The organism is Piscinibacter sp. PDB5-1, assembly GCF_056676035.1.
Genome location: NZ_JBWVZL010000006.1, coordinates 1 through 56,464, shown reverse-complemented (window position 1 = coordinate 56,464; position 56,464 = coordinate 1). Strand labels below are relative to the sequence as shown.

The 56,464-nt window shown below is 67.1% G+C and carries 51 protein-coding genes, 1 tRNA gene and 1 pseudogene (1 of these 53 cut by a window edge); 6 read left to right on the top strand and 47 right to left on the bottom strand.

The features are described 5' to 3' along the window. From AC1KAT_RS21640 to rpsB, 16 genes are all read right to left on the bottom strand, one after another. Nucleotides 1-400: the 5' portion of a TrmH family RNA methyltransferase gene (locus AC1KAT_RS21640; protein ID WP_480329323.1), read on the bottom strand. Its footprint begins 398 nt before the window's first position; only the first 400 of its 798 coding nucleotides appear in the window; it begins with the start codon at nt 398-400; its stop codon lies beyond the left edge, outside the window. A 4-nt stretch (nt 401-404) separates the two neighbouring features. Next, the gene (gene rnhB / locus AC1KAT_RS21635; protein ID WP_480329321.1) at nt 405-1,028 is read right to left on the bottom strand and encodes a ribonuclease HII; all 624 of its coding nucleotides are present in this window, start codon (nt 1,026-1,028) and stop codon (nt 405-407) included. Continuing rightward, complete coding sequence (gene lpxB / locus AC1KAT_RS21630) at nt 1,000-2,145, bottom strand: lipid-A-disaccharide synthase (protein WP_480329319.1); 1,146 nt, start codon at nt 2,143-2,145, stop codon at nt 1,000-1,002. The genes rnhB and lpxB overlap by 29 nt, the downstream gene beginning before the upstream one ends. A gap of 21 nt (nt 2,146-2,166) precedes the next feature. Further along, nucleotides 2,167-2,955, bottom strand: coding sequence for an acyl-ACP--UDP-N-acetylglucosamine O-acyltransferase (gene lpxA, locus AC1KAT_RS21625; protein WP_480329317.1), 789 nt, complete (start codon nt 2,953-2,955; stop codon nt 2,167-2,169). A gap of 20 nt (nt 2,956-2,975) precedes the next feature. Beyond that, nucleotides 2,976-3,413 carry a 3-hydroxyacyl-ACP dehydratase FabZ gene (fabZ, locus tag AC1KAT_RS21620; RefSeq protein ID WP_480329368.1) on the bottom strand — a complete coding sequence of 146 codons (438 nt, stop codon included), beginning with the start codon at nt 3,411-3,413 and terminating at the stop codon, nt 2,976-2,978. A gap of 2 nt (nt 3,414-3,415) precedes the next feature. Beyond that, nucleotides 3,416-4,501 carry a UDP-3-O-(3-hydroxymyristoyl)glucosamine N-acyltransferase gene (gene lpxD / locus AC1KAT_RS21615; protein WP_480329366.1) on the bottom strand — a complete coding sequence of 362 codons (1,086 nt, stop codon included), beginning with the start codon at nt 4,499-4,501 and terminating at the stop codon, nt 3,416-3,418. A 17-nt stretch (nt 4,502-4,518) separates the two neighbouring features. Beyond that, a complete protein-coding gene (locus AC1KAT_RS21610) occupies nt 4,519-5,043 on the bottom strand; it encodes an OmpH/Skp family outer membrane protein (RefSeq protein WP_480329315.1) in 525 nt (174 codons plus the stop codon). Then, complete coding sequence (bamA, locus tag AC1KAT_RS21605) at nt 5,043-7,301, bottom strand: outer membrane protein assembly factor BamA (protein WP_480329313.1); 2,259 nt, start codon at nt 7,299-7,301, stop codon at nt 5,043-5,045. Before bamA ends, AC1KAT_RS21610 begins: the two co-directional genes overlap by 1 nt. 83 nt (nt 7,302-7,384) lie before the next feature. Beyond that, nucleotides 7,385-8,761 (bottom strand): RIP metalloprotease RseP, encoded by a 1,377-nt coding sequence (gene rseP / locus AC1KAT_RS21600; RefSeq protein WP_480329311.1) that lies wholly within the window; start codon nt 8,759-8,761, stop codon nt 7,385-7,387. Then, entirely contained in the window at nt 8,758-9,957 is a 1,200-nt protein-coding gene (ispC, locus tag AC1KAT_RS21595) for a 1-deoxy-D-xylulose-5-phosphate reductoisomerase (protein ID WP_480329309.1), read from the bottom strand. The genes rseP and ispC overlap by 4 nt, the downstream gene beginning before the upstream one ends. A 33-nt stretch (nt 9,958-9,990) precedes the next feature. Beyond that, a complete protein-coding gene (locus AC1KAT_RS21590; protein ID WP_480329307.1) occupies nt 9,991-10,827 on the bottom strand; it encodes a phosphatidate cytidylyltransferase in 837 nt (278 codons plus the stop codon). 2 nt (nt 10,828-10,829) lie between these two features. Then, entirely contained in the window at nt 10,830-11,570 is a 741-nt protein-coding gene (uppS, locus tag AC1KAT_RS21585; RefSeq protein WP_480329306.1) for a polyprenyl diphosphate synthase, read from the bottom strand. Nucleotides 11,571-11,622: 52 nt separating this feature from the next. Then, on the bottom strand, nt 11,623-12,183 hold the full coding sequence (frr, locus tag AC1KAT_RS21580; protein ID WP_480329304.1) for a ribosome recycling factor: 561 nt from the start codon (nt 12,181-12,183) through the stop codon (nt 11,623-11,625). 10 nt (nt 12,184-12,193) lie between these two features. After that, complete coding sequence (gene pyrH, locus AC1KAT_RS21575; RefSeq protein ID WP_480329302.1) at nt 12,194-12,904, bottom strand: UMP kinase; 711 nt, start codon at nt 12,902-12,904, stop codon at nt 12,194-12,196. Nucleotides 12,905-12,996: 92 nt separating this feature from the next. After that, nucleotides 12,997-13,893, bottom strand: coding sequence for a translation elongation factor Ts (tsf, locus tag AC1KAT_RS21570; RefSeq protein WP_480329300.1), 897 nt, complete (start codon nt 13,891-13,893; stop codon nt 12,997-12,999). A gap of 122 nt (nt 13,894-14,015) precedes the next feature. After that, the gene (gene rpsB, locus AC1KAT_RS21565; RefSeq protein ID WP_480329298.1) at nt 14,016-14,762 is read right to left on the bottom strand and encodes a 30S ribosomal protein S2; all 747 of its coding nucleotides are present in this window, start codon (nt 14,760-14,762) and stop codon (nt 14,016-14,018) included. Between the two features lie 309 nt (nt 14,763-15,071). On the opposite strand from rpsB, the gene AC1KAT_RS21560 reads away from it, so the two are divergent. Both AC1KAT_RS21560 and AC1KAT_RS21555 read left to right on the top strand, forming a co-directional pair. Beyond that, a complete protein-coding gene (locus tag AC1KAT_RS21560) occupies nt 15,072-16,388 on the top strand; it encodes an FAD-dependent oxidoreductase (protein ID WP_480329296.1) in 1,317 nt (438 codons plus the stop codon). Nucleotides 16,389-16,428: 40 nt separating this feature from the next. Then, complete coding sequence (locus AC1KAT_RS21555) at nt 16,429-17,943, top strand: NAD(P)H-hydrate dehydratase (RefSeq protein ID WP_480329294.1); 1,515 nt, start codon at nt 16,429-16,431, stop codon at nt 17,941-17,943. A 42-nt stretch (nt 17,944-17,985) separates the two neighbouring features. Here the strand turns inward: AC1KAT_RS21555 and rnr are convergent, their stop codons facing one another. Beyond that, entirely contained in the window at nt 17,986-20,202 is a 2,217-nt protein-coding gene (rnr, locus tag AC1KAT_RS21550) for a ribonuclease R (protein ID WP_480329292.1), read from the bottom strand. A 73-nt stretch (nt 20,203-20,275) separates the two neighbouring features. On the opposite strand from rnr, the gene AC1KAT_RS21545 reads away from it, so the two are divergent. Beyond that, nucleotides 20,276-20,360, top strand: a tRNA-Leu gene (locus AC1KAT_RS21545). A 172-nt stretch (nt 20,361-20,532) separates the two neighbouring features. Here AC1KAT_RS21545 and AC1KAT_RS21540 read toward each other — a convergent pair. The 20 genes from AC1KAT_RS21540 to AC1KAT_RS21445 form a co-directional block, all read right to left on the bottom strand. Next, nucleotides 20,533-21,054 carry a phosphoribosyltransferase gene (locus AC1KAT_RS21540; protein ID WP_480329290.1) on the bottom strand — a complete coding sequence of 174 codons (522 nt, stop codon included), beginning with the start codon at nt 21,052-21,054 and terminating at the stop codon, nt 20,533-20,535. A gap of 23 nt (nt 21,055-21,077) precedes the next feature. Beyond that, nucleotides 21,078-22,409, bottom strand: coding sequence for an adenylosuccinate synthase (locus AC1KAT_RS21535; RefSeq protein ID WP_480329288.1), 1,332 nt, complete (start codon nt 22,407-22,409; stop codon nt 21,078-21,080). 48 nt (nt 22,410-22,457) lie between these two features. Then, nucleotides 22,458-23,621, bottom strand: coding sequence for an ATP phosphoribosyltransferase regulatory subunit (locus tag AC1KAT_RS21530; RefSeq protein ID WP_480329286.1), 1,164 nt, complete (start codon nt 23,619-23,621; stop codon nt 22,458-22,460). An 82-nt stretch (nt 23,622-23,703) separates the two neighbouring features. Continuing rightward, on the bottom strand, nt 23,704-23,892 hold the full coding sequence (locus AC1KAT_RS21525) for a DUF2065 domain-containing protein (protein WP_480329284.1): 189 nt from the start codon (nt 23,890-23,892) through the stop codon (nt 23,704-23,706). Between the two features lie 9 nt (nt 23,893-23,901). Further along, nucleotides 23,902-24,783, bottom strand: a complete 882-nt coding sequence (gene hflC, locus AC1KAT_RS21520; protein ID WP_480329282.1) for a protease modulator HflC — start codon at nt 24,781-24,783, stop codon at nt 23,902-23,904. Nucleotides 24,784-24,809: 26 nt separating this feature from the next. Then, complete coding sequence (hflK, locus tag AC1KAT_RS21515) at nt 24,810-25,991, bottom strand: FtsH protease activity modulator HflK (RefSeq protein ID WP_480329364.1); 1,182 nt, start codon at nt 25,989-25,991, stop codon at nt 24,810-24,812. A 145-nt stretch (nt 25,992-26,136) separates the two neighbouring features. Continuing rightward, nucleotides 26,137-27,396 carry a GTPase HflX gene (gene hflX, locus AC1KAT_RS21510; protein WP_480329280.1) on the bottom strand — a complete coding sequence of 420 codons (1,260 nt, stop codon included), beginning with the start codon at nt 27,394-27,396 and terminating at the stop codon, nt 26,137-26,139. Between the two features lie 31 nt (nt 27,397-27,427). Further along, nucleotides 27,428-27,673: an RNA chaperone Hfq gene (hfq, locus tag AC1KAT_RS21505; RefSeq protein ID WP_480329278.1), complete on the bottom strand. Its 246-nt coding sequence runs from the start codon at nt 27,671-27,673 to the stop codon at nt 27,428-27,430. 83 nt (nt 27,674-27,756) lie between these two features. Beyond that, on the bottom strand, nt 27,757-29,094 hold the full coding sequence (der, locus tag AC1KAT_RS21500; RefSeq protein ID WP_480329276.1) for a ribosome biogenesis GTPase Der: 1,338 nt from the start codon (nt 29,092-29,094) through the stop codon (nt 27,757-27,759). A gap of 26 nt (nt 29,095-29,120) precedes the next feature. Then, entirely contained in the window at nt 29,121-30,263 is a 1,143-nt protein-coding gene (bamB, locus tag AC1KAT_RS21495) for an outer membrane protein assembly factor BamB (protein WP_480329274.1), read from the bottom strand. Then, nucleotides 30,260-30,949 (bottom strand): YfgM family protein, encoded by a 690-nt coding sequence (locus AC1KAT_RS21490; RefSeq protein WP_480329272.1) that lies wholly within the window; start codon nt 30,947-30,949, stop codon nt 30,260-30,262. Before AC1KAT_RS21490 ends, bamB begins: the two co-directional genes overlap by 4 nt. 27 nt (nt 30,950-30,976) lie before the next feature. Then, nucleotides 30,977-32,269: a histidine--tRNA ligase gene (hisS, locus tag AC1KAT_RS21485; RefSeq protein ID WP_480329270.1), complete on the bottom strand. Its 1,293-nt coding sequence runs from the start codon at nt 32,267-32,269 to the stop codon at nt 30,977-30,979. 96 nt (nt 32,270-32,365) lie between these two features. After that, nucleotides 32,366-33,667, bottom strand: coding sequence for a flavodoxin-dependent (E)-4-hydroxy-3-methylbut-2-enyl-diphosphate synthase (gene ispG / locus AC1KAT_RS21480; RefSeq protein ID WP_480329268.1), 1,302 nt, complete (start codon nt 33,665-33,667; stop codon nt 32,366-32,368). 33 nt (nt 33,668-33,700) lie between these two features. Continuing rightward, complete coding sequence (locus AC1KAT_RS21475) at nt 33,701-34,624, bottom strand: helix-turn-helix domain-containing protein (protein WP_480329266.1); 924 nt, start codon at nt 34,622-34,624, stop codon at nt 33,701-33,703. Beyond that, nucleotides 34,617-35,441, bottom strand: a complete 825-nt coding sequence (pilW, locus tag AC1KAT_RS21470; RefSeq protein WP_480329264.1) for a type IV pilus biogenesis/stability protein PilW — start codon at nt 35,439-35,441, stop codon at nt 34,617-34,619. Before pilW ends, AC1KAT_RS21475 begins: the two co-directional genes overlap by 8 nt. Next, nucleotides 35,438-36,598 carry a dual-specificity RNA methyltransferase RlmN gene (rlmN, locus tag AC1KAT_RS21465; protein WP_480329262.1) on the bottom strand — a complete coding sequence of 387 codons (1,161 nt, stop codon included), beginning with the start codon at nt 36,596-36,598 and terminating at the stop codon, nt 35,438-35,440. The genes pilW and rlmN overlap by 4 nt, the downstream gene beginning before the upstream one ends. Nucleotides 36,599-36,778: 180 nt before the next feature. Continuing rightward, nucleotides 36,779-37,204 carry a nucleoside-diphosphate kinase gene (gene ndk, locus AC1KAT_RS21460; RefSeq protein ID WP_480329260.1) on the bottom strand — a complete coding sequence of 142 codons (426 nt, stop codon included), beginning with the start codon at nt 37,202-37,204 and terminating at the stop codon, nt 36,779-36,781. Nucleotides 37,205-37,298: 94 nt separating this feature from the next. Then, the gene (locus tag AC1KAT_RS21455; protein WP_480329258.1) at nt 37,299-39,368 is read right to left on the bottom strand and encodes a pseudouridine synthase; all 2,070 of its coding nucleotides are present in this window, start codon (nt 39,366-39,368) and stop codon (nt 37,299-37,301) included. After that, a complete protein-coding gene (gene scpB / locus AC1KAT_RS21450; protein WP_480329256.1) occupies nt 39,365-40,159 on the bottom strand; it encodes an SMC-Scp complex subunit ScpB in 795 nt (264 codons plus the stop codon). Before scpB ends, AC1KAT_RS21455 begins: the two co-directional genes overlap by 4 nt. A 292-nt stretch (nt 40,160-40,451) precedes the next feature. Continuing rightward, complete coding sequence (locus AC1KAT_RS21445; protein WP_480329254.1) at nt 40,452-41,453, bottom strand: RluA family pseudouridine synthase; 1,002 nt, start codon at nt 41,451-41,453, stop codon at nt 40,452-40,454. A 74-nt stretch (nt 41,454-41,527) separates the two neighbouring features. On the opposite strand from AC1KAT_RS21445, the gene AC1KAT_RS21440 reads away from it, so the two are divergent. Further along, nucleotides 41,528-42,313 carry an outer membrane protein assembly factor BamD gene (locus AC1KAT_RS21440; protein WP_480329252.1) on the top strand — a complete coding sequence of 262 codons (786 nt, stop codon included), beginning with the start codon at nt 41,528-41,530 and terminating at the stop codon, nt 42,311-42,313. A 28-nt stretch (nt 42,314-42,341) separates the two neighbouring features. Here the strand turns inward: AC1KAT_RS21440 and yoaA are convergent, their stop codons facing one another. Next, the gene (yoaA, locus tag AC1KAT_RS21435; RefSeq protein WP_480329250.1) at nt 42,342-44,318 is read right to left on the bottom strand and encodes a DNA repair helicase YoaA; all 1,977 of its coding nucleotides are present in this window, start codon (nt 44,316-44,318) and stop codon (nt 42,342-42,344) included. A 19-nt stretch (nt 44,319-44,337) separates the two neighbouring features. Then, nucleotides 44,338-44,541: a YdcH family protein gene (locus AC1KAT_RS21430; RefSeq protein WP_480329248.1), complete on the bottom strand. Its 204-nt coding sequence runs from the start codon at nt 44,539-44,541 to the stop codon at nt 44,338-44,340. 62 nt (nt 44,542-44,603) lie between these two features. On the opposite strand from AC1KAT_RS21430, the gene AC1KAT_RS21425 reads away from it, so the two are divergent. Beyond that, nucleotides 44,604-45,368: a PP2C family protein-serine/threonine phosphatase gene (locus tag AC1KAT_RS21425; RefSeq protein WP_480329246.1), complete on the top strand. Its 765-nt coding sequence runs from the start codon at nt 44,604-44,606 to the stop codon at nt 45,366-45,368. 11 nt (nt 45,369-45,379) lie between these two features. Here AC1KAT_RS21425 and AC1KAT_RS21420 read toward each other — a convergent pair whose 3' ends face one another. The 5 genes from AC1KAT_RS21420 to AC1KAT_RS21400 form a co-directional block, all read right to left on the bottom strand. Beyond that, the gene (locus tag AC1KAT_RS21420) at nt 45,380-45,967 is read right to left on the bottom strand and encodes a hypothetical protein (RefSeq protein ID WP_480329244.1); all 588 of its coding nucleotides are present in this window, start codon (nt 45,965-45,967) and stop codon (nt 45,380-45,382) included. Continuing rightward, the gene (zapE, locus tag AC1KAT_RS21415; RefSeq protein ID WP_480329242.1) at nt 45,964-47,073 is read right to left on the bottom strand and encodes a cell division protein ZapE; all 1,110 of its coding nucleotides are present in this window, start codon (nt 47,071-47,073) and stop codon (nt 45,964-45,966) included. The genes AC1KAT_RS21420 and zapE overlap by 4 nt, the downstream gene beginning before the upstream one ends. 13 nt (nt 47,074-47,086) lie before the next feature. Then, complete coding sequence (gene lpdA, locus AC1KAT_RS21410) at nt 47,087-48,517, bottom strand: dihydrolipoyl dehydrogenase (protein WP_480329240.1); 1,431 nt, start codon at nt 48,515-48,517, stop codon at nt 47,087-47,089. Nucleotides 48,518-48,602: 85 nt separating this feature from the next. Beyond that, nucleotides 48,603-49,886, bottom strand: a complete 1,284-nt coding sequence (gene odhB, locus AC1KAT_RS21405) for a 2-oxoglutarate dehydrogenase complex dihydrolipoyllysine-residue succinyltransferase (RefSeq protein ID WP_480329238.1) — start codon at nt 49,884-49,886, stop codon at nt 48,603-48,605. 92 nt (nt 49,887-49,978) lie between these two features. Then, complete coding sequence (locus tag AC1KAT_RS21400) at nt 49,979-52,837, bottom strand: 2-oxoglutarate dehydrogenase E1 component (RefSeq protein ID WP_480329362.1); 2,859 nt, start codon at nt 52,835-52,837, stop codon at nt 49,979-49,981. A gap of 220 nt (nt 52,838-53,057) precedes the next feature. Between AC1KAT_RS21400 and AC1KAT_RS21395 the strand changes: the two genes are divergently transcribed. Further along, nucleotides 53,058-53,438 (top strand): hypothetical protein, encoded by a 381-nt coding sequence (locus AC1KAT_RS21395; protein ID WP_480329236.1) that lies wholly within the window; start codon nt 53,058-53,060, stop codon nt 53,436-53,438. Between the two features lie 28 nt (nt 53,439-53,466). Here AC1KAT_RS21395 and AC1KAT_RS21390 read toward each other — a convergent pair whose 3' ends face one another. The 3 genes and pseudogenes from AC1KAT_RS21390 to AC1KAT_RS21380 all read right to left on the bottom strand — a co-directional run. Continuing rightward, nucleotides 53,467-54,417, bottom strand: a complete 951-nt coding sequence (locus tag AC1KAT_RS21390; protein ID WP_480329234.1) for an NAD(P)H-dependent flavin oxidoreductase — start codon at nt 54,415-54,417, stop codon at nt 53,467-53,469. An 84-nt stretch (nt 54,418-54,501) separates the two neighbouring features. Then, entirely contained in the window at nt 54,502-56,295 is a 1,794-nt protein-coding gene (locus AC1KAT_RS21385; protein ID WP_480329232.1) for an acyl-CoA dehydrogenase, read from the bottom strand. Between the two features lie 30 nt (nt 56,296-56,325). Continuing rightward, nucleotides 56,326-56,464: pseudogene (locus AC1KAT_RS21380) on the bottom strand (electron transfer flavoprotein subunit alpha/FixB family protein); the annotation flags it as partial.

Sequence of the window (56,464 nt, the reverse complement as noted above, 5' to 3'; positions counted from 1 at the left end):
CCGCGCCGACGTTGCCAGCGTCTTGCAGCCGGTCGAGCACGACGGTCGGGGCGTGGGGTTCGATGACCTGCGCCCCGGCCCACGGAATCACATACCCCAGAGGCGCAGGCGACTCCAGCGTGCTCAGGCCCGCCATCAAGGCCGCCGGCACGATGGCGGTCGCAGCCGCGGCGCTCGCCAGCCGGCGCAAGGCCGGGTCGCCCCAGGCTTCTTCGGTTATTACGGCCTGCACCGCCATGCCGCCGCGCTGCACGAAGGCCGAGCACAGATGGTCGCCTTCGATCCACACCTCGCCGAGCTTGCGGTAGCCGCCGCCGTCCTGCGCGAGCTTGCGCAGCTTCACCAGCAGCGGGTTGTCGCGCGAGGTGATGGCCTTGACGTTCGGCGCCGCGCTGGTCATGGCGTCACTCGGTGGCGAACAGCTCGCGCACCGGCGCGAACGAGCGCCGGTGGTGCGAGCAGGCGCCGTGTGCCTTCAGCGCCGCCAAGTGCTCGGGCGTCGGGTAACCCTTGTGCCCGTCGAAGCCGTATTGCGGGTGCATCTCGTGCAGCGTCAGGCACAGCCGGTCGCGGTGCACCTTGGCGAGAATGGACGCCGCCGAGATCGCCTTGACCTTGGCATCGCCTTTCACGATGGCCTCGCAGGGCACGCGCAGCACCGGCACGCGGTTGCCATCGACCAGCACCTTGGCAGGCTTGAGCCGCAGGCCCTCGACGGCGCGGCGCATCGCCAGCATGGTGGCGTGCAGAATGTTCAGCGAGTCGATCTCTTCGACGGTGGCCTCGGCAATCGAACAGCACAGCGCCTTCTCGCGGATCTCGTCGTAGAGCCGGTCTCGCACGCGGGCTGTGAGCTGCTTCGAGTCGTTGAGCCCTTTGATGCGCTTGGCGTCGTCGAGGATCACCGCCGCCGCGACCACCGGCCCGGCCAGCGGGCCACGGCCGGCCTCGTCCACGCCGGCCACGAGGCCCAGCACGTCGAAGTTGAGGCCGAGTTGCTCAGGCGGCGAGGACTTTTTCGATCGCATCGGTGGCAGCCTGTGCGGTGTTGCGGCGCAGGTCGTGGTGCAGTTGGGTGAAGCGTGCGACGAGGGCCTCGCCTCGGGCGGGTTGGTCGAGCCAGGCGAAGGCCGCCTCGGCCAGCTTTTGCGGCGTGGCCTCGTCTTGCAGCAGCTCGGGCACGGCAAAGTCGTTGAGCAGGATGTTCGGCAGCCCGACCCAGGGCTGGTACTTCATGCGCTTCATCATCTGCCAGCTGATCCAGTTCATCGCGTAGGTGATGACCATGGGTCGCTTGAAGAGCGCGGCTTCGAGCGTGGCGGTGCCGCTGGCGATCAAGGTCACGTCGCAGGCGGCCAGCGCCTCGTGCGAGCGCCCGTTGAGCAAGTCAATGCGCACGCCCGAGGCGTACTTCGCGTGCATCGGCTCGACCAGCGACTGCAGGCCCGGCACCACCGGCAGTACGAAGCGCAGCTCGGGCCGCTGGCGGTGGATCAGCGCGGCGGCCTGCAAGAGGCGCGGCGCGACGTATTCGATCTCGCTGCGGCGACTGCCGGGCAGCAGCGCCACCACGGTGTCGGCCTCGCCCAGGCCCAGCGCCTGGCGGCTCGCCGCTCGCGGCACGTCGAGCGGAATGGCATCGGCCAGCGGGTGCCCAACGTAGCTCGCCGGGATGCCGTGCTTCGCATAGATCGCCGGCTCGAACGGGAAGATGCACAGCACGTGGTCCACCGAACGCTGGATCTTCTGGATGCGCTCGCCCCGCCAGGCCCAGATCGACGGGCTCACGAAGTGGATCGACTTCACGCCCTGCGCCTTGAGCTGCGCTTCGAGGTCGAGGTTGAAGTCGGGCGCATCGACGCCGATGAAGGCGTCGGGCTTGTCGGCCAGTAGGCGTTCGGCGAGCTGGCGGCGGATGCCGACGATCTCGCGGTAGTGCCGCAGCACCTCGACATAACCGCGCACCGCCAGCTTCTCGTGCGGCCACCAGGCGTCGAAGCCCAGCGCGGCCATCTTCGGGCCGCCAATCCCGGCAGCCCGCAGGTCGGGCCAGCGCGCCTTCAGCCCTTGGAGCAGCAGGCTCGCGAGCAAGTCGCCCGACGTTTCGCCGGCGACCATCGCCAGACGCAGAGAACTTGCCGGCATGACAGGGTCAGCGAACGCGGGTCAACGGACGATGCCGCGCGACGCGGTGGCGAGAAAGCCGGTCATCAGCGCGACGTCGTCGCTGGCCTCGGGCAGCTCGGTCGCCAGCGCCTCGATGGCGCTGCGCGCCTCTTCGAGCGCGAGGCCCTGGCGGTAGAGCAGCTTGTGCATCTGCTTGACCGCCTTGATGCGCTCGGCGCTGAAGCCGCGGCGCTTGAGGCCTTCGATGTTGAAGCTGCGCGCCTCGGCCGGGTTGCCCGAGATCATCGAGAACGGCGGCACGTCTTGCAGCAGCGTCGTGCCCATGCCGGTCATCGCATGCGCGCCGATCTTCACGAACTGGTGCACCTGCGTGTAGCCGCCGAGAATGACCCAGTCGCCCACATGCACGTGGCCGGCGATCTGCGCGTTGTTGGCGAAGATGGTCTTGTTGCCCACCTTGCAGTCGTGCGCGAGGTGGGTGTAGGCCATCATCCAGTTGTCGTCACCGAGCTGCGTGATGCCGTCGTCCTGCACCGTGCCGGTGTTGAAGGTCGTGAACTCGCGGATGGTGTTGCGGTCGCCGATGCGCAACTCGGTCGGCTCGCCGGCGTACTTCTTGTCTTGCGGGGCAGCGCCCAGCGAGGCGAACTGGAAGATGCGGTTGTCGCGGCCGATGGTCGTGTGGCCCTCGATCACGCAGTGCGGGCCAACCGTCGTGCCTTCGTCGATGCGCACATGCGGCCCGATGACCGTGAACGCACCGATGCTGACCGACTGGCCCAGCTGCGCGCCCGGGTCAACGATTGCCGAGGGGTGGATGTTCGCCATCGTGGGGCCTCCGTGCGCGCTCAGGCGATGCGACGCATCGTGCACATCAGCTCGGCTTCGACGGCGAGCTCTTCGCCCACCAGCGCCTTGGCCGTGAACTTGAACATGCCCGACTTCATGCGGTCGAGCGTCACGTCAAGCGTGAGCTGGTCGCCTGGCTCGACCGGGCGCTTGAAGCGCGCGCCGTCGATGCCGGCGAAGTAGTAGACGGTCTTGTCGTCGGGCGTCACGCCCAGCGTGTCGAAGGCCAGCAGCGCGGCGGCCTGCGCCAGCGCTTCGAGCATCAGCACGCCCGGCATCACCGGGCGGTGCGGAAAGTGCCCGGTGAAGAACGGCTCGTTGACGCTGACGTTCTTGATCGCCTGGATGCGCTTGCCCGTCTCAAGCGCCAGCACGCGATCGACCAGCAGGATCGGGTAGCGGTGCGGCAGCTTCTTGAGGATCTCGTAGATGTCCATCTTCATCGTTGTTCTGGTGTCGGGGGTGTCTCGGAAGACGCGGGCGCAGGGGACGACAGGCCTTGTTCGACCGTCTTCTCGACGGCTCGAAGCCGTTCTCTGAGGGTGTGCAGTTGCCGCAGCGTGGCGGCGTTCTTTTCCCAGGCGGCATTGTCGTCGATGGGAAACACGCCGCTGTATTGGCCCGGCTTGTTGATCGAGCGCATCACCACGCTCGCGGCCGACACGTGCACGCCGTCGGCCAGCTTCAGGTGACCCAGCACGATGGCGCCGCCGCCGACCGTGCAGCCTTTGCCAATGGTGGCGCTGCCGGCCACGCCGGCGCAGCCTGCCATCGCGCTGTGCGCGCCGACCTGCACGTTGTGGCCGATTTGGATGAGGTTGTCGAGCTTCACGCCGTCTTCGATGACGGTGTCGTCGAGCGCGCCACGGTCGATGCAGGTGTTGGCGCCGATCTCGACGTCGTTGCCGATGCGCACGGCGCCGAGTTGCGCGATCTTTTCCCAGCGGCCTTGCGTGGGCGCGAAGCCAAAGCCGTCGGCGCCGATCACCACGCCGCTGTGCACGATGCAGCGTTCGCCGATGCGGCAGTCTTCACCGAGCGTGACGCGCGGGGCGAGGCGGCTGTCGCGGCCGACGAAGGCCCCGGCGCCAATGACGCACAGCGCGCCGATCGAGGCGCCCTCTTCGACCGAGGCGCCGGCTTCGATCACGGCGCCCGGCCCAACGTGTGCCGTCGCGGCCACCTGTGCGTCGGGCGCGACCACCGCCGAAGCATGCACGCCGGCCGCCACCGGCCGCGCGCGCTTGGCGGCCCACCACCGGCTCAGGCGCGCATAGGCGAGGTAAGGGTCGGGCGTGACGAGTGCGGCCCCGCGTGCCACAGCCGCCTCGCGCATCGCGGGCGCGACGATCACGCAGCCGGCGTTCGATGCGGCCAGTTGCGGCTGGTAGCGGGGGTTGGACAGAAACGAGATCGTGTCGGCCGCAGCCCCTTCGAGCGGGCCGATGCGCGAGACCACGACCTGCGCATCACCGATCAGTTCGCCACCCAGGTGGGCCGCGATCTCACCGAGCGTGGCCTGCACGTGCGTGGGCCCAGGGCTCACTTGCCGGCCTGGGCGTTCAGGGCCTTGATGACCTTCTCGGTGATGTCCACGCGCGGGCCGGCGTAGAAGGCCTCTTGCAGGATCAGGTCGTACTTCTCGACCTCCTGGATCTGCTTGATCACCTTGCCGGTGCGTTCGAACACCGAGGCCAGTTCTTCGTTGCGGCGCTGGTTGAGGTCTTCTTGGTATTCGCGGCGTTTGCGCTGCACTTCGCGCTCTTGCTCGACCAACTCGCGCTGGCGGCGTTGGCGTTCCGCCTCGGTCATGGTCGGCTGGTCTTTGTCGAAGCGGTCGGCGGCGGCCTTCAGCCGCTCGCCCATCTCTTGCAATTCTTTGTCGCGGCGCACGAACTCGGCGCGCAACTTGGCGTCGGCGGCCTTGGCCGGCAAGGCCTCGCGCAGCACGCGGTCGTTGTTGACGAAGCCGATCTTGAGGTCCTGCGCGGCGGCGTTCGTCCACCAGGCCATGCCCACGAGGCAGGCCGCCACGGCAGCCAGGGACTTGGTGCGAAAGCTTTTCATCAGAACGCGGTCCCAATCTGAAATTGCAGGCGCTGGATTCTATCGTTCGACTCGTAGCGGATCGGGGCCCCGTAGCTCAGCTTGAGCGGGCCGATCGGCGACACCCAGCTCAGCCCCAGGCCGGCCGAGGCGCGCAGCCCTTCGGCATCGACCTTGTCTTCGGCGCCCCAGACACCGCCCACGTCCACGTAGCCGAACCAGCGCAATGTGCGGTCGTTGCCCGCACCCGGAATGGGCAGGTACAGCTCGCTGTTGAGGTTGACCCGCCGGTTGCCGCCGATGTACGCCCCGGTCTGGTCCACGGGCCCCAGCGAGCCCTGGTCGAATGCACGCACCGTGCCCAGGCCGCCGCCGTAGAAGTTCTTGAAGATGGGATACGGCTTGCCGCCCAGCCCCTTGCCGATGCCCATTTCGGCGTTGACGGCAAAGGTGTAGCGCTTGCTCAGCGGCCAGTACTGCTGGTACTGCAGGTTGGTGCGCAGGTAGCGCGCGTCGCCGGCGACGCTCCAGTCGAAGTTGATGCGCTGGTAGCGGCCCTCGTTGGGCACGAGGACGCTGTCGCGCTGGTCGCGCGCCCAGCCGATGGTCAAGGGCACCGCGGTCGTCTTGCGCGACTGGAAGTCCTTGATGTACGTGAGGTAGCTTTGCGGCATCGCGTTGTCGCCGCGGATCTCGGTCTGCTCGGCGCCGATGCCGAAGAACACGGTGTCGTACTCGGTGAACGGCACCCCGAAGCGCACCGAAGCACCCGGCGTGATGAGCTTGTAGTCCTCACCCTGGCTGTTGATCGGTTGTTGGGTGCGGTAGTAGACGTCGAACGCGCGCGAGATGCCGTCGATGGTGAAGTACGGGTCGACCGTGCTGAACACCACGGTGCGACTCGACTTGCTGGTGTTCACCTCGATGCCGAGGTAGTTGCCGGAGCCGAACACGTTGTCCTGCTTGATCGAGCCGGTGATCGAGAAGCGGTCGGCGCTCGAAAATCCCGCGCCCAGCAGCAGGTTGCCGGTGGGGCGTTCGGTCACGGTCATGTTCAGATCGACCTGGTCGGGCGTGCCCGGCACCTCTTCGGTGTCGATCGACACCTCGCGGAAGTAGCCCAGCCGGTCCACGCGGTCGCGCGACAGCTTGATGCGCCGGCCGTCGTACCACGACGATTCGAACTGGCGAAACTCGCGGCGGATCACCTCGTCGCGCGTGCGGCTGTTGCCGGCGATGTTGATGCGGCGCACGTACACGCGGCGCTGCGGGTCGGCCACCAGCGCGATGACGACCCGGCCGGTGCTGCGGTCGATCTCGGGGCGCGCGTCGACCCGAGCAAAGGCGTAGCCGAAAGTGGCGAAACGCTCGGTGAACTGGCGCGTGGTCTCCGCCACCCGCTCGGCCTGGTAGGGCTCGCCGGGCTCGATCTTCACCAGCGTCTTGAAGTCTTCTTCTTTGCCGAGGTACTCGCCTTCGAGTTTCACGCCCGTGACGATGTAGCGCTGGCCTTCCTTGACGTTGATGGTGATCGTGATGTCTTGCTTGTCGGGCGAGATCGCCACCTGCGTCGAAAGCACCTCGAATTCGAGGTAGCCGCGGTTCAGGTAGTACGAGCGCAGCGTTTCGAGGTCGGCCGTGAGCTTGGCGCGCGAGTAGCGGTCGGACTTCGTGTACCAGCTCAGCCAGCCGCCGTCATTCAGGTCGAGTTGGCTGGTCAGCGTGCCTTCGGAGAAAGCCTTGTTGCCGACGATGCGGATCTCTTTGATGCGCGCCACACCGCCTTCGGTGACGGTGAAAGTGACGTTGACGCGGTTGCGCTCCAGCGGCGTCACGGTGGTCACCACCTCGGCGCCGTAGAGGCTGCGCGTGAGGTACTGGCGCTTCAGCTCTTGTTCGGCGCGGTCGGCCAGGGCCTTGTCGAAGGGCTGGCCTTCGCCGATGCCGAAGTCTTTCAGCGACTTGACCAGAGCTTCTTTCTCGAATTCTTTCACGCCGACGAAGTCGATGTTGGCGATGACCGAACGTTCATCGACGACCACGACGACGACGTTGCCATCGATCTCCAGGCGCACGTCCTTGAACAGGCCGGTGGCGAACAGCGCACGCAGCGCGGCCGCCCCCTTTTCGTCGTTGTAGGTGTCGCCGACGCGGAAGGGCAGTGACGCGAACACGGTGCCCGCGTCTGAACGTTGCAGGCCCTCGACGCGGATGTCGCGCAGCACGAAAGGCTCAACGGCCCAGGCCGAGCCGGCCTGCAGGGCGGCCGCGAGCGCCATCGAGACAAGCGTCGGGCGGAAACGGAACGGGAGACCCGTCCGGCAGGCAGGGGGAATTCGCATCGGGTGTCTGTGCAGGCCCGTCACCGCACCAGGTAGCGGGCCAAGTCGTTGTAGAGGGCCAGCGACATCATCATGAAGATGACGGCCATGCCCCCGATCTGGAGCCGTTCGAGCCACGCGTCCGATGGCGGACGCCCGGTCACGGCCTCGAAAAGATAATACATGAGGTGCCCTCCATCGAGGACGGGCAAGGGCAGCAGGTTCAGCACCCCCAGGCTCACGCTCACCACGGCCAGAAAGCCGAGGTAGTACGCCAGCCCGAGCCGCACCGACTGGCCCGCGTAATCGGCAATGGTGAGCGGACCGCTGATGTTCTTGAGCGAGGCTTGGCCGATCAGCATGCGGCCAAGCATGCGCACGGTGAGCACCGACATGTCCCAGGTTTTCCCGACCGCATGGGACACCCCTTCCCAGGGACCGTAAGCCACCGTCACGGTCTCGGGCCGCGGAAAGGCCATGCCCACGCGCGCCACCTTGCCACCCCGGCCATCGTCATCGAGCTGGGCCGTCAACGCGAGCGTGAGCGTCTGGCCGCCACGGTCCACCCGCCACTCCATGGCACGGGCGGGTGACGTCGCCGGGGCGCTCAGGCGGATGGCTTCGCGCAGAACGGCCGCGTCCCCGACGACCTGCCCGTCGACCGACAGGACGCGGTCACCCACGCGCAGGCCGGCACGTGCAGCCGGCCCGCCGGGCGTCACCACCTCGGCAACGGGCTCGATGAAGGGCGCGCCCAGGCCGACACGTTGCAGTGTCTCCGCGTCCATCTCGCGCGAGGGCAGGCGATCGAGTTCGAGCACGGCGGTCCGCCGGCTGCGCCCGTCGCCATCGGTCACGGCGAGGTGCAGACGTTCCCCCTCCAGCAACGACTGCGTGAGCTGCCAGTGCAGGTCAGTGGCGGAGCGCACATCGCGCCACTCGTTGCCGTCGATGGACACGGCCTTCACCCAATCGCCGGCTCGCAGCCCGGCCTGCTCGGCCAGGCTTTGGGCGGTGGGCGTGCCGATGCGGGCCTGGGGTTCTTGTGAACCGACCCAGTGCTGGGCGCTGTACAGCAGCACCGCGAGCAGCAGGTTGGCGAGCGGGCCGGCCGACACGATGGCCGCGCGCTGCCACAGCGGTTTGGCATCGAAGGCAAAGGGCCGCTGCTCAGGTGAGACCGGGCCTTCGCCCTGCCCCAGCATGCGCACATACCCACCGAAGGGCAACGCCGAGATCACGAATTCGGTGCTGGTCGGCGTGCGCTGATGGCGCCACAGCACACGGCCGAATCCGACCGAGAAGCGCAGCACCTTGACACCGCAGGCGACCGCCACGCGGTAGTGGCCGTATTCGTGGATGACGATCAGGATGCTCAGCGTCACCAAGAACGCCAGAACCGTCGTGATCGTGGTCATGCAGTGAGCCTTGTGACGATCTCTCGGGCTTTGTCGCGCACGAGGGCATCGAGTGACAGCAGGCCCTCGAGCGATGCGCAGTCGTGCGCCGAGGGAGACACGCCGTCAAGAACGCCAGCGTTGACGCTGTGAATCTGGTCAAAGCGGATGGTTCCGGCCAGGAAGGACTCGACCGCGATCTCGTTGGCCGCGTTGAGCACCGCCGTGCTGCCCTCGGCGCCTCGCAGGCAGTCCCACGCGAGTTGCAAGCCCGGGTAGCGCTGGGCATCGGCCGGCTCGAAATGCAGCGCCGACAGCTTCAGAAAGTCGAGCTGCGACGCGCCCGACGCGATGCGCTCGGGGAAGGACAGCCCGTAGGCGATCGGCACACGCATGTCGGGCGTGCCCAGTTGCGCCAGCACCGAGTGGTCGCGGCACACGACCATCGAATGGATGATGCTCTGCGGGTGGATCACCACACGGATCTGGTCCGGCGTGAGGTCGAACAGCCAGCGCGCCTCGATCACTTCGAGCGCCTTGTTCATCATGGTCGCCGAGTCGACCGAGATCTTGCGCCCCATCACCCAGTTCGGGTGCGCGCAGGCCTCGTCGGGCGTGACCTGCTTCAAGCTCGCCGGGTCGCGCTGGCGGAACGGCCCGCCCGAGGCGGTCAGCACGATGTGGTCGATTCGCGCGGCCCAGGTGTCGCGGTCTTCGGGCAGGCACTGAAAGATCGCCGAATGCTCGCTGTCGATGGGTAGCAGCGTCGCCCCACCCTGCTTCACGGCGCGCATGAACAAGGCGCCGCCGACGACGAGCGCCTCTTTGTTGGCGAGCAGCAGGCGCTTGCCGGCCTGCGCGGCTGCGAGGCACGGCGCCAGACCGGCGGCTCCGACGATGGCCGCCATGACGCTGTCCACGTCGGGGTGCGCCGCCACCTCGCACAGGCCTTGCGGGCCTTCGAGCACTTCGGTGCGCAGGCCAGCCTCGGCCAGCCCGCGGCGCAGTTCGGCCGCACCGGTGGCCGGCACCACGGCGAAGCGCGGACGCCATTGCACGCACTGAGCCAAGAGATCCGCGATGCGCGACTGCGCGGTGAGCGCAACGACCTCGAAGCGGTCAGCGTGCCGGGACAGCACATCGAGCGTGCTGGTGCCGATGCTGCCCGTGGAGCCAAGGATGCAGACCCGCTGGCGCGGGCGGGAGGTGACGCTCATCGCAGTCCGATCAGAAAAAGCTCAGCGCGCGAATCAGAAGAAGCTCAACGCCATGGCGATCGGGAACACCGGCAGCAGCGCGTCCACGCGGTCGAGCACACCCCCGTGGCCGGGCAGCAGCCGGCTGCTGTCTTTGGCACCGGCCGCGCGCTTGACCAGCGACTCGGTGAGGTCGCCGACCACGCTCATTGCGCTCAAGAAGACCAGCGACAACAGCATCCCCGCGATGCCCAGCCGGTTGTCGAGTCGAGCGAAAACGCTTGCGTCGCTCAGCCCGAAGTGTCGCTCGACGGTCATCCACGCGAACGCGAGGACGATCACGCCGGCCATGCCGCTCCAGACGCCTTCCCAGCTCTTGCCGGGGCTGATGGCCAGCGCGAGCTTGCGCCGGCCGAAGGTGCGCCCGCCAAAGTAGGCGGCGATGTCGGCCACCCACACGAGGCAGAACACCGACAGCAGGAAGTTCAGGCCGACTGTTTTGGCGCTCGCCAGGGCGAGCCAGGCAGTCCACAGCGCCACGAGGCCGATGCCCCAGCGCAGGGCCTTGGGCAGTCGGGGCCAGCCGTCGGGCCCGCTCTTGATGGCCCACGCCCCCCCGAGCACCCACACCAGCACCGCCAGCCACCACACCGGGTTGGCTCCAGGGCGCACCCAGTCGAGCGCAAACGCAGCGGCGCAAGCGGCCGCCAGCAAGGCCCCCATGGCCACGGCTGGAACGCCCGAGGCGCTGTTGAGGCGGCCCCACTCCCAGCCTGCAGCGGCAATGGCCACCAGAGTGAGCACCGCGAAGGGCCAAGCCTGCGGCACCAGCATCGCGGGCAGCAGCACAGCCAGCAGGACCAGCGCGGTGATCACACGCTGCAGCAGCATGGTCAGACCTGGGCCACGGCCTGCGAGGCCACCGGGGCAGACGATTCGACGGCACCGAAGCGCCGGTCACGTCGGGCGAAATCGGCAATGGCCGCATCGAGCTGCTTCTCACCGAAGTCGGGCCAGAGGCAGTCGCTGAAAACAAATTCAGAGTACGCGACCTGCCACAGCAGGAAGTTGCTGATGCGCACCTCACCGCCGGTGCGGATGAAGAGGTCGGGATCGGGTGCGTGGCTCATCGCCATGAAGCGGCTGAGCGTCGCCTCGTCGAGCGAGGCCGGTGGCACGCCCGCTTCCATCGCGCGGCGGCAGGCCTGCACCACATCCCAGCGGCCGCCGTAGTTGAAGGCCACCGTGAGCGTGATGCGCTTGTTGTCGGCCGTCATGACCTCGGCCTGGTCCCAGGCCTCGCGCAGCTTCTGCGGGATGTTGTCGCGGTCACCGGCGATGCGGATGCGCACGCCATCGCGCGCCATCTTGGCGAGGTACTTCGACACAGCGATGAGCCCCAGGCGCATCAGGCCCGAGACCTCTTCGTTCGGGCGCTTCCAGTTCTCGGACGAGAACGCGAACACGGTGAGGTATTCGACGCCGCGGTCGGCACAGGCCTGGACGACACGCACCAGCGCATCGACCCCCTGCTTGTGCCCGAAGAAACGGGGCATGAAACGCTTCTTGGCCCAGCGGCCGTTGCCGTCCATCACGATGGCGACGTGGCGCGGAATGCGGGAGGTGGTGGTCACGAGGTTCGAGGAAGCGGCGCGGGGTGCAACGAACGGTGCCGTCAAGGTCGCGTCAGACGGCGAGGATCTCGGCCTCTTTCGCCGAAATCATCTTGTCGATCTCGGCGATGACGCGGTCGGTGAGCTTCTGGACTTCATCGAGCGAACGACGCTCTTCGTCTTCACCGATCTCTTTGTCTTTCAGCAGCTTCTTGGCCTGGTCGTTGGCGTCGCGGCGCAGGTTGCGCACGGCCACCTTGGCGTCTTCACCGGCGTTGCGCACCACCTTCGTCAGGTCGCGGCGACGCTCTTCAGTGAGCGGGGGCATCGGCACGCGGATCAGGTCGCCTTGGGCGGCCGGGTTCAGGCCGAGGTCCGACTCGCGGATGGCCTTCTCGATCTTCGGGCCGAGGCCCTTTTCCCAGGGCTGCACGCTGATCGTGCGCGCATCGAGCAGCGTCACGTTGGCCACCTGGCTGATGGGAACCATCGAGCCGTAGTACTCGACCTGCACCTGGTCCAGGATGCCGGGGTGCGCACGGCCGGTGCGGATCTTCTGCAGCTCGTTCTTGAACGACTCGACCGAGCGGGCCATCTTCTGCTCGGCGTTCTTGCGGATTTCTGCGGTGCTCATCTCAATTTCCTCAAACGTGGACGAGTGTGCCCTCGTCTTCACCCATCACGACACGCTTCAGCGCCCCCGACTTGAAGATGCTGAACACCTTGATCGGCAGCTTCTGGTCACGGCAAAGCGCGAATGCGGTCGCGTCCATCACCTGCAGGTTGCGACTGATCGCTTCGTCGAAGGTGATATCAGCGTAGCGCGTGGCGGTCGGGTCTTTCTTGGGGTCGGCGGTGTAGACGCCATCGACCTTGGTCGCCTTCAACACGATCTCGGCGCCGATCTCGGCCCCGCGCAGCGCGGCGGCCGTGTCGGTCGTGAAGAAGGGATTGCCGGTGCCAGCGGCGAAGATCACCACCTTGCCTTCTTCGAGGTACTGCAGTGCCTTCGGCCGCACATAGGGCTCGACGACCTGCTCGATGCTGATGGCCGACATCACCCGGGCGGTCATGCCTTCCTGGCGCATCGTGTCGGCCAGGGCCAGCGAGTTCATCACCGTGGCCAGCATGCCCATGTAGTCGGCGGTGGCGCGGTCCATGCCGACAGAGCCGCCCGCCACGCCGCGGAAGATGTTGCCGCCGCCAATCACGACCGCCACCTCGCAGCCCAGCTGGGTCACCTCCTGCACCTCTTGCACCATGCGCACGATCGTCGAGCGGTTGATGCCGTAGGCGTCGTCACCCATGAGGGCCTCGCCTGAGAGTTTGAGCAGGATGCGCTTGTACGCGGGCATTCAGAGTTCTCCTGGCGTGGGTGCCGCCGTGTCTTCGAAGTCTATCCGTGAGAACGGGGCACTCAGGCCCCGTTCGTTCGCGTCCCTGCGGGTCACGCGCCCTTTGCTGCGGCCACCTGCGCGGCCACTTCGGCGGCGAAGTCGTCCACCTTCTTCTCGATACCCTCGCCCACCACGTAGAGCGTGAAGCCCTTGACCGTGGTGTTCACGCTCTTGAGCATCTGCGCCACGGTCTGCTTGCCGTCGGCGGCCTTCACGAAGACTTGGTCGTTCAGGCTGACTTCCTTCAGGTACTTCTGCACCGAGCCTTCGACCATCTTGGTCACGATGTCGGCGGGCTTGCCCGACTCGGCGGCCTTCAGCGTCGCCACCGAACGCTCTTTCTCGATCAGGTCGGCCGGCACCTCAGCCGACGACAGCGCCACCGGCTTCATCGCGGCGACGTGCATGGCCACGTCCTTGGCGGCGACTTCGTCACCGTCGAACTCGACCATCACGCCGATGCGCGTGCCGTGCAGGTAGCTGGCCAGCTTGCCGCCGCCCGCGTAGCGCTTGAAACGGCGAATGGTCATGTTCTCGCCGATCTTGCCGATCAGGCCCTTGCGGACGTCTTCGACCGTCGGGCCGAAGCCGGCTTGCGACAGCGACAGGCCGCCGACGGCAGCCACGTCGGCCGGGTTGTTCTTGGCGATCAGTTCGGCGACAGCCTTCGAGAAGGCCAGGAAGTCGTCGTTCTTAGAGACGAAGTCGGTCTCGCAATTGATTTCGACCAGGGCGCCCGTGTTGCCCTCGACCGCAGCGGCGACCACGCCTTCGGCGGTGATGCGCGAAGCAGCCTTGCCGGCCTTGCTGCCGAGCTTGACGCGCAGCAGTTCTTCGGCCTTTTCCATGTCGCCGTCGGCCTCGGTCAGCGCCTTCTTGCACTCCATCATCGGGGCGTCGGTCTTGGCGCGCAGTTCAGCGACCATGCTTGCAGTGATTGCGGGCATCTTGAATCTCCGTTTGCTTGTGGCCGCTGCCGCCGGCAGCAAGGCCATGAATCATTTCTTGTCGAAAAAAAGGGGCTGAAGCAGCCCCTTTCTCATCTCGCACTCGGGCGAGGGGGCAAAGCTCAGACGGCTTCGTCAACTTCCACGAATTCGTCGCTGCCAGCAGCAACGGCTTGCACGACCTCGTTAGTGGCGTTGTTCTTGCCTTCCAGCACGGCGTCAGCCACGGCGCGGGCGTACAGCGCGACAGCCTTCGACGAGTCGTCGTTGCCGGGAATGACGTAGTCGATGCCTTCAGGCGAGTGGTTCGAGTCGACCACGCCGATCACGGGAATGCCGAGCTTCTTGGCTTCGGCGACGGCGATCTTGTGGTAGCCGACGTCGATGACGAACATGGCGTCAGGCAACGCGTTCATGTCCTGGATGCCGCCGATGTCCTTTTCGAGCTTGATCAGGTCGCGCTGGAACAGCAGAGCTTCTTTCTTGATGCGGATTTCAGCGCCCGACTCGACTTGCGCCTGCATGTCCTTGAGCTTCTTCAGCGAACCCTTGACCGTCTTGAAGTTGGTCAGCATGCCGCCGAGCCAGCGTTGGTCGACGTAGGGCATGCCGGCGCGCTTGGCTTCCTGGGCAATCACTTCACGCGCCTGGCGCTTGGTGCCGATCATCAGGATCGTGCCGCGGCGGGCCGACAGCTGGCGAATGAACTTCATCGCGTCGTTGAAGAGCGGCTGCGTCTTCTCGAGGTTGATGATGTGGATCTTGTTGCGATGGCCGTAGATGTACGGAGCCATCTTGGGGTTCCAGAAGCGGGTTTGGTGACCGAAATGGACACCGGCTTCCAGCATTTCACGCATCGTGACTGACATGGCAACTCCAAAGGTTGGTTCTAGAATTCCGCCTGAATTGCAACGCTTGATTTCATGGGTCTCAACTTGCGAAGAGACTCTTCAAGCAGCGCAACACCTTCAGTGGCCGAATTCGCGATTTGTTCGTCCGAGCTGCCCGACATGGGCGGCATTCAGATAAACCCGTAGAGTGTAGCACGGCCGCACGGCGGCCCTTCTCATGACAGATGAACTGAGCGCGATCTGCGAGCGCACCCAGCAAGGCTCGTGGAGTGCCGCTGCAGCCCACCCTTTCACCCGATGTGCGCTGGTCGCACCGAGGGGCCACTGATGCGCATCGCCGTGATCGGGGCGGGCAATGTTGGCGTGGCACAGGCCTATGAACTGGCCGTCGATGGCCATTCCGTGACCGTTTACGAGCAGCGCGGCAGCGTCGCCGCCGAAGCCAGCTTCGCGCACGCGGGCCTGTCGATGCCGGGGGGCGCATGGCCGTGGTCCGCCGGGGGCGTCACAGCGCCCGGCTGGGTGCCGCTGCTGAACCCCAAGGCCGCAGCGCACGTCGCGCGCAACCTTTCGGCTTGGCGATGGACCCTGCGCATGCGACGCGCGCTCAAGCCCAGGCATGCGAACGACCTGTTGGCGCGGCATGTGCGGCTGCAGAGTTTCAGCGAGCAACGCGTGCAGGCGATCACGAAGGCGCTGAAGTTCGAACACGAGCACCTTGCCGGCAGCCTGCTGCTGGCGCGCGACGCGACCAGCGCCGGGCGCCTGAAGCAGCACCTGGGGGCGCTTCAAGCACTGGGCGTTCGCGCGGAATGGGCCGATGCCGGCCAGTGCCGAAGCCTCGAACCCGGACTCAATGCCGACCGCGAACTGCAGGGCGGCGTGGTTTTGCCGACAGCCGAGGCGAGCAACGCACGGCAGTTCGCCCTGCTCTTGCGCAACGAAGCGCAGCGCTTGGGCGTGCGCTTTCAGATGCACTGCGCGGTTCAGCACATCGAGACGGGAAAGCCGCTGCGCATCACGCACCTGACCGCGTCCTCGCCTGAATCGACCTTGGTGACACCCAGCAGCGAAGAGGGCGCTGGCGGCGACGAGGCAGAACCCATCACCGAGAGCTTCGACGCAGTCGTCGTCTGCGGCGGACTGGGCAGCGGCACCCTACTCGCCAACCTGGGTGTGAAGTTGCCACTGATGGCCGTACACGGCTGGACGCTCACCGCCGCGCTGCGCCACCACGAGGCACATCCAGACGCTGGCCCCCGCGCAGCGGTCGTTGACGAGGCGCGGCAGGTGCTCATCTGCCGCATCGGCAACCGCGTGCGCGTGAGTGGTGGCGCACGCATTGGCGGCGTGGCACGAAGCGGCGAGTTGCCGGCGTCGCTGTACCGCGCGCTGGACGACTGGTTTCCGGGCGTCGCCCACATGAGCCAAGCCCAGCGCTGGGCAGGCGCACGCGCCATGCTGCCCGACGGGCTGCCTGCGATCGGTGCGAGCGGCATTCCCGGCGTGTGGATCAACACCGGCCATGGACACACCGGGTGGGCGCTGGCCTCCGGCGCGGCCCGCCTGGTGGCCGATGGCCTCGCCCAGCGCCTGCCGTCCATCGACCCGACCGGCCTGGCGCCGGAGCGCTGGCACCGCTGAGCGCACCGGGCTCGCTTCGGCTGCATCACACTTCCTGGCCATGCGCGCCCTTCTTCCCAGCCTTGCGGCCTGCCCCTTGCACGGCGTGGATGCCACCCGGCGCATCGAGCATGACGCCCAGTCGCCTCTGCCCGCCCACGCGTTGATGCAACGTGCCGGGCGCGCCGTCGCGCAGCTCACGCGAGCCCTGGCACCCCATGCCCAACGCGTGTGGGTGGCCGCCGGCCCTGGCAACAACGGCGGCGATGGCTTCGAGGCCGCCTGCCACCTGCACGACGCCGGCTGGCAGGTTCAGGTGAGCTTCATCGGCGATGCGGCCCGACTGCCCGCCGACGCCCGCGCCGCGTACGACAAGGCGCTCGCAGCCGGCATCGCCATCACCGATGCGTCCGTGGCGGCGCCTTCGCTGTCCCCCGAAGACATCGCCATCGACGCCCTGCTCGGCCTCGGCGCCCAACGCGCCCCGCAGGGCGCGATGGCCGAATGCATCGCGCGGCTCAACGCCCTGCCCTGCGCCGTGCTGGCGGTCGATCTGCCTTCGGGCTTGAACGCGGACACGGGCCAGCCGCTCGGCGAGGCCTGCGTGCGCGCCTCGCACACGCTGTCGCTGCTGACGGCCAAGCCGGGGCTTTTCACCGGTGCCGGCCGCGACCATGCCGGCCGCGTGTGGCTTCACACGCTGAACGTGCTTCCATCCGGCGCATCGGCCGACGCCTGGCTGGCAGGCCCCGAGGTCGCCTGCGACAAGCCGCGCGACCACGCGTCGCACAAAGGCAGCTTCGGCGATGTGCTGGTGGTCGGCGGAGCCCCGGGAATGACTGGCGCAGCCGTGCTCGCCGCGCGCGCTGCGCACGCGGCCGGTGCCGGGCGGGTGTATCTGCAGTTGCTCGATGCGCGGGCTGACCTTGCGCATGACACGTTGCGGCCCGAGTTGATGGTCCGCCCGCACGGTTCGGCCGCGCAGGTTCAGGCACTGAAGTCCTCCACCGTCGTTTGCGGGTGCGGAGGCGGCGACGCCGTGCGCGCCGATCTGGCACAGGTACTGAGCCTGGCCCCCCGACTGGTGCTCGATGCCGACGCCCTCAACGCCATCGCGGCCGACGCCATGCTGCAGGCCTTGCTCACCGCGCGCGCCGCGCACGCACACGCCACCGTCCTCACACCCCACCCGCTGGAAGCCGGTCGGCTGCTCGGCACGCCGGCAGCCGCCGTGCAGGCCGATCGCCAGAACGCGGCGCGCGCCCTGTCCGAGCGCTTTCACTGTGTGGTCGTGCTGAAAGGCAGCGGTAGCGTCATCGCATGCCCCGATGCGCCGACGTGGATCAATCCCACCGGCAATGCCGCGCTGGCCACGGCGGGCACCGGTGATGTCCTGGCGGGCTGGATGGCCGGCCGCTGGGCCGCTCAGGGCGCCCACCCCACGCCCGAGGCCGCCCTCGCGGCCGCGTTGAATGCCGTGTGGTGGCATGGGGCCGCAGCCGATGCCGAGGGCGTCATGCCGCTGCGCGCGGCCGACCTGGTCGAGGCGATGCACCGCGCGTCCAACGCGCCTTGAGTCGCACAGCGTCGGCGCGCAGGCACCGCGCCGTGCGTACCGTCAACGACGCCGCGTGCCTTTGCTCGCAGCCTTGCCGGTCGATTGCCGAGCCGCATCCTTCGCCGCACGCACCGGGTGTCCACCGGCGGCGGCGCGGCTGCGCTTCGACGCGGACTTCACCACGCGATCGGCCTCCTTGATGGCCGCCAGTTCTGCCGCCGCGGTGGTGGCCTTGTCGGCCGGGCGGTCAGCCGAACGGTCGCGACGGTTGCGCGGCAAAACGGCGGCGTCCTCGCCATCTCGCACCAGGCGGAAGTCGATCTTGCGGCCATCGAGGTCCACCCGGCTGACCTGCACGCGCACACGCGCACCGACGGTGTAGCGGATGCCCGAGCGTTCGCCGCGCAGCTCTTGCCGCGCCTCGTCGAAGCGGAAGTACTCGCCGCCGAGTTCGGTGATGTGGATCAGCCCTTCGACATACAGGCCATCGAGCTGCACGAAGAGGCCGAAGCTTGTCACCGCACTCACCGTGCCGCTGTATTCCTCGCCGAGGTGCTCGCGCATGTAGCGGCACTTGAGCCAGGCCTCGACGTCGCGCGAGGCTTCGTCGGCGCGTCGCTCGTTGGCACTGCAATGCGCACCGGCGATCTCCCAGGTCTCGTCCTCGGCATGCGCATTCTTCTTGGCCCGCGCGAGCGTCTCAACGGCCCCGGTGACGATGCTGTAGCGCTTACCTTGCAACAAAGCCTTGATGACCCGGTGCACCAGCAAGTCGGGGTAGCGGCGGATCGGGCTCGTGAAGTGCGTGTAGGCCTCGTAGGCCAAGCCGAAGTGGCCGCTGTTGGTGCCGGTGTAGATCGCCTGCTGCATCGAGCGCAACAGCATGGTGTGGATCTGCATGGCATCAGGCCGGTCTTTCGTGGCCGCGGCGATGCTTTGAAATTCAGACGGCTTCGGGTCGTCGCTGACGCTGAGCCCCAGCCCCAAAGTCTTGAGGTAGTTCTGCAGCAGCGTCTTCTTCTCGGGCGTCGGCCCTTCGTGCACGCGGTACAGCGACTGGTGTTTGGCACTCGCGATGAAATCCGCCGAGCACACGTTGGCGGCCAGCATCGCCTCTTCGATCAGCTTGTGCGCTTCGGTGCGCGTGCGCGGCACGATCTTCTCAATGCGGCCGTTGTCGTCGCAAATGATCTGCGTCTCGGTGGTCTCGAAATCAACCGCGCCGCGCTTGGCGCGCTCTTTCAACAGCGCGCGATAGACCTCATGCAGGTTCAGCAGATGCGGCACCAAGTCTTTGCGACGTGCAGCCTCGGGGCCGCGCGTGTTCGACAGAATCGCTGCGACCTCGGTGTAGGTGAAGCGCGCATGCGAGCAGATCACCGCCGGGAAGAACTGGTACGCGTGAATGCCGCCGTCCTTGGTGATGAGCATGTCGCACACCATTGCCAGACGGTCTTCGTTCGGGTTCAGCGAACACAGCCCGTTCGAGAGCTTCTCGGGCAGCATCGGGATGACCCGGCGCGGAAAGTACACCGACGTGGCGCGCTCGTAGGCGTCGTCGTCGATCGGCTCGCCCGGCTTCACGTAATGGCTCACGTCCGCAATGGCCACGACCAATCGCCAACCATCGAATGCGCTCTTGCCGCGACCGGTCTTCACGGGTTCGCAATACACCGCATCGTCGAAGTCACGCGCATCTTCACCGTCGATGGTGACGAGCGGCACGTCGGTGAGGTCGATACGATCCTTGCGATCAACGGGCCGAATCTTGTCCGGCAAACCCGCCGCTTGCGACAAGGTCTCGGGCGAGAAGCGGTGCGGCACTTCGTATTTGCGCACCGCAATCTCGATCTCCATGCCAGGGTCGTCGATCTCGCCCAGCACCTCGGTCACGCGACCCATCGGTTGCGAATAAAGCGAGGGCGGCTCGGTCAATTCAATGGCGACCACCTGCCCTGCCGTTGCATTGGCAATGGCGTTCTTGGGCACCATGATGTCTTGCCCATAACGCTTGTCTTCAGGGGCCACCAGCCACACGCCACTCTCGTGCAGCAGGCGACCGATGATCGGAGCCTTCTTGCGCTCGGTGATCTCAAGCACGCGTCCTTCGGGGCGACCCTTGCGGTCGTAGCGAATGATCCGCGCCTTCACGCGGTCTCGATGCAGCACCGCGCGCATCTCTTGCGGCGACAGGTACAGATCGGGCTGTCCGTCATCTCGCACCAGGAACCCGTGGCCATCGCGGTGGCCTTGCACAGTGCCCTCGACTTCACTCATCAGTTCGTTGCCGATGAGAGACGAATTTTGGAAAGTGTTCTTTTTGATGATATGATCTCGGTCTTCCTGAGATGCCCAGGTGGCGGAATTGGTAGACGCACTAGTTTCAGGTACTAGCGGGTAACTCCGTGGAGGTTCGAGTCCTCTCCTGGGCACCATCAGTTGATGGGTTGGAAGTAAAGTTAAACGAGTTAGACACCGATGAAGGCCGCAGTATGCGGCCTTTTTCATTGGTGCTTGCGAAGGCACAGAAAGCAATCATGTCTCTGTGCCATTCGGCCAACGTCGCACGCAACAAGCGGGTCATGCGACGGGTTTCAATGCCAGCGCTCAGATCGCGAACTTCTTGGCGAGTCCGTCCGGGCGCAGGCTGTCGTACTCTTCGAATGGCTGGTGAATCCACGGACTCGTGGGCAGCAATTCGACGTAGTAATCCGGCGTGTACGTGGACACCCCTTTGGTCCAGATGACCGCCGAGCGCAATTCGCTGATGGCGGGCATGCCCCGCAGTCGCTCGACCACCGCGCGCAAGGTCACACCCGAATCCGCCAGGTCATCGACCAGTAGCACACGACCAGCCAATTCGCCCTTCGGCAAGGTGATGTACTTGGCCATGTCCAGGCGGCCTTGAATGGTGCCGGCCTCGGCTCGGTACGAGCTGGTAGACATGATGCCCAGCGGCTTGTCGAACACACGCGACAGCACATCACCGGGGCGCATCCCGCCGCGCGCCAGACACAGGATCTGATCGAACTCCCAGCCCGAGGCATGCACCTTCAGCGCCAGGCGTTCGGTCAGCAGGTGGTATTCGTCCCAGGACACATACAGGTGTTTGCCGTCTTCGGTCAGCATGCGGGGCTCCTTGGGACTGGGCATCAAGCCTGGTACGGGTGACGCAACAGGATCGTGTGCTCACGGTCCGGCCCCGTGGACACCATGTCGATCGGCGCGCCGATGAACTCTTGCACGCGTTCGAGGTAGCGGCGCGCGTTCAGCGGCAGCTTGTCCCACTCGGTGATGCCGAAGGTCTTTTCGGTCCAGCCCGGGAAGGTGTCGTAGATCGGTTGGCAGGCCTCGATCTCGTCGGCGTCGAGCGGCAGGATGTCGATGCGCTTGCCATCGAGTTCATAGCCCACGCAGACCTTGATCTCGGCCAGCCCATCGAGCACGTCGAGCTTGGTGATGCACAGACCCGAGATGCCGTTGATGATGATCGAGCGCTTGAGCAGCGCCGCATCCAGCCAGCCACAACGGCGGGGACGACCCGTGACGGTGCCGCGCTCTTGTCCGACCACCGACAGATGGTTGCCCACCGTTCCGGGTGTGTCCATGTCGAGTTCGGTCGGGAACGGGCCGCTGCCCACACGCGTCGTGTAGGCCTTGGTGATGCCGAGGATGTAATGCAGCAGGTCGGGGCCAACGCCCGCACCCGCGGCCGCATTGCCTGCCACGCAGTTGCTCGACGTCACGTACGGGTAGGTGCCGTGGTCGATGTCGAGCAGCGTGCCTTGTGCGCCTTCGAAGAGGATGTTGTCGCCCTTCTTGTGGCGCGTGTGCAGCGTGTAGCCGACATCGGCCAGCATGGGCTTCAGCTGCTCGGCGACCTTCATCGCGTGGTCGAAGATCGGCTGAAATTCGAGCGGCTCGCTCTTGAGATAGCCACTCAATGCGAAGTTGTGCAGTTCGAGCAACTCGCGCAGCTTCTTGGCGAAGCGGTCCGGGTGCTTGAGGTCTTGCACCCGCAGCGCACGACGCGCGACCTTGTCTTCGTACGCCGGGCCGATGCCCTTGCCGGTGGTGCCGATCTTGCCCGCGCCGCTGGTCTCGCGCAGCGCCTCGCGGGCCTTGTCCACGGCCACGTGGAAGGGCAGGATCAGCGGGCACGATTCGCTGATGAAGAGGCGCGAACGCACTTCAAGGCCGATGGCTTCAAGGCGCTCGATCTCGCCCAGCAAATGGGTCGGGTCCACCACCACGCCGTTGCCGATGTAGCAGGCGACGCCCTCGCGCATGATCCCCGAGGGGATGAGCTGCAGCGCCGTCTTCACACCCTTGATCACCAGCGTGTGGCCCGCGTTGTGGCCACCTTGGAAGCGCACCACGGCCTGGGCGTGATCGGTCAGCCAATCGACGACCTTGCCCTTGCCTTCGTCGCCCCATTGCGTGCCAACGACGACCACGTTATGGCCGCTGCGTGTCTGTTGCATGTGTTCTGTTCCGCTTCAGAAGAAGAAATGGCGTGGGTGAAGGACGCGTCACAAGGGACGCACCTGCCACTGCCCGCTGACGGCGACCAGTTCGCGGTCGCAATCGAATTCCTGCCCCTCGTGCTCATGGCCGGGCAGGATGCAAACGACCGTCTCGCCCTGTTCACGCAGTGCGCGAACGGCGCTGCGCAAGGCCTGGTCTTCGCCCCAGGGGGCGCGAATCGCCGGACGCATCGGACGGTTGAGCGCAATGCCGGCGAAGGCCTTGAGGTCGAGGCTGAACCCGACCGCCGGGCGGTTGCGACCGAACACCGCGCCCACCTCGTCGTAGCGACCGCCGCGCACGATGGCATCGGCATGGCCGGCTGCGAAGATCGCAAAACGAGGCCCGCTGTAGTACGCATAGCCGCTGAGATCGGCCAGGTCAAAGCCGACCCGCACCTGCGGGTTCGCCTGCTGCACATGACCGATGAGCCACTGCAGTTGGTCGAGCGCCGCCGTGATCAAGGGATGGGCCGGCAACTCGCGACGGCCCGCGGCGAGCACGTCCTGCCCGCCATACAGGCGCAGCAGGGCCAGCAGCCCGCGGCGGGCATCGGCCGGGAAGTCGCGGGTGACCGCGTCCAGTGTGGGCGCGTCTTTGGCAGCCAGCGCCGCGTAGACCTGCTCGACGACGGCCGGCTTTTGCTCGAAACCTGCCAGCAGGCCGCGCACGATGCGCGCGTCGCCCAGGTCGAGGGTGAGGTCACGCACGCCCGCGCGTTGCAGGGCATCAAGCGCGAGTTCTTGCACTTCGAGGTCGGCTTCAAGACCGGCGTGCCCGTAGATCTCGGCGCCGAACTGCAAGGGTTCGCGCGTGCCGTGCAGGCCTTCGGGCAGCGTGTGCAGCACCGGCCCGCAGTAGCACAGGCGGGTCACGCCCTGGCGGTTGAGCAAGTGGGCGTCGATGCGTGCGACCTGCGGCGTCGTGTCAGCGCGCACGCCAAGCATGCGGCCGCTGAGTTGATCGACCAGCTTGAAGGTCTTGAGGTCGAGCGAATGACCGGTGCCAGACAGCAGCGATTCGAGGTGTTCGAGCAGCGGCGGCATCACCAGCTCGAAGCCGTAGCCGCGCGCGCCATCGAGCAGGTCCCGGCGAAGCTCTTCGATGCGCCGCGCCTGCGCGGGCAGCACATCGGCAATGTGCTCGGGCAGCAGCCAAGCAGACGACATGGGAATGACCAGGGGGATTAAAAACAGGATTGTACCGGCCGACGCCGGGGCGTCTGGCATGTGACCGGCACGAGAAACGGGCTCAGCGTGTGAAGAAAACCAACACCGCCAAGCCCAGCAGCATGCTGCCGAGCCCGAAGAAGCGAATCTGGCCGTCGGTCATGCGCACCGCACGCTCGAACACCTGACGCCAGATCACCGGGCTGAAGAAAGGCAGCAGGCCTTCGGCCACGAGCATCAGCCCGAAGGCCGCCGTCAACAGATCGCCCATGGGCGAGGCTTACTTGCGCGAACCGGAGCCGCCTCCACGCATCGCGCCGAAGAACTCGCTGTTCGGGTCCATCACGATGACGTCGGACTTGCTGCGGAAAGTCGAGCGATAGGCTTCGAGGCTGCGATAGAACTCGGCGAACTGCGGGTCACGCCCGAACGAGCCGGCAAAGATCGCCGAGGCCTTGGCATCGCCATCGCCCTTGATCTTTTGCGCGTCGCGGTAGGCCTCGGCCACGATCACCTCGCGCTGGCGGTCGGCATCGGCCTTGATCTTCTCGGCCTCGGCAGAACCGGTCGAGCGCAGTTCGTTGGCCACGCGCTTGCGTTCGGATTCCATGCGGCGGTAGACCGAGTCGGTGATGTTGGCGGCAAAGTCCACGCGCTTGATGCGCACATCAACCACCTCGATGCCGAAGCTCTTGGCCTCGTCGGCCAGGCGGGCTCGCACCCCTTGCATGACGCGCTCGCGGTCGGTGGCCAGCATGGCCTGCACGGTGCGCTTGGTGACCTCTTCATTGAATGCGGCCTGCACGATGGGGCTCAGACGCCCTTCGACGTTGCGCATCTCGGTGCCGTTGTTCAGGATGAACTGGCGGGGATCAGAGATGCGCCACTTCACGAGCCAGTCGATGACGAGGCTCTTCTTCTCGGCCGTGAAGATGGGGCGGGTTTCGGGGCTGTCGAGCGTCTGCACGCGGCGGTCGAAGAACACCACGTTCTGGAACGGCGGCGGCAGCTTGGCCTTCAGGCCGGGCGTGGTGATGACTTCACGGATCTCGCCCAAGGCGTAGACCACCGCGAAATTGCGCTGGTCAACGATGAACAGCGTGGACGACAGCACCATCAGCGCGATCAGCGCGCCTGCGATGAACAAACCAATTCGATTCATGGGTGTTCCTGGATCTTTTGACGGGCTCAGCGGACGTCGCGGTCGCGGCTGCGCTGACCGTCGCGCGAGCGTGCATCAACCGTGTTCGCGCTGGCCGGGCCGGGCTCGGCCGTGGCTGTCGGCGCGGGCGTCGCCGCAGGGGCGGCACCGGCCTGCTGCATGATCTTGTCGAGCGGCAGGTACAGCAGGTTGGAGTTGTTGCGCGTATCGACCATCACCTTCGTGACGTTCGAGTAGACCTGCTTCATCGTGTCGATGTAGAGGCGGTCGCGGGTCACGCCCGGGGCCTTCTGGTATTCGGTCAGCACCTGCGAGAAGCGCTCGGCATCACCTTCGGCCTGCGACACGACGCTGGAACGGTAGCCCTCGGCCTCGGCGCGCAAGCGGTCGGCCGTGCCCTTGGCCTTGGGGATCACGTCGTTGGCGTAGGCCTGGCCTTCGTTCTTCGCCCGCTCGCGGTCGGCACCGGCGCGGAAGGCATCGTCGAATGCCGCCTGCACCTGCTCGGGTGCCTGCACGCTTTGCACGTTGACGTTGACGAGCAGGATGCCGGTCTTCAAGCGGTCGAGCTGCGCCTGCACAGACTTCATCAGGTCCGAGGCGATGGCGTCGCGCTGCTCGTAGAGCACCGAGTCCATCACGCTGCGGCCGACGATCTCGCGCACGGCCGATTCGGCGGCCTGCACCACGGCTTCGTCGGGCTTGTCGTTCTCGAAGAGGTAGTCTTTCGTGTCGCGCAGGCGGTACTGCACGGTGAAGCGGATGTCCACGATGTTCTCGTCTTGCGTGAGCATCGACGAGTCGCGCAAGCCGGTGGCCGGCACGACCGAGGTGCGGCCCACTTCGACCGATCGCAGGCGCGTCAGCGACACCGTCTCGTGCGCCTGGAAGGGGTACGGAAAGCGCCAGGACAGGCCAGCCTCGACCTTGTGGCTGTACTTGCCGAACGAGGTCACGACCGCCTGTTCGCCTTCTTGCACGATGAAGATGCCGCTGGCCGCCCAGATGAGCGCCACCACGCCGGCAATCAGCCCCACGCCGATGCCGGCGCCCTTCATGTCGGGCTGGAAGCTCGGGCCGCCCTCACCGCCACCGCCCGAACGCGAACCGCGCCCGCCGAAGATGCCGCTCAGGCGGCGATTGAAGTCGCGCCAGAGTTCGTCGAGGTCGGGAGGCCCGTCGCCGCGGTTGCCGCCGTTGTTGAGCATTGGCTCGGCGCGGCCGCCGAACAGGCGCTGGCGCGTGGCCGAGACCAGCCCGTGCACGAGGGCCTTGGCCGCGCGGGCCAGTTCGGTCACGGGCGAGCCGGAGCCATCAAGCGTCGTGGAGGTTGAACGCATGGTCATGTCGTTGTCAGTAGGTTCCGCTTCGTTTCGTCCCATCGGCATCGGGTTCCGTGGAACTGGACAGCTGCCCGTCATCCGGCGATTCGCCCGTGGGGTGCATTGTGGCGTCGTCGTCTTCGCGGCGACCGGCTTCACCGGACATCGCCGCGCTGATCGTATGCCGAAGTTCGGCCAGCCCAAGGCCGTGCAGCGCGCTCACGAACACGCGCGGGATGCGCACGCCGTTGCGCTCGATCACATCGGCCATGACGCGCGGGCGCTGCGTTTCTTCGAGCGCATCGACCTTGTTGAACACCAGCACCTGCGGCACGTCGGCCGCGCCGATGTCGCCGAGCACGCGCTCGACCTCGGCCATCTGCTCGTCAAGCACCGGGCTGGCCGCATCGACGACATGCAGCAACAGGTCGGCTTCGGTCGCCTCTTGCAGCGTGGCTTCGAAGGCATCGACCAGCTTGTGCGGCAGGTCGCGGATGAAGCCGACAGTGTCGGACAGCGACACCGAACGACCGGCGTCTTCGAGGTAGAGCTGACGCGTGGTGGTGTCGAGCGTGGCGAACAACTGGTCGGCAGCATAGCTGCGCGCCTTCACCAGGGCGTTGAACAACGTGGACTTGCCAGCGTTGGTATAGCCCACCAGCGAGACGCGGAAGGTGCCGCTGCGCTCGCGTGACTTGCGCTGCGTGCCGCGTTGCCGCTTCACGCGTTCAAGGCGCTGCTTCACGGCCTTGATGCGCTCGCCGATCATCCGGCGGTCGAGTTCGATCTGCGCCTCACCCGGGCCACCGCGCGTGCCGATTCCGCCTTGCTGGCGCTCCAGGTGGCTCCAACGCCGCACGAGGCGCGTGGAGAGGTACTGCAGCCGCGCCAGTTCGACCTGCAGCTTGCCCTCGTGGCTTTGCGCGCGAGCGGCAAAGATTTCGAGGATGAGCATGGTGCGGTCGGCGACCGCCACGCCGAAGTGGCGTTCGAGGTTGCGCTGCTGCGCCGGCGAGAGGGCCTGGTCGAAGATCACGGCCTGGGCCTGGTGGCCCTCGACCAGTGCCTTGATCTCGTCGGCCTTGCCCGAGCCGACGAAGAACGCCGGGTCGGGGGCCTTGCGCTTGGCGGTGACGCGCGCCACGGGCTGGTCACCGGCCGACTCGGCCAGCAAGGCCAACTCGTCAAGGCTCGCATCGAAGGTCGAGCCGGGGCCGAAATCGACCCCCACCAGGATGGCCTTGGGAAGCCCAAGGGCGCCTGGGGGCGCGGTGGGTGACGCCGTCGTCAAGGTGAAGCCGTCTCGCGCCGGAGATCGGGGCTCAAGGCTGCTCGGGGGACGAGTCGGTCGCGTGGAAGTTGACCGCACGGCCCGGCACGACGGTGGAGATCGCGTGCTTGTAGACCATCTGCGTCACGGTGTTACGCAACAAGACCACGTACTGATCGAAAGACTCGATGTGGCCTTGGAGTTTGATGCCGTTCACAAGGTAGATCGACACCGGAACGTGCTCCTTGCGAAGCAGGTTCAGAAACGGGTCTTGTAGAAGCTGCCCTTTATTGCTCACGATATGCTCCGTGATGTGAAGTGGAGAAGGCTGGCACGTTAACACAGCACCGTGCTGCGCCGCGTCAACACGCGCGAATTGGCTCAGTCTTTTTCGGTGAACGGGTTCGTCGAAGAACGCATCTCGATGCGCAGCGGCGTGCCCACCAGTTTGAAGTGCTCGCGGAAGCGCCCTTCGAGGTAGCGCTTGTAGACGTCGGTCACGTGTTCGAGCGAGTTGCCGTGGATCACGATCACCGGCGGGTTCATGCCGCCCTGGTGCGCATAGCGCAGCTTGGGGCGGAAGTGCCCGGCCCGCTTGGGCGTCTGCAACTCGACGGCCTCGTGCAGCAGTCGCGTGAGCACCGGGGTCGTCATCTTGCGATTCGCCGACGCATGGGCATCGGCGATGGCCTGCCACACCGGCCCCAGGCCCTGGCGCTTGATCGCCGAGATGCGCAGCACCGGGGCGAATTTCAGGAAGGCCAGGCGCGACGCGATCGAGCGTTCGAGCGTCTCGCGCTGATAGGCGTCCACCGCGTCCCACTTGTTCACGGCGATCACCACCGCGCGGCCGCTTTCGAGCACGTAGCCGGCGATGTGCGCGTCTTGTTCGGTCACGCCCTGGGTGGCATCGAGCAGCAGCAGCACGACGTTGGCATCGGCAATCGCCTGCAGCGTCTTGACCACCGAGAACTTCTCGATGGCCTCGAACACGCGCCCCTTTCGGCGCAGGCCGGCCGTGTCGATCAGCTCGAACTTCTGGCCGTGCCGCTCGAAGGGCACGGTGATGGCGTCGCGCGTGGTGCCGGGCATGTCGAAGGCAACCAAACGCTCTTCGCCCAGCCAGGTGTTGATGAGGGTGGATTTGCCCACGTTCGGGCGCCCCGCCACCGCCAGGCGAATCGGCTTGGGCTCGTCGGACGCGCCGCCCTCTTCGTCTTCGTCAAAATGAAACTCGGCCAGCGCCGCTTCGAGCAGGCTGCGGATGCCCTGCCCGTGTGCCGACGAGATCGGGTGCGGCTCGCCCATGCCAAGCTCGTAGAACTCGGCCAGGTGCGGCGACTCGGCCATGCCTTCGGCCTTGTTGACGGCCAGCAGCACCTTCTTGTTGCAGGTGCGCAGGTAACGCGCGATGTCGTGGTCTTGCGCCGACAGGCCGGCGCGCACGTCCACGACGAAGATCACCGCGTCGGCCTCGGCGACGGCCTGACGCGTCTGCTTGGCCATCTCTTTGACGATGCCGGTGGAGCTGTCAGGCTCGAAGCCGCCGGTGTCGATGACGATGAACTCGCGGTCGCCCAGGCGGCCGTCGCCATAGTGGCGGTCGCGCGTGAGGCCCGCGTAGTCCGCGACGATGGCGTCGCGGCTCTTGGTCATGCGGTTGAACAGGGTGGACTTGCCGACGTTCGGTCGGCCCACCACAGCGATGACGGGTTTCATGCGGGCTGCTTTGCGGCTCTGTACGGTTATTGCGGGCGAAACGCAAAGAGGCCGCCGTCTCGCGTGACGACCAGCACATTGAAGCCGACACGCACCGGGGCACTGACCACGCCGCTGCCGTCGGTCGTCATGCGCAACAGCGTCGCGCCCGAGTCACGCGCCAGCCAATGCACCACGCCTTCGCTGTCGCCGACGACGAAGGTGCTGGCCACGGGCAACGCCGCCGTGAGGCCACGGTGCGCGAGCTTGTCCGACGTCCACAGCGGCGCGCCATCTTCACGGCGCCAGGCGCTCAGGCGGTCGCTCGCGTCGGATGCGAGCAGGGTCAGGTCGTCGGCACCGAGGCCTTGCGTGCCACCGGCATTGCGCGCCCAGACGAGGCTGGCGCGATCGACGTTGACACAGCCGATGGCGGCCTGGAAGGCGCGCATGCACATCACCTCGCCCACACGTGCCACCGGGCCCACCAGGTCGGCTAGGCGCTCGACTTCGTTGGTGCCACGCGGCGAAGCGACGACGACTTCCCAGCGCGGCACACCGCGCAAGGGGTCCAGGCCCACCAGCTTGGCGCCCTGCCCCACCACCAGCGTGTCCTTGTAGGCCGTCAGCACACCGGGCTGCGTGAGCGTCAGCGCATCGCCCGGGCGCTGGTACGTCCACAGCTTGCGCCCGTCGAGTGCGTCGAAGGCGTGCACGCTGCGGTCGAGCGCCAGCACGAACACGCGCTCACCGGCCACCAGCGGCGCCGTCACCACGCGCGATGGCAGCGGCTTGCGCCAGCCCAGCTTGCCGGTGTCGAAGGTGACCAGTTCGTTGTCGCGTGTCACGACGCTGGCGAAGCGCCCGTCGCTGCCCACACCGGCGCTGAGCTTCGCACCGGCATCGGCGCGCCACAGCGCCTGGCCGGTGTCGGCATTGAACGAGGCCACGGCGCCATCGTCGCTTGCCACGGTAAAGGCATTGCTGCCCACCGCCACCTGCAGCGGGAAACTGACCTTGCCGATGCGCTCGGACCACGCCTGCCGCGCCGAGATGGCGGGGTCGATGGGATGCAGCGGCGTCGGCTTGGGCTTGTCCGGCCCGCTCGAACAGCCGCCCAGCACGGCGGCGGTCAAGGCCAGCGCCGCGAGGGCCCGGCGCTGGAGGCGAACGCGACGACTTCCGGTCATTGAGCGGCCTTGTCCTTCGATTCGTCTTTGGTTTCTTTCGGCTCTTGCGGCGTCACGCCCATGACGGTGAGCTTGGCGGCAACGAGGCGGCGGTATTCGGCACCGGCTTCCAGGCCGGCATAAGCCTCTTGGAAGGCGGCTTGCGCCTCGGTCGTCTTGCCTTGGGCCAGCAGCACATCGCCACGGCGGTCGGCCACCAGCGGCAAGAAGTGCTTGGCCTTGGCACCTTCGAGCTGCTTGAGCGCGTCGTCGTAGCGCTTCTGGTCGAGCAGCACGCCGGCCGCGCGCAGGCGGGCCATGGTGCGGTACTCCTCGTCGATGGCGTTTTCGCCGGCCCAGGTCAGCGTCGCCACAGCGGCGTCGAGCTGGTTTTTTTCGATCTGCGCCTTGGCGGCGAGCAGCGCGGACTGCTGCGCGTAGGCGGTGCGCGGGTAGCGCTCTTTCATGTCGTTGAACACGCGCGTGGCCTTTTCGCCATCAGACGCACGGGCCACGCGGTCCATCTCTTCATACAGCGCGCCAGCCTTGGCAGCCTGCTCGCGCTTCCACCACTGGTAGCCGTTCCAGCCCGCGAACGCCACCAGCGCGAGGGTGACGACGGTGGTGATGAGGTTGCCGTAGCTCTTCCAGAACGCCTTCAGCTGGTCGATCTGTTCTTGCTCTTGAAAGTCGAGTTGCGTCGCCATGATGTGTGTGTTCCAACGAGTCCGCGATTATGCGTTGAGCAGTTCGGCCGCCCATTGCCCGGCCGTGGCCAGGGGCAAGCTGCGCTGCGAGGCCGCCGGGTCGCGCAGTGGCTTGATGGCCACTTCGCCACGCGCCAGCTCGTCGCTGCCGAAGACGAGTGCGTAGCGCGCGCCACTGGCGTCCGCCCGCTTGAACTGGGCCTTCATGCTGTGGCCGCCCGCGTGCATCAGCACCGAGATGCCGGCGGCGCGCAAGGCTTCGATGGCCACCATCACCTTCGGCAGGTGCTGCGCGTCGGGCACGACGGCATAGGCCACCGGCGCGTTGGCCGGTGCGCCGACGCCGACGGCTTCAAGCAGCAGCAGCAGCCGCTCGATGCCCAGGCCCCAGCCGACAGCCGGCGCCGGCTTGCCGCCGAGCTGCTCGATCAGCGTGTCGTAGCGACCGCCGCCGCACACCGTGCCCTGCGAGCCGAGCTTGTCGGTGACCCACTCGAAGACGGTGAGGTTGTAGTAGTCCATGCCGCGCACGAGGCGCGGGTTGATGCGGTACGGCAGGCCGGCCGCGTCGAGCACGTCGCGCACGGCCTGCAGGTGAGCGAGCGACTCGGCACCGAGGAAGTCCATCAGTTTCGGCGCGGCCTCGACCACCGCCTGCATCGCCGGGTTCTTGGTGTCGAGGATGCGCAGCGGGTTGCTGTGCAAGCGGCGCTTCGCGTCTTCGTCGAGCAGGTCGGCGTGCGCTTCGAGGTGGGCGATGAGCGCGGCGCGGTGCGCCTGGCGCTCGGCAGGTTGGCCCAGCGAGTTCAGTTCGAGCGTGACGTCGCGGCCCTCGACCAGGCCCAGTTCGCGCCACAGCGCACGGCACAGCAGGATCAACTCGGCATCGACATCGGGCCCGGCGAAGCCCATGGCCTCGGCGCCGATCTGGTGGAACTGCCGGTAGCGCCCCTTCTGCGGCCGCTCGTGGCGAAACATGGGGCCGATGTAGTACAGCCGCTTGCCGCCGTCGTGCAGCAACGAGTGTTCGTTCACCGCGCGCACCACCCCGGCCGTTGCCTCGGGGCGCAGCGTAAGCTTGTCGCCGTTCATCGAGTCTTCGAACGAGTACATCTCTTTTTCGACGATGTCGGTCACCTCGCCGAGGCCACGCACGAACAGCGCCGTGGGCTCGACGATGGGCGTGCGGATGTTGGCGTAGCCGTAGCGCGTCATCAGCGAGCGCATCTTGGCTTCGAGCCATTCCCAGCGCGCCGAGTCCGGCGGCAGGATGTCGTTCATGCCCTTCACGGCCTGGAGGGCGTCTTGTTTGTCAGCCATGGCAAATCGAAATGAAAACGGGGAATGCGAAGCCGCAGCGCGACGCTCGCGCGGGCGGCGGCGAATGCGGGCGGTGCGTCGGGTGGGCCTTCGGGCTCAGACCGGCGCGGTGCGATGTGCGGTCGTCGCCGCGCCGTAGCGCTTGGCGATGTAATCCTCGACCAGCGCCTGAAATTCTTGCGCGATGCGCTCGCCGCGCAGCGTGAGCGCCTTTTCGCCGTCGATGAACACCGGCGCAGCCGGCGCTTCGCCGTTGCCCGGCAGGCTGATGCCGATGTCGGCGTGCTTGCTCTCGCCCGGGCCATTGACGATGCAGCCCATCACCGCGACCTTCATCTTCTCGACGCCGGGGTACTGCGCGCGCCACACCGGCATTTGCGCCCGAAGAAAGTCGTCGATCTGCTTGGCAAGCTCTTGGAAGGTCGTGCTCGTCGTGCGGCCGCAGCCCGGGCACGCCGTGACGCTGGGGTTGAACGCCCGCAGGCCGAGCGACTGCAGAATTTCGAGCGCCACCACCACTTCTTGCGTGCGCGCTTCGCCCGGCTGCGGCGTGAGCGACACACGGATGGTGTCGCCGATGCCGTCTTGCAGCAGCAGCGCCAGCGCGGCGGTGGACGCCACCGTGCCCTTGGTGCCCATGCCGGCTTCGGTCAGGCCCAGGTGCAGCGGGTAGTCGCAGCGCTTGGCGAGCGCGCGGTACACGCTCACCAGGTCTTGCACGCCCGACATCTTGCAAGACAGCACGATCTGCTCCGCCTTGAGGCCGACCTCTTCGGCGCGCTTGGCCGATTCGAGCGCCGAGGTGACGATGGCGCGGTACATGATCTGCTGCGGCTCGTAGGGCTCGGCGCGCTTGGCGTTGTCGTCCATCATCTGCGCGAGCAGTTCCTGGTCGAGGCTGCCCCAGTTGACGCCGATGCGCACGACCTTGTCGTACTTCGCGGCCACCTCGACCATCTGCGCGAACTGCTTGTCGCGCTTGTCGCCCTTGCCCACGTTGCCCGGGTTGATGCGGTACTTCGACAGCGCCTCGGCACAAGCCGGCACCTCGGTCAGCAGGCGGTGGCCGTTGTAGTGAAAGTCACCCACCAACGGCACGTCGATGCCCATGCGGTCAAGCTGATCGCGGATGTGCGGCACGGCCTGCGCGGCCTCAGGCGTGTTGACGGTGATGCGCACCATCTCAGACCCGGCCACGGCCAACTCTTTGACCTGGATGGCGGTCTCGATCACGTCCACCGTGTCGGTGTTGGTCATCGACTGCACACGCACCGGCGCGCCGCCACCGAGCGTGACGATGCGCGAGCCCCAGCGCACCTGCGCCTGGCGCGTGTGGCGGGTCACCGGGCGAGCGGGCTCGATGAAGTCCGGGTCGAAAGCGGGGCGTGGGTCGTTCATGGCAGTGCGTTCCGGTGCGGTGCGCGCGAGGGTCTACTTGAGTTCGAGCTTGACCACGTTGTCGCGCGTGGTCGCGGCCAGGTCCACCGCCTGGCCCTTGTACGTGACCGAAGTGACGGCCGCGTTGCCGATGGTCAGGCGCAGCGGCGGCGTGCCGTCGAGTCCGACGGTCTCGCCGGCTTGCAGCAGGCGCGACAACAAGGAGCGGCCGCGCCGGTCGGTCACCTCGACCCACGACTCGCCCTGCGCCCGTACCTGCAGCGTGCCGCTGACAGCGGGGGCACCCAGCTCTTGCGGGGCGCTGGCGCCTTCGGGAGGCACGGCGTGAACGGTCTCGATCACGTCTGAGGCAACCGAGGTGGCGGGCAGCGCCGCGCTCGCGGCGTCGGACGCCGACAAAGCCGGCTGCGAGGCGGCGCCCTCGGTCGCCGCAGGCACCACAGGTGCGTCGCCCACGACCTGCGGCACCGGCGTGTCGATGACCGAGGGCGCAGTCGCGCTGGGGCCCGCCAGCTGCCAATCGCTCGGCATCAAGTACACGGTCAAAGCAGCCACGACCAGCACCATCGCGCCGATCACGCCCGGGTTCTTGAGCGCGCTCAGGTCGCGCGGCACGCGCCGGCCTGGCCGGTCGCGGAACGGCTCGTTGAGCCCCTTGCTCATGCGCATCAGGCCTTCGTCACCGGGCTGCGGCAAGAGCGCCATCACGGGCGCCGCGTCGATCTTCAAGAAGCGGCACACCGTCTGCGCCAGCGCGCGCGTGAAGGTCGCGCCGGGCAGTTCGTCAAACCGGTCGTTTTCGAGCAGTTCGAGCTTCTGCGGAGTCACCTTGATCGAGTTGGCCAAGGCGGCGATGTGCAGACCTCGCGCCTGCCGGGCCTGGCGCAGCAGCCCACCCGCCGTTTGAGGCGTGGACGACCCGGTCGCAGCCGGCAGGGGCGGCAGACTCTCACTCATCGAACTGGCCTCGCTCGAAGGCACGGGTTTCTGCGGCCTGCGGGAAGCGCTCGCGCATCTCGCGCCCGAACTCGTTCGCACCCTGGTTGTTGCCGAGCTTCTTCTCAATGCGTGCGGCAAGCCACAGCGTACCGGCGCCCACCTGCTCGGGCACCGCATTGACCCGGCGGATGTAGAAGCGCGCCCGCTCGTACTCACCCCGGCGCAGCAGCACCTCGGCGAGGTTGACGGCCACGGCGGGGTTGGCGGCGTCCAGCTCATAGGCGCGCGTCAGCGTCGTCTCGGCCTCGGCCATGCGGCCCGATCGGGCCTGGCACACCCCGCGTGCGAGCAGCGTGCGCGGGCCGCCCAGGTATTGCGGCTGGTCGAGCGCCTGCAGGAAGAGCTTGTCGCTCTCTTCGTAGCGCTTTTGCTGGCACATGAACCAGCCCAGGTTGTGCATGGCGTCGGCATCGCGCGGGTCGATCTGCAAGCCGCGGCGATAACTCTCTTCGGCGAGTTGTGGCTCGCCCATGCCGGCGTAGATCAGACCACGCAGGTTGTAGGCCTGCGCCATGTTGGGGTCGGCCGACAGGGCCTGCTTGACCTCGTCGAGCGCGGTCGTGAGCTGCCCGCGGGCGAAGTACGCCCCAGCCAGTTCGAGGCGCACCCGGGCGCGCTTCGATGCCGCCGATTCGTCCGAAGCGGTCACCCGGTCGCGCGAGTCGCCGCCACCCTGCCCTTCGGGCACCAGCCCACCCGTCGTCTGGCACGCAGCCAGCAGCACGGTCAACGCACCACACACACACACGGCGAGGGACGACCAGCGCAGGGTCATGGAGTCTCCTTGGATCCGGTTGAAAGAGGCGAAGCAGAGGCAGATGGGTTCGGGCGCACGACACGAATCGGCGCGCGCGTCATGCGTTCGGCGGCGCGCGTGCGGTCTTGCACCTCGCCGGCGAGCTGGCCGCAGGCGGCATCGATGTCGTCACCGCGCGTCTTGCGCACCGTGGTCACGACACCCGCGTCTTGCAGCACCCGCGCAAAAGCCGTCACCCGTTCGCGCGGCGATCGCTTCAGGCCCGACGCGGGGAACGGGTTGAATGGAATCAGGTTGAACTTGCACGACACCCGTTCGCTGATGCGGATGAGCGTGCGCGCATGCGCGTCGCTGTCGTTCACGCCGTCGAGCATGCAGTACTCGAAGGTGATGAAGTCGCGCGGCGCTTTCTCAAGGTAGCGCTGGCAAGCAGCCAGCAGTTCGTCGAGGGGGTACTTGCGGTTGAGCGGCACCAGCTCGTCGCGCAAGGCGTCGTCGGGCGCGTGCAGCGAGACCGCCAGCGCGACCGGGCAGTCGTCGCGAAGGCGGTCGATCATCGGCACCACACCCGAGGTCGAGACCGTGACGCGGCGGCGCGAGAGGCCGTAGCCGTGGTCGTCGAGCATCACGCGCAGGGCCGGCACCAGCGCACTGTAGTTCTGCAGCGGCTCGCCCATGCCCATCATCACCACGTTGGTGATGGCCCGTTCGCCGGGCGCGAGCTTGAGGCGTTGGCGCAGGTGGTGTTCGGCAAACCAGAGCTGGGCGACGATCTCGGCCGTGCTGAGGTTGCGGCTGAAGCCTTGGTGGCCGGTCGAGCAAAAACGGCAGCCGACCGCACAGCCGGCTTGCGACGACACGCACAGAGTGCCGCGGTCGTCTTCGGGAATGAACACCGACTCGACGGCGTCGCCGCCGCCCACGTCGAACAGCCACTTGATCGTGCCGTCGGTGGAGGCCTGCTCGCTGAGGATCGACAGCGCCTTGACTTCGGCGATGCCCGCGAGCTTGTCGCGCAGCGACTTGGCCAGGTCGGACATGGCCGAGAAATCGGCCGCGCCCTTTTGATGGATCCAGCGGAAGAGTTGGGTCGCGCGGAAGCGCTTTTCGCCCAGCTTCTCGCAAAACGCGGCCAGCCCGTCGAGGTCGAAATCGAGCAGGTTGACCGGGTTCATAGATGCTCCTTGCGCCTGGGACGGTGTGATCTTTCTACTGCGCCGGCGCATCTTGCGGCGGCGGTGCGCGCCGTACCCCTGTACGGCTGCACGTCTCGCCACCTGCTGAGCCCGCGGGCGACGAAATCTTCACACTTTCCGAGTGTCGAAAGCGCCACGCGGGGGCGCAAGGCCAGCCGATCAGCGGCTGTAGATGTTGAGGCCGGGGAAGAAGAACGCCACTTCAGCGGCGGCCGTTTCCGGGGCGTCAGAGCCGTGAACGGCGTTGGCGTCGATGCTGTCGGCGAAGTCGGCGCGGATCGTGCCCTTCTCGGCCTTCTTCGGGTCGGTCGCGCCCATCAGGTCGCGGTTCTTGGCGATGGCGCCTTCACCTTCGAGGGCCTGGATCATCACCGGGCCCGAGATCATGAAATCGACCAGGTCCTTGAAGAACGGACGGGCCTTGTGCACGGCATAGAACTGCTCGGCTTCATTGCGCGACAGGTGCGCCATGCGGGCGGCCACGATCTTCAGGCCAGCGCCTTCGAAGCGGGCGTAGATCTGACCGATCACGTTCTTGGCAACGGCGTCGGGTTTGATGATGGAAAGGGTGCGTTCGATGGCCATATTTCTTCTCCTGAATCAAGCACTTGGCAAAACCTTGGATTGTAACGCTTGAAGCATGGTTCCTCGGTGACCGCGCACCATGCTTCGTCGGGGATCAGCGTCCGCGACGGCCTCCGCCGCCCCCGCCACCACCACCGCCGAACCCACCAAAGCCGCCGCCGCCCTTGCCTCCGCGACCGCCGCCCCCACCACCGCCACCCTTGCCGCCCTTGCGGTGGAAGGCATCGGCACCGATGTAGCCCACCGACGTTTGCAGCGGGTCGGGCTCACGCGGCCCGCCGCCGCCCTTCTTGTTGCTCTGGCGCGGCGGCGCGCTGCCACCGCCGCCGAAGCCACCACCGCCGCCCCGGCCGAAGGCGGGGCCACGCGGCTTGGACACGAAGCGCTTGTCGAAGGTCTGCTCCAGCGGGTTCGGGATCTTGCTGGGATCGAAATCCAGGTCCTCGTCGCGGTCGAAGTCGTCGGCGCGCTCTTCACGCGGCGGGCGCACGTTGACGCTCGGCGGCTGCGGGCCGCCCTGCGGCGGACGGTTGCCGCGCGGGCCCCGATCGTTGCGGCCGCCGCCAGCTTGGCGCTGCTCGTTACGCTGTTCGTTGCGCGGCCCCTTGCCGCCCTTGGCATTGCGGTCGTTCGCGTTGTTGCCGCGATCGCCGCCACGGTCGTTCGGACGGTCGTTGTTGCGTTCGTTGCCGCGCCCTTCACGGCGCTGGCCATCCTGGCCTCCACCGGCCAGGCGGCGCACGGCGCGCACGTCGTCGTCGGACAGGTCCACCCACACGCCGCGCTTCAGGCCGCGCGGCAACAGCACGTTGCCGTAGCGGATGCGGATGAGGCGGCTCACCGTGAGCCCGACCGTGTCGAACAGCTTGCGCACCTCGCGGTTGCGGCCTTCGGTGATGACGACGCGGTACCAGTGGTTCGCACCTTCACCGCCGCCATCGGCGATGGACTTGAAGCTGGCCATCTGGCCATCGACGTCCACGCCTTCGAGCAGGCGGGCCCGGTACTCGTCGCTCAGCTTGCCCAGCACGCGCACCGCGTACTCGCGCTCGACGCCGAAGCGCGGGTGCATCAACTGGTTGGCCAGGTCGCCGGAGTTCGTGAACAGCAACAGCCCTTCGGTGTTGATGTCCAGGCGGCCGACCGATTGCCACTTGCCCTGCTGTAGGCGCGGCAGGCGGCGGAACACCGTCGGGCGGTTCTGCGGATCGTCGAGCGTCACCACCTCACCCACCGGCTTGTGGTACGCGATGATGCGCGGCGGCGGCGGCACGATGCGCACCCGCACCGGCTTGCCATCGACCTTGATCTGGTCGCCGAACGAGACGCGCTGGCCGATGTGCGCCGGCTGGTCGTTGACGGTGACCTTGCCCTCTTCGATCCACGCCTCCACGTCGCGGCGCGAGCCGATGCCGGATTGCGCCAGCACCTTCTGCAGCTTCGGCGCATCGATGTCGGCCTGCAGCACGCGCTTGTATTCCTCGGTGCCTTCGACCTCACCCGGCGCGGCAGCAGCTTCTGGCTCGACGGGCGCCACGTCCTCGACGTCGTACTCGTCGGACACCACATGGGCGAACACATCCCCCGCATCAGGCATCACCGCATGTTGCGCAGGGGCCGGGCTGATGGGGCGCGGCGCACCTTCGGCACCACCGGCCTCGACGCCCGCCCCCTCGGCGCGTTCGCGCTGGCGATCACGCCGGTTGCGGCGGCGGTTGCGAGAAGAACGCGAGCCCCCCTCACCGTCGCCCGCCTCGGCGCCGCCCTCTGACGCCGGAGCGGTCGATTCGACGGCCTCCCCCAGCACGAACACAGGGGCTTCGCCCGCGGCGGCGGGCACCGACGCCTCAGCCGAGGCAACCGCGCGAGCGGGTTCGACCGGCGAGGGCACGGGCGCGTTCGACTCACCCTCGGTGGCCGCAGGCGCGTCGCCGCCCTCAGCCGCAGCCTTGGCCGTCGTGCGCCGCTTGCGCGCGGGCTTGGGCGCTGCCGCCTCGTCGCTGGCCGGGACCGCGGCGGCCGCGGCTTCACCTGCCTCGGGCGCGTCGGCCACAGCCTCGTCTTTCGGCTTGGTCGCGCGCTTCTTGCGCGGCTTGGGCGCTGGCGTGTCGCCCGCCTCCGGTGCAGCAGCAAGCTCGGGGGATTGGTCTTCGGGCTGGGTCATTCGCGGGGTTCCATCGGCGCGGCAGGGACCGCGGAGTCGTCGGCTTCGGACGGGTCTTCGCGCGAAGCGCCGGCACCGTCGAGGGGGGGGTTGGAAAGATCGGAGGGGGATTCGAGAGTCGCGTCGGGCAGCTCGCCGGTCGCATCGGCTTCGAGCGGCGCGTCACCGGGTGAGGCGTAGTCGGGCGCTGCGTCGTCGGCCTCCAGGCCGAGTGCAGCCTGGGCGGGCTCCAGCAGCGAGGGTTGCTCGGCCAGCGCTTCGATCAGCACGTTGCCGCCGGTGCCGCTGTCGAGCGTGGGCAGTTGTTCGAGGCTGGCGAGACCCAGGTCATCAAGGAACTGCTTGGTCGTCGCATACAAGGCCGGGCGACCCGGCGCTTCGCGGTAGCCAATGGCGTCGATCCAGCCCCGGTCTTCGAGTTGCTTGACGATGTGGCTGCTGACCGTGACGCCGCGGATGTCTTCGATGTCGCCGCGCGTCACCGGTTGTCGGTAGGCAATGATGGCCAGCGTTTCCATCGTGGCGCGCGAGTATTTGGGCGGCTTCTCGGGGTTGAGCCGGTCGAGGTAGTCGCGCATCTCGGGGCGGCTCTGAAAGCGCCAGCCCGTGGACAGCGCCACCAGCTCAACGCCACGGCCTTCCCAATCGCGCATCAGCTCATCGAGCAGCGAACGCAGCGTGTCGGGACCGAGCTCGTCAGCGAACAAGGCTCGCATGTCCTTCAGCGGCAAAGGCTGCTGCGCGCAGATGAGCGCGGTTTCGAGGACGCGCTTTGCATCCTGGGTGTTCATCGACTTCGTTGACTTCCTGGGCCGGGACTGCCGGCAGGGTTTTTCGGGGGCAGGCTCTTGTTCACATCAACCCGGGCTGGGGTGGCAGTGCGCCACCAAGGAGCCTGGGACTGTTTGAGCGGGGACCTCGCGGGGTTCAAACCGCTCTTCGCGGTGAACCTTTGTGCCACGATCTGTGTCGTGGCCCCTCTGGGGGTCTTCTTCCCGGCCGGGCCTTGTGTACGGCAGTGGCAGCGCACAGGGCGAACGCGTGTCGGCGGGGACGAATGGGGCGCATTGTATAGACAAGCCGTCAGACCGGTGGTTTGCCCCCCGTGACCTGCGCCCAGGCCGTGGAAAAGTCGTCTGGCGGTGACGCCTGAAAGGCCAGCTCACCACCCGTGACCGGGTGGATGAACCCCAGCCGCAAAGCGTGCAGGGCCTGGCGTTGCATCTGCAAGGAGGGCCGCCCGCCATACACCGCATCGGCCACCAGCGGGTGCCCGCGCGAGGCCAGGTGCACGCGGATCTGATGCGTGCGCCCGGTGTGCAAACGGCAGCGCACGGCGCTGAACGCCCCCACGCCCTCGCCTTGCACCGCTACGCGCTCGACGTCGGTCTTCGCCGCGCGCCCATGCGAGGTGACCGCCATGCGCACCCGCGACTGCGGGTCGCGGCCCACCGGGGCCTCGATGGTGAACGCCTTCTCGGCCACCACCCCATGCGCCAGGGCTGCGTACTCACGCCGCACCTCGCGCGCCGCGATGGCGCGCACGAGCGCCGTCACGGCGGGCAACGACTTGCCGATGACCATGAGGCCGGAGGTGTCCTTGTCGAGCCGGTGCACGATGCCCGCGCGGGGCAAGGCGGCCGAGGCCGGGTGGTGGGCGAGCACGCCATTGAGCAAGGTGCCCGACCAGTGCCCCGCCGCCGGGTGCACGACGAGGCCGGCGGGTTTGTCCACCACCATCAGGTGTTCGTCTTCGAAGACGATGGCCAGCGCCATCGCCTCGGGCCGAAAGGCGCGGCTCTCGGGCGTGGGCACCAGATCGACCGCGATGCGCTGGCCGGCCTGCACCTTGCGCGAGGCGCCGTCCACCACACGACCGTCGAGCCGGACGTGCCCTTCGTCGATCAGCCGCTGCAGGTGGTTGCGCGAGAACTCCGGCGCCATCGACACCAGCACCTTGTCGATGCGAACGCCGTGCTGCGCGGCAGCCACCGCGCTTTCGCGCCGCTCGACGGCGTCGTCGGCGACAGGGTCGAGGCCTTCGTCATCGGCCTCAGGCACCACCGGGTCAGAGCCCTCATTCATAATCCGCGCTCATTGTTCTGGACAGGAAAGCGCTGCCCGCGCGGCGCCTGATGAGGCTCATGGATGTGATTCGCTTGGTACGTCGCCCAATGGGCTTGCTGGCTGCATCGCTGATGGCGGCCGTGATCGCCGGATGCGGTTCGACGCCCAAGGACGAAACCGCCGGCATGAGCGTCGAGAAATTGTATTCAGAGGCCCGCGAAGAAGCCGCCAACGGTGGCTACGAACGTGCACTGAAGCTGTACGAGCGCCTCGAAGGCCGCGCCGCCGGCACCTTGCTGGCACAGCAGGCCCAACTGGAACAGGCCTACCTGCAGCACCGCACCGGCGAGAAGGCCCAGGCCCTGGCCACCCTCGACCGCTTCATGAAGCTGCACCCCACCAGCCCGGCATTCGACTACGCGCTGTACCTCAAGGGCGTGATCAACTTCAACGACGACCTCGGCATCTTCGGCCGCTTCTCGAGGCAAGACCTGTCCGAGCGCGACCAGCAGGCCTCGCGCGATTCGTACCAGGCCTTCAAGCAGCTGATCGACCAGTTTCCGCAGTCGAAGTACACGCCCGATGCGAAAGAGCGCATCAACTACATCGTGAACTCGATCGCGGCCTACGAGGTGCACGTCGCGCGCTACTACTACCGCCGTGGCGCCTACGCAGCCGCCGTCAACCGGGCCCAGCAGACGGTGCAGGAGTTCCAGCGCACCCCATCGGTCGAAGAGGCGCTGTCGATCATGGCGCAAAGCTACGACCGCCTCGGCCTCGTCAGCCTGCGCGACGACACGGGCCGCGTGCTGCGGCAGAACTTCCCCAACAGCCGCTTCCTGGCCCAGCTGCCGGCCGGCGCACCCGCCGCGCGCTGACCACGTTCAGCGTGAACATCCGGGCTGACTAGAACGGCAAGCCCTCGCCCGACAGCGTGGCGAGCCAGGCCATCGCATCGCCTTCGTCCATCACACGCGGCATCGGCGGCAGCGCCTCGCGCAGGCGCTTGCCATAGTTCATGCCCGACATGCGCGGGTCGCAGATGACGAGCAGGCCACGGTCGGTCTCGCTGCGAATCAGGCGCCCTGCCCCCTGCTTCAAAGACACGGCCGCTTCGGCGACGAAGTAGTCGCTGAAGGCATTGCGGCCTTCGCTTTCGAGCCGCTTCACGCGCGCTTCGACCAGCGGGTCGTTCGGCGGTGGAAACGGCAGCTTGTCGATCAGCACGCATTGCAGCGCATCGCCGGGCACGTCGATGCCTTCCCAGAAGCTCTGCGAGCCGACCAGCACCGAGCGCGGGTTGTTCAGAAACTGCTGCAGCAACTGACGCTTGGGCACGGTGCCCTGCACCAGCACCTCGATGTTGTCGCCCTGCGCCTCGAAGGTGTCGCGCAGGCGTTCGCCGATGGTTTGCAGGGCCCGCAGCGTGGTCGTCAGCACGAAGCAGCGGCCGCCCAGCGCACGGGCACAGCGCGACGCGAGCGCCGCCACGGCCGCCGGGTGGCCGGGTTCGTTCGGCTTCGGAAACGACGACGGCACGTACAGCCGTGCATGGGCCGCGTAGTCGAACGGGCTGCCCACGCGCAAGGTGTTCGCATCGTCGAGCCCGGCCGATTCGGTGAACCACGACAGGCGGTCGTCGTCGCCGAGGGTGGCCGAGGTGAAGATCCACGCCTTCGAGGCCGACTCCATCTGCTCGCGCAGCGCCTCGCGCACGTCGAGCGGGGCTTCGGCGAGGCGGCACTGGTGCGGAGTGAGGTCGATCCAACGCACGCGGCCGAAGGCGGCGGTGCCGGTGAAGCTCTGGGCCAGATCGGCCAGTTCACCAGCGCGTTCGGCCAGCTTGGGAAAGTCGGGCGCGGCCTCGGCGACTTGCTCCAGCGCGGCCTGCGCCGCCTTGCAGGCACGTCGCACCCCCACCAGGCCGTCGAGAAACTCGGGCCTCGCGCCGCGCTCGTCCCAACGCAGCTTGAGGCTGCCGCGCACCTCGCGCAGCGTGCCCACGGCAGCCAGCCGCAGCTCGCGCGCCGCACGGTCGCAGGCCGAGGCCAGCTCTTGCCAGGGCGCCAGGCCGCGGGCCTGCGACAGCCCCATCGCCAGCATGTCGCGGGCGAAGTCGAGCACCTGGGCGCTGCCCAGCGTGCTGCCGAGAAACTGCACTCCCGCTTCGGTCAACTGGTGCGCTTCGTCGAATACGGCCACCTCGACGCTTGGGAGCAATTCGGCCATGCCAGTGTCGCGCAAGGCCATGTCGGCGAAGAAGAGGTGGTGGTTGACCACGACCACGTCGGCGGCCATGGCCTCGCGCCGGGCTTTCATGACGTGGCAACTGCGGTACTCGGGGCACTCGCTGCCGAGGCAGTTCTCGCGCGACGAGGTCACGAGGGGGATGACCGGCGAGCGTTCGTCCAGGCCTTCCAGTTCGGCCAGGTCGCCGTTTTGCGTGCCGTGCGACCAGGTCTCGATCTTGGCCAGCGTGCGCACCGCCCAGCGGTCGGGCAGTTGCGCGCCCTGGCGGGCCTGGGCCAGGCGATGCCGGCACAGGTAGCTCGCACGCCCCTTCAAGAGCGCCAGCGTCACCGGCACCTGCAGGGCGTCGCGCAGGCGGGGCAGGTCGCGCAGAAAGAGCTGGTCTTGCAGGCTCTTGGTGGCGGTGCTGATGAGCGCGCGGCGCCCTGACAGCAGGGTGGGCACGAGGTAGGCGAAGGTCTTGCCGACGCCGGTACCGGCCTCGGCCACCAGCGCGTCGCGGTTTTCGATGGCATCGGCCACGCCCTGGGCCATGCGCTGCTGCGCTTCGCGTTCAAGGTAGCGTTCGTCGCTTTGCGCCAGCGCACCGCCGGGCCCGAAGGCGTGGGCCACCGCCTCTTTCAGGGCACTCATGTCGGGCCGCTCAACAGCGTCATGCAGGTTCCGGAGGGTCGAGCTGGGCGTCGAGCTGGGTGATTTGGTCGCGCAGGGCGAGGCGTCGTTTCTTGAGCCGCCGCAGCGTCAGCTCGTCGATCGGGGCATCGTGGGCCACGCGGTCGATCAGGCAATCGAGGTCGGCGTGCTCCATGCGCAGCTCGATGAGGCGGCGCTGCGGGCTGTGGAGGTTGTCATCCATTCGGGAGCCACGGGGCAAATGCCGAGCAGAACGCTGAGGCGAAGCGATTATAGTTTTCGACCATGAGCGCCTCCCAGGGTTACCGACTCTCCGCCGCCACCGGCATTCATCGCGGTGACCGCGCCTATCAACAAGACCAGGTCGAGATCCTCCCGCACTCGCGCGTGCCGGGTTGTGCGCTGGCCGTGCTGGCCGACGGCATGGGCGGCAAGAGCGGAGGTCGCAAGGCGGCCGACCAGGTGATCCTCACGGCGAAGCAGTTGTTCGAGCGCTATGGCGCCACGAAAGACGACCCCGCCGAGTTCTTGAAGCAGCTGGTGCTCGAATCGCACCTGATGATCAAGCTGACCGCCATCACGGCGGAAGAAGAACCCCACAGCACGGCGGCCGCGTTCCTCATCAGCCCGTCGCGCGAATGCGATGTGATCCACGCCGGCGATTCGCGGGTGTACCACTTCCGTGGCCCCGACATGGTTCGCCGCACCATCGACCACTCGTTCGTGCAGCGGCTGGTGGACGAAGGCCAGATCACCGAAGACGAGGCCAACACGCATCCGCAGTCGAACCTGCTGACGGGCTGCCTGGGCACCTACCAAGACCCGCCGTTGACGCTGCTGCACATCGACCGGCTCGAAGTCGGCGACACGCTGCTGGCCTGCAGCGACGGGCTGTGGCACTACTTCACCCCGAAAGAGCTGGGCGCCATCGTGCACACGCTGCCGCCGCGCGAAGCGAGCGAGATGCTCATCAGCAAGGCGCGCCAGCGGGCGCGTGGCGCGGGCGACAACATCTCGCTGGCGCTGATCCGCATCGACCCGCTGAGCTGAACGGCCGGGGGTCACACGCCGCTCGCCCCGGGCGGCAACGGCAGAGGCGCGGACTTCGGACGTTTGGCGGCACGCTCGGCGTTGCGCCGTTCCACCTTTTCTCGATGCGCCTGGGCCTCGCGCTGGCGGGCTTCGAAGCGCGCGCGCTGGTCGGCATCGGGCGCGCGGGGCGCGGGCGACTTGGGAGCGGCTGCCGGCGCCTTGGGGCGCTTTGTCTCTTCACGCGGGCGTGCAGCCGACGACGCACCCGGTGCGACAGGTTCGGCGGCGCCCGAAGCCGCCTTCGCCGCCAAGCGGCTTTGCGTGGCCTGCGCGCGCCGGCGGCGTTGCGCGTCGTCGAGCACCAGCTCTTGCTCGCGCAGGCGGCGCATCTCGGTACGGTGCTGGCTGCGCGCCTTTTCTTCACAGGCCACGACCGCGAAGGCCTGGGCGCAGGCGGCGCGTCGTTCAGCGTGCGCCGCATCGGCGGCCTGACGCTGCTGCCGGATGACGGCGCGCTGCTCGTCTTCCGACGCGGCGGGCGTCGAGGGCTGGGCCGCGGCCGGCCCCAGCAGCGCGAGCGCAAGCCCCAGCGCGCCGACCAGATGACGCGCGCTCATGTCAGCGAGGTGTCCACGTCGCGCTTGGCCAGGGCCAGAAACTCGGCCGATTGCATCTCGTTGAGACGCGACACCGTGCGCGGAAACTCATGCGACATCGGCCCTTCGGTGTACAGCAACTCGGGCGCCACCTCGGCCGACAGGATCAGCTTGACGCGGCGGTCGTAAAGCACGTCCACCAGCCAGGTGAAGCGGCGCGCTTCCGACGCATGGCGCGGTGTCATCTGCGGCACGCCGCTCAGCAGCACGGTGTGGAACTGTGTGGCGATTTCCAGGTAGTCGTTCTGCGAGCGCGGGCCGCCGCACAGCGTCTTGAAGTCGAACCACACCACGCCACCCGCCTTGCGCTTGGCGTGCAACTCGCGGTGCTCGATGTGCATCACCGGCGCTTCGTCTTTCGCCTCGGCGAGGCGGTTGAACGCGTCGGTCATCGCGCGGTCGGCGCCTTCGTCCAAGGGCGTGTGGTACAGCTCGACCTGCTCCAGCGTGCGGCGGCGGTAGTCGGTGCCGTTGTCCACGCTGAGCACTTCCATCTTGTCTTTCAGCAACTCGATGGCCGGCAGGATGCGCTCGCGGTGCAACCCGTTGGGGTACAGCCCGTCGGGGTGAAAGTTCGAGGTCGTGACGATGCTGACGCGGTTCTCGAACAGCGATTCGAGCAACCGGTGCAAGATCATCGCGTCCGTCACGTCGGCCACGTGAAACTCATCGAAGCAGATCAGCCGGTAGCGCCGCGAGATGCGCTTGCCCAGCTCGTCGAGCGGGTTGACCGTGCCCTTCAGCTCGGACAGCTCGCGGTGCACCTCGCGCATGAACTCGTGAAAGTGCAGCCGCGTCTTGCGCTTCAAGGGCACGGCGTTGAAGAAGCAATCCATCAGGAAGCTCTTGCCGCGCCCCACCCCGCCGTACATGTAGACGCCCTTGGGGATGGGCGGGCGTGCAATGAGCTTGGTCAGCGCATTGCTGCGCCGCGACTTGTACTCGGCCCACTCGCGCTCGCAGCGCTCGAGCGCGTCGATCGCACGCAGCTGCGCCGGGTCGGCCGTGAAGCCGCGCTCGGCCAGCGTTTGCGCATAGAGCGCCCGAACGCCCACGGCTTCATCCACACCCACCGCCACGTCAGAAGTTCAGCGTGCGCTTGTCCACGGCCAGGGCCGCTTCCTTGGTCGCTTCGCTCAGGCTCGGGTGCGCGTGGCAGATGCGGGCGATGTCTTCGGCCGAGGCCTTGAACTCCATCGCCACCACGGCTTCGGCAATCAGCTCAGACGCGAACGGCCCGACGATGTGCACGCCGAGGATCTCGTCGGTCTTCGCGTCGGCCAGCATCTTCACCATGCCGGTCGTGTCGCCCAGCGCGCGCGCGCGGCCGTTGGCCATGAACGGGAAGCTGCCCGCCTTGTAAGCACGGCCGGCGGCCTTGAGTTGCTGCTCGGTCTGGCCCACCCACGCGATCTCGGGCGAGGTGTAGATCACCCACGGGATGGTGTTGAAGTTGACGTGCCCGTGCTGGCCCGCGATGCGCTCGGCCACGGCCACGCCTTCTTCTTCGGCCTTGTGCGCGAGCATCGGGCCGCGCACCACGTCGCCCACCGCCCACACGTTGGGCAGGTTGGTCTTGCAGTCGTCGTCCACCACGATGGCGCCGCGCTCGTCGAGCTTCAGGCCGACGGCTTCGGGGTTGAGGCCGATGGTGTTGGGCACACGGCCGATGCTGACGATGAGCTTGTCCACGTCGAGCGTCTGGGCCGCGCCCTTGGCGTCGGTGTAGGCCACGCTGACGCCCTTTTTCTTGTCGCTCTTGATCTCGCCGATCTTCACGCCCAGTTCGACCTTCAGGCCCTGCTTGGCGAAGGCCTTCTGCGCCTCTTTGGCGATCTGCTCATCGACCGCACCGAGGAAGGTCGGCAGCGCTTCGAGCACCACGACTTCAGCGCCCAGGCGCCGCCACACCGAGCCCATCTCCAGGCCGATCACGCCCGAGCCGATCACACCCAGCTTCTTGGGCACGGCCGGGATGCGCAGCGCGCCGTCGTTCGACAAAATGTTCTCTTCGTCGAAGGCCGCGCCAGGCAGCGCACGTGGGTTCGAGCCGGTGGCCACGATCACGTGCTTGGCGGTGATGGCCTCTTCGGCCGCGCCGGCCACCTTGATTTCGTAAGCGCCGTCGGCGGCTTTCACGAACGACCCACGGCCGTGGAAGAACGTGACCTTGTTCTTCTTGAAGAGGTACAGGATGCCGTCGTTGTTCTGTTTCACGACGGTGTCCTTGCGGCCGAGCATCTTGGCCACGTCGATGCTCAGGTCTTTGAGCCCGATGCCATGGTCGGCAAAGTGCTTGCCGGCGTGCTCGAAGTGCTCGCTCGACTGCAGCAGCGCCTTCGAGGGGATGCAGCCCACGTTCGTGCAGGTGCCGCCCGGTGCGGGGCCGCCCTTGCCGTTCTTCCACTCGTCGATGCAGGCGGTGTTGAAGCCGAGTTGCGCGGCGCGGATGGCAGCAATGTAGCCACCGGGGCCGCCGCCGATGACGACCACGTCGAATGATTTGCTCATGTTTGAAAGCCTCCGTCAGACCGCAGGCGACACAGCCAGTTGCTGCGCCGACGCGGTCTCACTCAATGCAGTTGATGGCGGTCGGTCAGAGATCGAACAGCAGGCGAGCCGGGTCTTCCAGCGCTTCCTTCATCGCCACCAGACCGAGCACCGCTTCGCGGCCGTCGATGATCCGGTGGTCGTAGCTCATCGCCAGGTAGTTCATCGGGCGGATGACGATCTGGCCGTTCTCGACCACGGCGCGGTCCTTTGTGGCGTGCACGCCCAGGATGGCCGACTGCGGCGGGTTGATGATGGGCGTGGACAGCATCGAGCCGAAGGTGCCGCCGTTCGAAATCGAGAACGTGCCGCCGGTCAGCTCTTCGAGCGAGAGCTTGCCTTCCTTGGCCTTGGTGCCGAACTCGGCGATCTTCTTCTCGATGTCGGCAAAGCTCATCTGATCGACATTGCGCAGGATCGGCACCACCAGCCCGCGAGGCGAACCGACCGCGATGCCGATGTCGAAGTAGCCGTGGTAGACGATGTCGTTGCCATCGACCGAGGCGTTGATGACCGGGTACTTCTTCAGCGCATGCACCGCGGCCTTCACGAAGAAGCTCATGAAGCCGAGCTTGACGCCGTGCTCCTTCTCGAACTTCTCTTGGAACTTCTTGCGCATCTCCATCACCGGGGCCATGTTCACTTCGTTGAACGTGGTCAGGATGGCGTTGGTGGCTTGCGATTGCAGCAGGCGTTCGGCCACGCGCGCGCGCAGGCGGCTCATGGGCACGCGCTGCTCGGGGCGGTCGCTCAGCTTGGGCACCGTGGGTGCGGCCACGGCCGGCAGCGGCTTGGCCATCGGCGGCGTGGTCGGGATGCTGGGCGCAGGAATGCTCGGTGCGGGCACGGGCGCGGCCGGCTTGGCGCCGCCTTCGAGCACGCCCAGCACGTCGCCCTTGGTCACGCGGCCGTCCTTGCCGGTGCCGGGCACCGAGCCAGCAGCGAGTTGGTTGTCGGCCATCAGCTTGGCCGCGGCCGGCATGGCCACGTCGCTCTTGCTGCCGCCCGAAGCGGCCGCGGGTGCAGCCGCCGGCGTCGCGGCGGGTTCGGGCGCGGCCTTGATTTCGAGCGGGCTGACTTGCGCCTGCGCCTCGGTGTCGATCTTGGCGATGACTTCTTCGCTGACGCAGCTCTCGCCGTCGTTCTTGACGAGTTGCACGATCACACCGGCAGCGGGCGCCGGCACTTCGAGCACGACTTTGTCGGTCTCGATCTCGATCAGGATTTCATCGATCGCCACGGACTCGCCGAGGCGCTTCTTCCATTGCAGCAGGGTGGCTTCAGCGACCGATTCGGACAGCTGCGGAACCTTGACTTCTACGATTGCCATTTGCTTGTTCTTTCATGCCTGCGGCGACCGGCCCGCGAGCCCGGCCCTCAAGGGGCGGGGCCACGCGCGCGGCCGGGTGGGCCGCGTGAGTCTTACTTGGTGAGGACGAAGCCCTTGAGCTTGCCGAAAGCCTGGTCGAGCAGCGCCTTCTGCTGCTCTTGGTGCAGGTGCGCATAACCCACGGCGGGCGATGCCGAGGCCGGGCGGCCGGCGTAACCGAGCTTCTGGCCTTCGAGCATGTTCTCGTGGATGTAGTGCTGCACGAAGAACCAGGCACCCTGGTTCTGCGGCTCGTCCTGGCACCACACGACGTCGGTCGCGTTCGGAAACTTCTTCAGTTCCGCCGCGAAGGCCTTGTGCGGGAAGGGATACAGCTGCTCGACGCGCACGATCACCACGTCCCAGGCCTTCTTCTCGTCGCGGCGCTTGATCAGGTCGTAGGCGACCTTGCCCGAGCAGGCGATCACGCGCTTGACCTTGTCGGCCTCGACCTCGGCGCGCTGCGGGCCGATCACGGTGCGGAACTCGCCCTTGGCGAATTCGGACAGCGGCGAGCCGGCGTCTTTCGCGCGCAGCAGCGACTTCGGCGTCATGATCACCAGCGGCTTGCGGAACATGCGCACCATCTGCCGGCGCAGCAGGTGGAAGATCTGGCTCGCCGTGGTGGGCTGCACGACCTGCATGTTGTTGTCGGCGGCCAGCTGCATGAAGCGCTCGAGGCGTGCGGACGAGTGCTCGGGGCCCTGGCCTTCGTAGCCGTGCGGCAGCATCAGCGTCAGGCCGTTCGCGCGGCCCCACTTCACTTCACCCGAGGCGATGAACTGGTCGATCACGACCTGCGCGCCGTTGACGAAGTCGCCGAACTGGGCTTCCCAGATCACCAACGTGTTGGGGTCGGAGCCGGCGTAGCCGTATTCGAAGCCCAGCACCGCCTCTTCGGACAGCAGCGAGTCGATCACGACAAACGGGGCCTGGTTCTCGGCCACGTGCTGCAGCGGCGTGTAGGTGCCTTCGTCCCACTTCTCGCGGTTCTGGTCGTGCAGCACGGCGTGGCGGTGGGTGAAGGTGCCGCGGCCGCAGTCTTCGCCCGACAGGCGCACCGGGTAGCCGCTGGCCACCAGCGAAGCAAAGGCCAGGTGTTCGCCCATGCCCCAATCGACGTTGATCTCGCCCCGGCCCATCGCGGCCCGGTCGGCGAGCACCTTCTCGACCAGCGGGTGCGGCTTGAAGTTCTTCGGCACCGTGGTGATGCGCTCGGACAGACGCTTCAACTCGCTCAGCGGCAGCGCCGTGTCGGCCGCGTCGGTCCACTTCTTGTTGAGAAAGGGCGTCCAATCGACGGCGTACTTGCTCTTGTAGTTGGTGAGCACCGGATCGACCGTGTGCTTGCCCGCGTCCATGGCGGCGCGGTAGGCCTTGACCATGTCGTCGGCACCCGTCGCTTCGAGCACGCCCTGGGCCAGCAGCTTCTCGGCGTAGAGCTTGCGCGTGCCCGGGTGCTGCGCGATCTTCTTGTACATCAGCGGCTGGGTCAGCGCCGGCGTGTCCTGCTCGTTGTGGCCGAGCTTGCGGAAGCAGACGATGTCCACCACCACGTCCTTGTTGAACTCCTGGCGGTAGTCCAACGCGAGCTGCGTGCACAGCACGACCGCTTCGGGGTCGTCGCCGTTCACATGCAGCACGGGCGCCTCGATCATCTTGACGACGTCGGTGCAATACAGCGTCGAGCGCGAGTCGCGCGGGTCGCTGGTCGTGAAGCCGATCTGGTTGTTGATGACCACATGCACCGTGCCGCCGGTGTAGTAGCCGCGCGTTTGCGCCAGCGCCAGCGTTTCCATCACCACGCCCTGGCCGGCGAAGGCCGCGTCGCCGTGCACCAGCACGGGCAGCACGGTGTCGCCTTCCTTGTCGCCACGGCGGTCGAGGCGGGCCTTCACGGAGCCTTCGACCACGGGGTTCACGATTTCCAGGTGCGAAGGGTTGAACGACAGCGACAGGTGCACCGGGCCGCCCGGCGTGGCCACGTCGCTCGAGAAGCCCTGGTGGTACTTCACGTCGCCCGAAGGCAGGTGCTCGGGCGCGGTGTGGTCGAACTCCGAGAACAGGTCTTTCGGCGCCTTGCCCAGCGTGTTGACCAGCACGTTCAGGCGGCCGCGGTGGGCCATGCCGATGACGATCTCTTGCACGCCGCGCTCGCCCGAGCGCTGCACCACTTCATCCATCGCGGCGATGAAGCTTTCGCCGCCTTCCAGAGAGAAGCGCTTCTGGCCGACGTACTTGGTGTGCAAGTAGCGCTCTAGCCCCTCGGCCGCGGTCAGGCGTTCGAGGATGCTTTTCTTCTTGTCGGGGCGGTAGGTGGGCTTGGAGCGGATCGACTCCAGCCGCTGCTGCCACCAGCGCTTTTCAGCCGGCTCGGTGACGTGCATGTACTCGGCGCCGATCGAGCCGCAGTAGGTTTCACGCAGCGCCTGCACGATCTCGCGCAGCGTCATCTGCTCGGCGGTGGTGAAGTAGGTGTTGGTCGCGCTGAAGACGATGTCCATGTCGGACTCGCTCAGGTCGTAGAACGCCGGCTCCAGCTCGGGGATCTTCGGGCGCTCTTGGCGCTTGAGAGGGTCGAGGTCGGCCCAGCGCGAACCGAGGAACCGGTACGCCGCGATCAGCGACTGCACATGGACTTGCTTGCGGGCCACCGCCAGGTCGGCGCTGCTGGCCTTGTTGCCGAAGGCGTTGGCCTTGGCACGCTGGGCGAAGGATTCGACGATGGGCGCGTGGGCCACATCGCGCGACGTGCTGCCATCGACGGCCGGCACGTTCTGCAGCGCGTCGAAGTAGGCGCGCCAGTTGTCGGGCACGGAGCCCGGGTTGTCGAGGTACTGCTCGTACATTTCCTCGACGTAGGGAGCATTGCCCCCGAACAGGTACGAATTCGACCTGTATTCCTGCATCATTTCGCTCACCTCTCGCCCCGGTTTCCGGAAGCTGTAGTGGGTTAATCAACCTTCCGCGACACGGCTAGACCGGTTGGCGGACAAGCGACCCGCCTTGAAGCATGAGCCAGCAAGGGGACGGGAAGGACCAGATAAGTCAACGGCGGCGACTGTAGCACCTAAGGTGCGCTGCCGCGCTGTTCAATTGATGCCGACGTGGTCGGCTGCGCACAATCGCGCCGTGCACCAGGTCATCCACATCCACCCCGAGGCGCCCGCCAAACCGGCGCTGGGTCAGCCCTGCAACGGCTGCGGCGTGTGCTGCCTCGCCGAGCCCTGCCCGGTGGGCATGGTGGTGAGCCGGCGCCGGCACGGCGCCTGCCGCGCGGTGGTGTGGGTCGAGGCCGAAAGGCGCTACCGCTGCGGGCTGATGAGCGAGCCGCAGCGCTTCGTGCGGCCGGCCTGGCTGGCTCGGTGGGTGTCACGGCTTGCGGCGCGGTTCATCGCGGCGGGCATCGGGTGCGACAGCAACCTCGAAGTGCCCGCCCCACCCCCCGGGCGTTCAGCAGGCGTGCCGCCGGCGGCAGCTCAGCGCGCAGCCACCGACCGACCGCAGCGCTGACTCGCGTCAAGCCGCCGCACCGCGTGCATCAAACCGCCAGGCGGCGGCGTGCAGCCTCGTACTCGCTCTTCAGGCGCGCCACCAAGTCGCGCGTCGGCTGCACCTGCTTGATGGTGCCGATGCCTTGGCCCGCGCCCCAGATGTCCTTCCAGGGCTTGACGCGGTTGCTGCCGAAACTCATGGCGCTGGCATCGCTCTGCGGCAGGTTGTCGGGGTCGAGGCCCGCTGCGCGGATCGACGGCGCAAGGTAGTTGCCATGCACGCCGGTGAAGAGGTTGCTGTAGACAATGTCGTCGGAGTTGCCTTCGACGATGGCCTGCTTGTAGCGCTCGTCGGCGCGCGCCTCTTCGGTGGCGATGAAGGCCGTGCCGATGTAAGCGAAGTCGGCGCCCAGGGCTTGCGCGGCCAGCACGGCGGCGCCGCTCGAAATCGAGCCGCTCAGGGCGAGCGGGCCGTCAAACCACTCACGAATCTCTTGGATCAGCGCAAACGGGCTCTTCACGCCCGCGTGGCCACCGGCACCGGCCGCCACGGCGATCAGACCGTCGGCGCCCTTCTCGATCGCCTTCTTGGCGAACTTGTTGTTGATGATGTCGTGCAGCACCACCCCACCCCAGGCGTGCACGGCCTGGTTCACGTCTTCACGCGCGCCCAGCGACGTGATGATGATGGGCACCTTGTACTTGGCGCACAGCGCCATGTCGTGTTCGAGCCGGTCGTTGCTCTTGTGCACGATCTGGTTGATGGCGAAGGGCGCGGCCGGCTTGTCGGGGTTGGCCTTGTTGTAGGCCGCCAGCGTCTCGGTGATCTCGGCCAGCCACTCGTCCAGCAGTTCGGCGGGGCGTGCGTTCAGCGCGGGCATCGAACCCACCACACCGGCCTTGCATTGCTCGATCACGAGCTTGGGATTGCTGATGATGAACAGCGGCGAGCCGATGATGGGCAGCGGCAGGTTTTGCAGAACGGGCGGCAGGGGCACGAAGGTCTCCAGCGAATACGGGTCAAGAAAACAGCCCAGTGTGGGTGAACACCGGGCTGCGGTCAGTCAATCCAGCGACAAGGCTCAGAACGCGTCGAGCGGTAAAGCGGTGACGCTTTCAGCACCCTCAATGATCGCATCGCGCTGACCCGCCACGCGCGTCAGGACGTGCTCGGCATAGAAGCGCGCCGTGGTGATCTTGGCTTGAAGGAAGTTGCTGTCGCCATCGCCTGCCGCGATCTGCCGCTCGGCGACGATCAGCGCGCGCGCCAGCTGCCAGCCGGCGACGACGTTGCCCGCGAGCATCAGGTACGGCACCGAGCCCGCGTACACGGCGTTCGGGTTGGCCTTGCTGCCGGCGGTGATGTACTCGACCACCTGCACGAAGGCCTCGCGGGCGGCCGTCAGGCGCTTGAGCACCGAGCGCGCCGCGTCGCTGTCGCGGTGGGCCAGCTCAGCCTCGGTCGCGGCGATCTGCTGAGCAATGCCTTGGGCCGTGCGGCCACCATCGCGCGCGGTCTTGCGCCCGACCAGGTCGTTGGCCTGGATCGCCGTCGTGCCTTCGTAGATCGCGAGGATCTTCGAGTCGCGGTAGTGCTGGGCCGCGCCGGTTTCTTCGATGAAGCCCATGCCGCCGTGCACCTGCACGCCCAGGCTCGTCACCTCGCCGCTCATCTCGGTGCTGTAGCCCTTCACGAGCGGCACCATGAACTCGTAGAAAGCCTGGTTGGCCTGGCGCACCTCGGCATCGGGGTGCGCGTGCGCGGCGTCGTAGGCCGAGGCGGCCGTCACCGCCATCGCGCGGCAGCCCTCGACGAGTGCGCGCATGGTCATGAGCATGCGCTTCACATCGGGGTGGTGAATGATGGGCGCGCTGCCCGGCAGCGAACCATCGACCGGGCGTGACTGCACGCGGTCTTTCGCGTACTGCACGGCCTTCTGGTAGGCGCGTTCGGCCACCGCGATGCCTTGAATGCCCACCGCATAACGCGCGGCGTTCATCATGATGAACATGTATTCGAGGCCACGGTTCTCTTGGCCGATGAGCTGGCCCACGGCACCGCCGTGGTCACCGAACTGCAGCACCGCTGTTGGGCTGGCCTTGATGCCCAGCTTGTGCTCGATGCTCACGCAGTGCACGTCGTTGCGCGCGCCCAGCGAGCCATCGGCGTTGACCATGAACTTCGGCACGATGAACAGGCTGATGCCCTTCACGCCTTCGGGCGCTCCGGCCACGCGCGCCAGCACGAGATGGACGATGTTCTTCGCCATGTCGTGCTCACCGTAGGTGATGAAGATCTTTGTGCCGAAGAGCTTGTAGGTGCCGTCGGGCTGCGGCTCGGCGCGCGTGCGCACGAGGGCCAGGTCAGACCCCGCCTGCGGCTCGGTGAGGTTCATCGTGCCGGTCCACTCGCCCGAGATCATCTTCGGCAGGAACGCCGCCTGCTGCTCGGGCGTGCCCGCGGTCAGCAGCGCCTCGATGGCGCCGTCGGTCAGCAGCGGGCACAACGCGAAGCTCATGTTCGCGCTGTTGAGCATCTCGATGCACGCCGCGCCGATGGTCTTGGGCAAGCCCTGGCCGCCGAAGTCGGTCGGGTGCTGCAGGCCTTGCCAGCCCCCCTCGCCGAACTGGCGGAAGGCGTCCTTGAAACCCGGTGTGGTCGTGACGTTTCCGTCCTTCCAGTACGACGGGTTCTTGTCACCCTCGAAGTTCAGCGGGGCCAGCACGTCCTGGTTGAACTTGGCGCTTTCTTCGAGCACGGCTTGCGCCGTTTCCAGGCCGGCATCTTCGAAGCCCGGCAGTTTCGCAATGGCATCGAGGTTGGCCAGCTCCTTGATGCAAAAGAGCATGTCCTTCAGGGGGGCGACGTAGCTCATGGCAGCTCCTTCGGGTTCAAGTGGGTCGGCTTACAGCGCAGCGATCAACTCCGGCACGGCCGTGAAGAGGTCGGCCTCCAGGCTGTAGTCGGCGACGCTGAAGATCGGGGCTTCCGGGTCTTTGTTGATCGCGACGATGACCTTGCTGTCCTTCATGCCGGCCAAGTGC

Coding starts and splice junctions, on each gene's coding strand:
- AC1KAT_RS21560 (WP_480329296.1), top strand. CDS start 15,072: ATGCGCATCGCCGTGATCGGGGCGGGCAATGTTGGCGTGGCACAGGCC.
- hisS (WP_480329270.1), bottom strand. CDS start 32,269: ATGGCTGACAAACAAGACGCCCTCCAGGCCGTGAAGGGCATGAACGAC.
- odhB (WP_480329238.1), bottom strand. CDS start 49,886: ATGGCAATCGTAGAAGTCAAGGTTCCGCAGCTGTCCGAATCGGTCGCT.
- pyrH (WP_480329302.1), bottom strand. CDS start 12,904: ATGCCCGCGTACAAGCGCATCCTGCTCAAACTCTCAGGCGAGGCCCTC.
- lpxB (WP_480329319.1), bottom strand. CDS start 2,145: ATGCCGGCAAGTTCTCTGCGTCTGGCGATGGTCGCCGGCGAAACGTCG.
- hflK (WP_480329364.1), bottom strand. CDS start 25,991: ATGCTCAACAACGGCGGCAACCGCGGCGACGGGCCTCCCGACCTCGAC.
- pilW (WP_480329264.1), bottom strand. CDS start 35,441: ATGACCCTGCGCTGGTCGTCCCTCGCCGTGTGTGTGTGTGGTGCGTTG.
- AC1KAT_RS21400 (WP_480329362.1), bottom strand. CDS start 52,837: ATGATGCAGGAATACAGGTCGAATTCGTACCTGTTCGGGGGCAATGCT.
- AC1KAT_RS21430 (WP_480329248.1), bottom strand. CDS start 44,541: ATGGATGACAACCTCCACAGCCCGCAGCGCCGCCTCATCGAGCTGCGC.
- tsf (WP_480329300.1), bottom strand. CDS start 13,893: ATGCCCGCAATCACTGCAAGCATGGTCGCTGAACTGCGCGCCAAGACC.
- AC1KAT_RS21475 (WP_480329266.1), bottom strand. CDS start 34,624: ATGAGTGAGAGTCTGCCGCCCCTGCCGGCTGCGACCGGGTCGTCCACG.
- AC1KAT_RS21555 (WP_480329294.1), top strand. CDS start 16,429: ATGCGCGCCCTTCTTCCCAGCCTTGCGGCCTGCCCCTTGCACGGCGTG.
- AC1KAT_RS21420 (WP_480329244.1), bottom strand. CDS start 45,967: ATGAGCGCGCGTCATCTGGTCGGCGCGCTGGGGCTTGCGCTCGCGCTG.
- AC1KAT_RS21535 (WP_480329288.1), bottom strand. CDS start 22,409: ATGCAACAGACACGCAGCGGCCATAACGTGGTCGTCGTTGGCACGCAA.
- ispG (WP_480329268.1), bottom strand. CDS start 33,667: ATGAACGACCCACGCCCCGCTTTCGACCCGGACTTCATCGAGCCCGCT.
- rseP (WP_480329311.1), bottom strand. CDS start 8,761: ATGACCACGATCACGACGGTTCTGGCGTTCTTGGTGACGCTGAGCATC.
- AC1KAT_RS21530 (WP_480329286.1), bottom strand. CDS start 23,621: ATGTCGTCTGCTTGGCTGCTGCCCGAGCACATTGCCGATGTGCTGCCC.
- scpB (WP_480329256.1), bottom strand. CDS start 40,159: ATGAACACCCAGGATGCAAAGCGCGTCCTCGAAACCGCGCTCATCTGC.
- AC1KAT_RS21490 (WP_480329272.1), bottom strand. CDS start 30,949: ATGGCGACGCAACTCGACTTTCAAGAGCAAGAACAGATCGACCAGCTG.
- ndk (WP_480329260.1), bottom strand. CDS start 37,204: ATGGCCATCGAACGCACCCTTTCCATCATCAAACCCGACGCCGTTGCC.
- frr (WP_480329304.1), bottom strand. CDS start 12,183: ATGAGCACCGCAGAAATCCGCAAGAACGCCGAGCAGAAGATGGCCCGC.
- der (WP_480329276.1), bottom strand. CDS start 29,094: ATGAAACCCGTCATCGCTGTGGTGGGCCGACCGAACGTCGGCAAGTCC.
- AC1KAT_RS21445 (WP_480329254.1), bottom strand. CDS start 41,453: ATGAATGAGGGCTCTGACCCGGTGGTGCCTGAGGCCGATGACGAAGGC.
- yoaA (WP_480329250.1), bottom strand. CDS start 44,318: ATGAGTGCCCTGAAAGAGGCGGTGGCCCACGCCTTCGGGCCCGGCGGT.
- rnhB (WP_480329321.1), bottom strand. CDS start 1,028: ATGCGATCGAAAAAGTCCTCGCCGCCTGAGCAACTCGGCCTCAACTTC.
- hflC (WP_480329282.1), bottom strand. CDS start 24,783: ATGAATCGAATTGGTTTGTTCATCGCAGGCGCGCTGATCGCGCTGATG.
- AC1KAT_RS21525 (WP_480329284.1), bottom strand. CDS start 23,892: ATGGGCGATCTGTTGACGGCGGCCTTCGGGCTGATGCTCGTGGCCGAA.
- rpsB (WP_480329298.1), bottom strand. CDS start 14,762: ATGTCAGTCACGATGCGTGAAATGCTGGAAGCCGGTGTCCATTTCGGT.
- bamB (WP_480329274.1), bottom strand. CDS start 30,263: ATGACCGGAAGTCGTCGCGTTCGCCTCCAGCGCCGGGCCCTCGCGGCG.
- AC1KAT_RS21385 (WP_480329232.1), bottom strand. CDS start 56,295: ATGAGCTACGTCGCCCCCCTGAAGGACATGCTCTTTTGCATCAAGGAG.
- rnr (WP_480329292.1), bottom strand. CDS start 20,202: ATGAGTGAAGTCGAGGGCACTGTGCAAGGCCACCGCGATGGCCACGGG.
- AC1KAT_RS21425 (WP_480329246.1), top strand. CDS start 44,604: ATGAGCGCCTCCCAGGGTTACCGACTCTCCGCCGCCACCGGCATTCAT.
- lpxA (WP_480329317.1), bottom strand. CDS start 2,955: ATGGCGAACATCCACCCCTCGGCAATCGTTGACCCGGGCGCGCAGCTG.
- lpdA (WP_480329240.1), bottom strand. CDS start 48,517: ATGAGCAAATCATTCGACGTGGTCGTCATCGGCGGCGGCCCCGGTGGC.
- AC1KAT_RS21590 (WP_480329307.1), bottom strand. CDS start 10,827: ATGCTGCTGCAGCGTGTGATCACCGCGCTGGTCCTGCTGGCTGTGCTG.
- bamA (WP_480329313.1), bottom strand. CDS start 7,301: ATGGCGCTCGCGGCCGCCCTGCAGGCCGGCTCGGCCTGGGCCGTTGAG.
- fabZ (WP_480329368.1), bottom strand. CDS start 3,413: ATGGACATCTACGAGATCCTCAAGAAGCTGCCGCACCGCTACCCGATC.
- ispC (WP_480329309.1), bottom strand. CDS start 9,957: ATGAGCGTCACCTCCCGCCCGCGCCAGCGGGTCTGCATCCTTGGCTCC.
- AC1KAT_RS21610 (WP_480329315.1), bottom strand. CDS start 5,043: ATGAAAAGCTTTCGCACCAAGTCCCTGGCTGCCGTGGCGGCCTGCCTC.
- AC1KAT_RS21455 (WP_480329258.1), bottom strand. CDS start 39,368: ATGACCCAGCCCGAAGACCAATCCCCCGAGCTTGCTGCTGCACCGGAG.
- AC1KAT_RS21540 (WP_480329290.1), bottom strand. CDS start 21,054: ATGCTGACCGAAGACGGCAAACACCTGTATGTGTCCTGGGACGAATAC.
- rlmN (WP_480329262.1), bottom strand. CDS start 36,598: ATGAACCCGGTCAACCTGCTCGATTTCGACCTCGACGGGCTGGCCGCG.